This is a genomic window from Paenibacillus sp. FJAT-27812, from assembly GCF_001273905.1.
GTDB lineage: Bacteria > Bacillota > Bacilli > Paenibacillales > Paenibacillaceae > Pristimantibacillus.
Genome location: NZ_LIGH01000001.1, coordinates 91,224 through 148,894, shown reverse-complemented (window position 1 = coordinate 148,894; position 57,671 = coordinate 91,224). Strand labels below are relative to the sequence as shown.

The window sequence follows — 57,671 nt, the reverse complement described above, 5'->3', positions numbered from 1 at the left end:
TGGCGTCGTCGATGCGATGGTGCTGGCTTTGCAGACGGCCAAAAATTTAGAGCTTCCGCGGCCTATTTATATATTAGGCATGATCGTTCATAATGCGCATGTAACCGAGGCGTTCGAGCAGGAAGGCGTCATTACGCTTGATGGCGCGAACCGCCTCGATATTTTGGATCAAATCGAACAAGGCACCGTCATTTTCACCGCGCATGGCGTGTCTCCAGAAGTTCGTCAGCGCGCCCGCGACAAAGGTCTGTCCGTCGTTGACGCGACATGCCCGGACGTAACGAGAACGCATGATTTAATTCGCGCGAAGTCGGCAGAGGGTTATCATATTATTTATATCGGCAAAAAAGGCCACCCTGAGCCGGAAGGCGCGATCGGCGTTGCGCCTGATCAGGTACACCTCATTGAGCGCGAAGAGGAGATCGATGCGCTGAACGTGCCGGAAGGACGCATCATCATTACGAACCAAACGACGATGTCGCAGTGGGATATACGCCATATTATTAGCCGTCTTAGCGAGCGCTATCCGACAGCTGAGGTCCATAATGAGATTTGTTTAGCTACACAGGTTCGCCAGGAAGCGGTTGCCGAGCAAGCGGGCGAAGCGCAGCTATGCATCGTTGTTGGCGATCCAAGAAGCAACAACTCGAACCGTCTCGCTCAGGTGTCGGAGGAAATTGCCGGCGTCAAAGCCTACCGGGTATCCGATGTGTCTGAGATCGAGCAGGAGTGGCTCAAAGGAGTTGACCGGGTAGCGGTTACATCCGGCGCATCCACTCCGACGCCGCTGACCAAAGAGGTTATCACCTATTTGGAGCAGTATGACCACAATAATCCGGATACTTGGGAAATCCGCCGTACGGTTAACATGAATAAGCTGCTCCCGAACGTGCGAGTGAAGTCGGCACCTACGCCTTCCGCTACGGCAACAGCAGAGAAATCCGAATAAATAATCGTTTCAACCGATGAGGAATGATGAGCTTTCCCGTGAGATTTTTGGCATGGGAAGTTTGTTTTCCTCTTTTTTTTGAGGGAGATGGGTTGACGGAAAGCAGCTTATCTTGTATATTTACTTTAGTGATTAAAAGCGTAGAAGCTACGAAGCATAAAAGCTATAAAGCGTATAAGCGTTGAAGTGCGAATACAAATCCAAGCAAATGCTTACGAAGTAAGTTAAACATCACAAAACTAAGCGTATGCTTTCGTATTAATGGTTTTACAAAACTTTTAAGGAGTGGTCCCTATGATCGTGATTACAAATGCAAACATTGCAGAAGACCGTATTTCAGAAATTGTTGCCCATATTGAAAGAGCAGGTGTGCAGGCGCATGTATCAAGAGGGACGGATCGGACGGTTATCGGAATTATCGGTAAAGCCGAGCCAACGCTAGCGGAGCATTTGCGTCAAATGAAAGGTGTAGAGAACGTGATTAAAATTTCAAAATCTTACAAGCTAGCGAGCCGTGACTTTCATCCGGACGACACGGTTATTGATATTAAAGGGGTAAAGATCGGCGGAAGCAACCTCGTTATTATGGGCGGTCCATGTGCGGTTGAGACTCCGGAGCAAATCGATGAGATCGCTCGCCTGGTTAAGGCTGCTGGCGGTCAGGTACTGCGAGGCGGCGCCTTCAAGCCGCGTACAGGGCCTTACAGCTTCCAAGGCGTAGGCGTAGAAGGACTTGTCATGATGGCGGAAGCAGGCAAGAAGCATGGGCTTCTAACGATCACGGAGGTTATGACGCCTGAGTATGTAGATGTCTGCGCAGAGTACGCCGACATCCTTCAAGTGGGAACGCGCAACATGCAAAACTTTGATTTGCTTCGCAAGCTTGGCACGATTCAAACGCCAGTACTGCTTAAGCGTGGTTTCAGTTCAACCTATGATGAGTTCTTAAATGCCGCTGAATACATTTTGGCAGGCGGAAATCCAAACGTTATGCTATGCGAGCGCGGAATCCGAACGTTCGAGACTTACACGCGCAATACATTAGATTTGTCGGCTATTCCAGTGCTTCAATCTCTCAGCCATTTGCCGGTTATATCAGATCCAAGCCATGGCACGGGCCGCCGCGAGCTGGTAGAGCCGATGTCCAAAGCTTCGGTAGCGGCAGGAGCAAACGGTCTTATCGTTGAAATGCATACCGATCCTGACAACTCGATGACTGGCGATGGCGTACAATCGTTATTCCCAGATCAATTCGCCAACCTGCTGAAGGATCTTGAGCAGCTGGCTCCGATTGTCGGCAAGCAATTCGATACCCCTAAAGCGCCAGCAGAAGCGTTCAAGGAATGGAAAATCTAATCTAGTTGATGAATAAGCTTTGCCGTCCGAGGATGGCATGGCTTTTTCATGTTTGCCGAACTAAGTAAGAGCTTACATTGACAAAAAGCCGTTAAGCCTATATCAATCAAGGGCTGCGCGGCTTTTTGATTGCCTATTAAGGAGGAATTGTGAACAACTGTTCAAACTTGTAAGTATAGCTGACATAGCTACAAAAAATACCTTACATAGCTATTGACGGAGATTGAAGGCTAGTTTTATAATAACGACATGGATTTGGAGCAATAATTGAACAATACCTGTTCAACACTACGCTAATGTTCGGAAATGGAGGAAATATTAATGTCAGTTCAAAATGTTTTGGACAATATTAAAGAAAACAGCATTCAGTTTGTAGATTTCCGCTTCGTGGATCTTCTAGGTCATGCACACCACATTACACTACCGGCAGCAGAGGTTGACGCTGATACTTTCGTAAATGGGGTAGCATTCGACGGTTCTTCCATTCACGGTTTCCGCGGTATTGAGAATTCCGATATGGTTATGATCCCAGATACAGAATCCGTATTTATCGATCCTTTCACTGATCACCCTACACTAAACATTATGTGTAATATTCATACGCCTGAAGGCGAACGTTATGACCGCGATCCGCGCAGCATCGCTCAGAAGGCTGAAGAGTATCTTCAAACAACTGGCGTTGGTACGACAGCATTTTTCGCGCCTGAGCCTGAATTTTTCATCTTCGACGAAGTTCGCTATGAAAGCTCAATGAATTCTTCCTCTTACATGGTTGAATCCGAGGAAGCTGGCTGGAACACGAACCGCAAAGAAGAAGGCGGCAACCTTGGTTCCAAAATTCCGGTTAAAGGCGGCTACGTTCCGGTAGCTCCAGTTGACTCCCAACAAGATATCCGCAGCGAAATGGTTCGCCTTTTGCAAGAATCGGGTCTTCGCGTAGAACGTCATCACCATGAAGTTGCAACAGCTGGCCAAGCCGAAATTAACTTCCGTTTCGATACGCTTACTAAAACAGCTGACAACCTAATGAAATTCAAATATATCATTCATAATACAGCTCGCCAATACGGCAAAACGGCTACTTTCATGCCGAAGCCGCTATTCGGTGACAACGGTAGCGGTATGCACGTTCATACTTCTATCTTCAACGGCGATGCTCCTTTGTTCTACGATAAAGGCGCATACGCAAACCTTAGCGAACTAGCTATGCACTATATCGGAGGCGTACTTTACCACGCGCCTGCATTGATCGCGATCACTAACCCGAGCACGAACTCGTTCAAACGCCTTGTGCCTGGTTACGAAGCGCCGGTTAACCTTGTATTCTCGAAAGGTAACCGTTCTGCAGCGATTCGTATTCCGATTGCAGCTGTAACGCCTAAAGGCTGTCGTATCGAATTCCGTACGCCGGATAACACGGCTAACCCTTACCTTGCATTTGCAGCTATGCTGCTTGCTGGTTTGGACGGCATCAAGCGCAAGCTTGATCCGGTAGCTCTTGGTTACGGTCCTTTCGACAAAAACATCTACGAATTGCCAGAAGAAGAGAAAAAAGAAATTCGCAGCGTTCCTGGAACGCTTGACGAAGCGCTTAACGCTCTTGAGGCTGATTCCGAGTTCTTGACAGAAGGCGGCGTATTTACGCAAGAATTCATCGAGAACTATGTAGCAATCAAACGCCAAGAAGCTAAAGCTGTGGCAATCCGCATTCATCCGCATGAGTTCAGCCTTTACTACGATTGCTAATCCGATCGTTTAAGAATTATAAGAAACGGGTCCTTCTAGGGCCCGTTTTTTTATGCATTGTAAAGAAATGATGAACGAAAACCGAATATTCTTTGTCAGTAATTCGACATACGTTCGACTTTTTATTATTTTAATATGCGGAATATACTTGATGCGGACCTTCAAAATTGCTATCATAGCCATATCATAAATAAAGAAACAGAGGTGGGTATCCGAAGATGACACGAGCATTTAATTTTAATGCAGGACCAGCCGCAATACCACTCGAGGTACTGAAGCAAGCACAGGAGCAATTTGTTGATTATCAAGGCGCTGGGATGTCCATTATGGAAATGTCTCATCGCAGCAAATTGTATGAAGCAGTGAACAACGACTCGCAAGCTTTGCTTCGTGAATTGTTTGGCGTTCCGGAAAATTATGAAGTGCTGCTGCTGCAAGGCGGCGCTAGCACGCAGTTCGCGATGCTTCCGCTTAACCTCCTGCAGCCTGGCAAGCCAGGCGCGTATGTGATGACTGGCGCTTGGGCAGACAAAGCGCTTAAAGAAGCGAAGCTTGTCGGAGAAACCGTTATTTCAGCTTCGACAGAAGCTGACAAATTTATGCGTATGCCAACCTTGTCGGAAATTGAAGTACCTAGCAATGCTTCCTACGTTCATCTTACTTCGAATGAAACGATCGGCGGAACGCAGTTCCAGGAGTTCCCGGACACAGGAGACGTGCCGCTTATCGCGGACATGTCCAGCGATATTTTGAGCAGACCAATCGATGTGAGCAAATTTGGCGTTATTTATGCCGGCGCACAGAAAAATCTAGGGCCATCTGGCGTAACCGTCGTTATCATTCGTAAAGATCTTGTTGAAAATGGCTCTAAAACGATTCCAACCATGTTCCGTTACAGCACGCATGCGAAGAGCGGCTCGCTCTACAATACGCCGCCGTCTTTCTCGGTCTACATGGTGAAGCTTGTTCTGGAGTGGATTAAAGGCCAAGGCGGAGTTGCTCAGCTTGAGCAGTACAACCGCGATAAAACGAAGCTGATCTATGAAACAATCGATCAAAGCAGCGGCTTCTACATCGGCTGTGCGCAGCCGCAAAGCCGTTCGCTTATGAATATTACGTTCCGCATTCAAAACGAAGAGCTGGAGAATCTGTTCGTTAAAGAATCGGAGAAGGAAGGTTTTGTAGGTCTGAAGGGACACCGCGATGTTGGCGGTCTTAGAGCTTCGACTTATAATGCCGTACCTTTGGAGAGCTGCCAAGCGCTCCAACAGTTCATGGTTGATTTCCAGAAGCGCAACGGTTAATTAACCGCTTCATCTTTTATAATGGTATAGCTAGGGGACAAAAAAACCGCCCTCTCCTTCTGAAAAGAAGTGCAGGGCGGTTTTTCGGTTGCTGTCGTTTAGCTATCCTTTTGGTGATGTGATGCTGCTATTACGCCTGTGCGGCTGAATTTTCGGCAATATGAGGGCCATTCAGCTTATAGCCAACATTGCGTACGGTCATAATGTATTCAGGCGTACGGGCGTTTTTCTCGATCTTGTCGCGCAAATGGCTGATGTGCACGTCGACGATACGAGTATCGCCGAGGAAATGGTAGTCCCACACGCCGTGCAGCAGCTGCTGGCGGCTGAGTACTTTGCCTTTGTGGCGGCAGAGGAACAATAACAGCTCAAATTCCTTAGGCGTCAGCTCAACGGGCTTGCCGTCGATGAAAACTTCACGCTGCTCGACCCGGACGTTCAATCTCCCAATGTCGAAGGCTGTGTCATCTGCTATGCCTGGCAGCGATTGAACGCGGCGGAAAATGGCTTGAATACGGGAAACAAGCTCTTGCGGGCTAAACGGCTTCGTCATATAGTCATCGGCGCCGTTATCAAGTCCGGCTATTTTATCGGTAACATCCTGCAGGGCGGTGAGCATTACGATAGGTACTGCATTGCTTTGCTTGCGCAGCTCGCGGCAAACTTGAATTCCGTCCATTTTTGGCAGCATGAGGTCCAGTACGATCAAGTCGGGACGAAAAGGCTTTAGCATATCAAATACGGCTTCACCGTCACCAACGCAGCGTACATCATAGCCTGCCAGCTTTAAATTAAATTCAATCAACATCGAAATGGATGGCTCGTCATCCACGACCAAAATCTTTTTTCGCATGGTTCAGCTCTCCTTCATGTGTTACGCCTATTATGTTACCTATTATGAAGGTGGAAATTATGCTTGAGATTAACGGTACGTAAAGTGGGTGTAAAAATATAGTGCATTTTCGAGAATTGTTGGCAAATTGAGAGGAGAGAAAGTTAACATGGCATTCCATATTGTATTGGTAGAACCGGAAATTCCGGCGAACACAGGCAACATTTCACGTACTTGTGCCGCAACAGGCACTATTTTGCATTTAGTAAGGCCGCTTGGCTTTGATACGGATGACCGCACCTTGAAGAGGGCGGGGCTTGATTACTGGCATTCGGTTCATATTGAATATCATGATTCCTTCGATGAGGTGCTTGCAAGCTACCCGCAGGGCCGTTTTTTCTACGCGAGCACAAAAGCGAACAAGCTGTATTCGCAATTCGAGTTTCAGGACGGGGATTTCTTCGTGTTCGGCAAAGAGACAAAAGGGCTGCCGAGGGAGCTCATTGACGCCAATATGGACACCTGCATGAAGATGCCGATGACGGATACGGTGCGTTCACTAAATTTGTCCAATTCTGCTGCAATTATTATATATGAGGCGCTTAGGCAAAATCATTTTCCCGGACTCGAGTAAAATAGTAGACAAAAATATCAATATATGGATTTCATTTGCTTTAAAAATGAGATTATTTGCAGGATGTTAAGGAATTATTGATTTAGGAAGGAAATGCTGATGGTCCATCGAAAAACTATAACGCAGAGGTTTCTCAGACATAGCTTGCGAAACCAGACACAGAAGAGGTGAAAGTGATGAAACCAGCAGGTGTAGTTAGAAAAGTGGACCAACTCGGACGTATTGTACTTCCTAAATCATTGCGCAAACGTTATTTGATGAACGAGGGCGATCCCGTTGAAATTTTTGTCCAAGGTGACCATATCATTTTGGAGCGGTACCGTCCTAAATGTGTGTTCTGCGGATCTATGGTTGAGGTTCGCGATTTCAAGGACCGCTACGTGTGTGGCGTATGTATGGAGGAAATGGCAGAGATACAACGCTAATCTGCGTGATATCCTGCTATTTTAACGAAATGAAGCTTCCCGTCAGGAGCGCAGGCGCTCAAAGGGAAGCTTCATTTTTTTGTTTAAAATATAAGGGAGTATAAGCAATGTGCTTATACTCCCTTATATTTTGCTGCGAAACGATCGTTTCCGGCCCATATAGGCTGGCTTCCGTTCGGTGACGCTAGGCATAAGCTGTTACAAGATCGCTTATAGGCCTTTTGTTTTGTCTTCGTTGTAGGAGCTGGTCAGCATCGCCGTAATGAACAATGCGAACACAGTCATGACAATAATAAAGTTCATCTGTGGGACACCTCCAAGTATGCTGTCCTTATTATAACCAACGTCAGCAAAAAAGAAAACTTTAAAAGTTGTGAACACATTGTTAACATAGAGAGTATGAGCATAGCGAGCATTAAGCTTGCGAGGAGGAGCATGATCTATGAATTATCGATTTTCATCCAGAGTATCGCAGTTAAAATCGTCAGCGGTAAGAGATATTTTGAAGCTGACACAAGGCAAGGATATGATCTCGTTTGCCGGAGGCCTCCCAGCGGAGGAGCTATTCCCGGTACAAGCGGTGCGTGAAGCGGCTGACCGTGTATTTGCGGCAGGGCCAAGCGCTTTGCAATACGGCTTAACGGAAGGGTATTTGCCGCTAAGAGAGCAGCTTTGCGAGCGTATGGCGGCGAAGCAGATGAACGTAAGCCCGGAGCAAATGATTTTGACAACAGGCTCGCAGCAAGCGATTGATCTGCTGGTCGGCGTATTGACTGAGCCTGGCGATGCCATATTGGTCGAGAAGCCTACTTACCTGGCGAGCCTGCAAGTGTTTGTGCTGCATGGCTTAAAGGTAATCGCGGCCGAGAGCGATGAGGATGGCATTATTCCAGAGGATGCCGAGCGGCTCATTCGCGAGCATCGTCCAAGGCTGCTATATGCGGTTCCGACGTTCGGAAACCCGACGGGACGCGTCTGGAGCTTAGAGAGAAGACGGAAGCTGCTCGCCCTGTGCAAGCAATATCAAATGCCTATAATTGAAGATGATCCATATGGGGATATTAAATTTGATGAAAGCGAGCAGTTCCCGACGCTGCTTTCGCTTGAAGGGCAAGTAGAGCGTGGAACGGTATTTTACACGAGCACGTTCTCCAAAACGGTGGCGCCTGCCCTTCGAACAGGCTGGGCAATCGGGGATAGCAGCGTGATCGGCATGGTGGCTAAAGCGAAGCAAGCGGCTGACCTTCATTCAAGCACGATGGACCAGCAAATTTTGAGCCAGCTGCTTAGAGGGTTTAAGCTTGATGATCACATTAGAACGATTTCTAAATCCTATGGAGAGCGGATGCTGGAAATGCATGAGCTTCTCAAACGTCAAGGGTTGAAGGATGTTGCTTGGGTGAAGCCTAAAGGTGGCATGTTCCTGTGGCTTGAGCTGCCGGACGGCCTTGATGCGGAGGCGCTCCTGCGCTGCGCGGTCCAGAAGGGGGTTGCGTTCGTGCCCGGCAGCTCGTTCTATGCCGAGAATCCGCAGCGCAACACCGCCAGACTGAACTACACGTACAATACAGGCGCACGGACGGCGCAAGGGGTTGAGCGCTTTGTTGAGGCGCTTGGCGAGTTTACGGCGCGGAGTTAGCAGCTTCGATAGAGGCTGCCCATTCCGCGATCACATTGCCGTATTCGGATAATGCAGCCGCGCCTTCCGGGCGCAGGCTGTATTTGCCTCGGCCGATGCGATCAAACCAGCCGTAATAATTGCTGCGCAGCGTTTGGCCGCTGAGGCTGTAGCCCGTAATAGCCGCCACTTCCCGCGGCGCTAGCGGGCCTGAGATATGAAGCGCGTAAGCGCACCGCAGCGCCTTCTCGCGGTAAGCCGTCACGAGCTTGCGTCCCGTGCTGCCGCCGACGTTATAGTCGCCGCTGCGCTCCCTAAACTCCGTAAGCAGCTGTGCCTGCTTCTTGCGTCTTGCGCCGCGCTGCGGCGGATCGCCAGGCTGGCATAGCAGCTCGATGACGGGCGGCTTTGTTTTGTAAAAGGTGACGGTCATAAATCCTAAACCAAGCATACGGCAGAGCTCGGTCAAATCACCGAAGCGCTGATTGTGGGCACCGCTTTTTTTGCGGTTCCTCTCTACGGCAAGCACGACATGGCCATTCAAACGAAGACGTTCAACCCCTTGCAGCAGCAAGGCGAGGTTGAACGTTTTTTTCATTTCGACAATTATCGTATCTTCGCTCTCCGGATGAATGGCGACCAAATCGCAATGGAGCACCTCGCTTTTGACCGTGTAGCCAAGCCGCTCATAGTACTTTTTTATAGGATTGTAGAGCTCTTCTTCGCGTGATACTGCCACGTTTTGTTTCTCCTCTCCACGGGTTCCAAACGATGCATATGCCTCCATTATAACAAAGGATTCTGCGAGCTTGTCGTATTTTGATGGATGAAGGACAAAAATAGTGTGCAATTATCTCCCCGAATAAGCATAGGAATGTAATACCTCAATAAAAGTTGGCACCACTCGATAGAGCGTCTAGAGACAAATCCCGGGCGTAGAACGAATAGTGGAATGCGGAAGCGATGGGAGGAGGCACGGTATGGACATTTTCAAGCGAATATCGGAGTATCAGGCTGAGAGCGAGAAGCTTGCATGGACAGGAACATTCAAGGATTACATTGAACTGCTCGGGAAGGACCCGTCCCCGGCCATGACTGCACATGCACGCGTTTATGAAATGATTGAATCTCATGGGGTGGAAGACGTTGGGGGCAACAAGCAGTATAAGTTTTTTGATCAAGAAATCTTTGGGCTGGATCGTGCGGTGGAAAAACTGGTTGAGGAGTATTTCCATTCATCGGCTCGCAGGCTTGAGGTGCGCAAACGGATATTGTTATTGATGGGACCCGTCAGCGGAGGCAAATCAACCATTGTTACAATGCTCAAAAAAGGGCTTGAGCGGTTCTCTAGAACCGAGCGCGGCGCCGTTTATGCGATTAAAGGCTGCCCGATGCATGAGGACCCGCTGCACTTGATCCCCCATGAGCTTCGACCTGATATCGAGAAAGAGCTCGGTGTTCGAATTGAAGGAAACCTATGCCCTTCGTGCCAAATGAGGCTTCAGACGGAATACGGCGGCGATATTGAAAATGTGCTCGTTGAGCGTGTGTTTATATCCGAGGATAACCGCGTCGGTATCGGCACATTCAGTCCATCCGATCCCAAATCGCAGGATATTGCCGATCTAACGGGAAGCATCGATTTCTCGACTATAACGGAGTACGGATCCGAATCCGATCCGCGTGCCTATCGGTTTGACGGTGAGCTTAACAAAGCCAATCGCGGACTGATGGAGTTCCAAGAGATGCTGAAATGCGACGAGAAGTTTCTATGGAATTTGCTCTCGCTGACGCAGGAGGGGAACTTCAAGGCTGGACGCTTCGCTTTGATAAGCGCCGATGAGCTCATTATTGCGCATACGAATGAATCCGAGTACAAATCGTTCATAAGCAATAAGAAAAACGAGGCGCTGCATTCCAGGATGATCGTCATGCCGGTTCCTTACAATTTAAGGGTATCGGATGAAGAGAAGATTTATAAGAAGCTCATCACGCAAAGCGATATGCGCCATATCCATATTGCTCCTCACGCGCTGCGTGCGGCTGCTATCTTCTCCATCCTGACAAGGCTCAAGGAAACGAAGAAGCAGGGCATGGACTTGGTGAAGAAGATGAGGATGTACGACGGCGAGGAAGTAGAAGGCTTTAAAGAGGCCGATCTGAAGGAAATGCAAAATGAGTACCTGGAGGAGGGCATGACGGGCATCGATCCGCGTTATGTCATCAACCGCATCTCCAGCGCGCTCATCAAGCAGGATACACAATGCATCAATGCGCTTGACGTGCTGCGTGCGCTTAAGGAAGGGCTGGATCACCATCCTTCTATCACGAAGGAAGAACGCGAGCGATACTTAAATTTCATTTCGGTGGCGCGCAAGGAATATGACCTGCTGGCGAAGAAGGAAATCCAAAAGGCGTTTGTATACTCCTATGAGGAATCGGCCCGCACCTTGTTTGAAAACTATTTGGATAACATTGAGTCCTACTGCAACTGGGCGAAAATCAAGGACCCGCTGACAGGGGAAGAGATGGATCCAGACGAGCGGCTCATGCGTTCCATCGAAGAGCAAATCGGCGTTTCCGAAAATGCGAAAAAAGCGTTCCGAGAGGAGATTCTCATTCGCATATCGTCCTATTCGCGCAAAGGGAAAAAGTTCGATTTTACAAGTCATGAACGTCTGCGCGAGGCCGTGGAGAAAAAGCTGTTCGCGGATTTGAAGGATATCGTCAAAATTACGACCTCTACGAAAACGCCGGATGAGAGCCAGTTGAAGCGCATTAATGAAGTAACCAAGCGGCTTATGGATGAGCATGGGTATTGCCCGGTTTGCTCGAACGAACTGCTGCGTTACGTGGGCAGCTTGCTGAATCGATAATTCGGTTTGGCAGCGGAGAAGTCGATGGACAATTGTCTATCGGCTTTTCTGCAATGCTTCCATGTTTGAAAAGATTTTCAAATGTTAATACTGATTCTTGGAAGTTTTCCGATATAATAGGTGATAGTGGTTGGTTACTATACACCGAAGGAGTCGGACTAATTGATCAAAGTAACGGAAGAACGCAGGAAGCAGCTTGAGTACACAGGCATTTCAGAAAAGGATTTAAATCTTTTAGCGGAGTGCAAGCCTATTTTCGAGAAGATCGTCGATGAAGTAGTAGACCGTTTTTATGATAGCGTCGGCCAGCAGCCGGAATTGCTTGCGATTATTACAAAAGTAAGCACGATCGAGCGGCTGAAGGGAACGCAGCGCTGGTACTATATGTCGCTTACCGATGGGGTAATCGACCAATCGTATATTGAAAACCGGATAAAGATCGGAGCCGTCCACTCCCGAATCGGATTGACGACGGACTGGTATTTGGGTACATATATGACTTACCTCGATATATCGATGGATGTCCTTAAGCGGGTTATTCCTGAGCGCTGGAAGGAAGTTGTACATGCTCTGACGAAATTGTTTAATCTGGACTCGCAATTTGTGCTGGAGGCATACAATCAGCATGAACAGCACAAAATTCAGGAGCTTGCGGACAACCGTTCCTTGATGCTGACGACAGTGACTAGCGCGGTGCAGGAGCTTGCTTCGCTCATGTTGGAATTGGACGAGGGGGCGCAATCCATTGCGGCTACCGCAATTTCCACCTCGCAATCTCAGGATAAGACGCATACATTATTAGGAGAGCTTCGTGAGGAGCTTGAGGGCATTAACGAAATGGGTACTTTAATTCGCGGATTATCCGATCAGACTCACCTGCTTGGGCTAAATGCCGCGATCGAGGCGGCTCGAGCCGGAGAGCATGGCCGAGGCTTTGAGGTTGTCGCGAATGAGGTGCGCAAGCTTGCCGCCTCATCACGAAATGCGCTCGAGGGGATACAGTCGAAGCTTGAAGAAATTGACAAGAAGTTGTCTGCCGTTCGTCACGAATCTGAAGTCACGTCGGTCGAAGCGCGAAACCAAGCAGCCCGCTCGCAGGAGCTTGCTTCGTTCGTTCAAATGGTCGATAAAGTAACGAAGGATCTTCAGCAATTAAATCAAAGCAATTAATACAATCTTAGAATAAACGCAGCTTAGAAAAAGCAGGAATTCTCTCCATCCGAGGGTCCCTGCTTTCGCGTTATATAAGTTGACACAATTTTCAGATTTTAGTATGATAATCCTAACATTAAGAGGCGATAACGTTATGAATGTTAAGTTTTATGACATAAATATAACGAAATTGTTCCGATGTTCACGCAGCTAGTACCAAATTGGTGCAGCGCCCATCATGGAGGAGGCGGTTGTCATGTCGACGGCCAAACAGTCGCAATCGCAATTTTACGATTCACAAAGCTTTTACGATGAAATGTTCGACAAGGACCTTTCCGTTCGCGCTCACTATGACAGCGTTCATCGTTTATTTGGAAGGATGAAGCCGGCTGAGCTGGCTGTACGTCAAAATGCGATCAATCAAAGGATGATGGAGGAAGGCATTACGTTTACGCTGTACAACGGCTCGCAAAATGAACCCCTTGAGCGAACGATACCTTTCGATTACATTCCCCGCGTCATTCCGAAGCATGAATGGGAAGTTGTTGACCGCGGCGTCAAGCAGCGGATCCGTGCTTTGAACGCTTTCGTCCATGATGTGTATCACGGGCAGCGTATTGTGGCAGACGGTATCATCCCTCGGAAAATGATTGTTTCGAATACTTATTTTAGGCCGGAAATGGCTGGTCTACATGTTCCCGGCGGTGTATATATTACAGCATCAGGCATTGATTTGATTCGTGACGAGAAAGGCCGCTATTATGTGCTTGAAGATAATTTGCGGTCGCCGTCGGGCTTTTCTTACCTCTTCAAGGGCAGAACATTAATGAGCGAGCTGTTTCATGATTTGTATTTATCCAGCTCGGTACAAAGCATAGATCGCAGCTTAAATTGTTTCTTAAGTTCTCTCCGCGCCCTTTCTCCGAACGGCAAGCGTGACCCGCTTATCGTATTGCTTACGCCAGGCGCTTACAACTCCGCGTATTACGAACACACCTTTCTAGCGCAGCAAATGGGCATTCACCTCGTCGAAGGCAGGGATCTCGTATACAAGGACCACAAAATATATTTGCGTGATTTGCGGGGGCTTCGCCAGGTGGATGTCATTTATCGCCGCATTGACGATGACTTTCTAGACCCGCTGGCCTTCCAGCCGGATTCCTTTCTTGGCGTTCCGGGATTAATGAATGCGTATCGCGCAGGCAATGTTGCGATCGCGAATGCGCCCGGAACAGGGGTAGCGGACGATAAGGCGGTTTATGCATACGTACCGGACATGATCCGTTACTATTTGGGAGAAGAGCCTCAATTGCACAACGTTCCAACGTACATTCTATCGCGCAAGGAAGAGCGGGATTATGTGCTTGACCACTTGGATCAGCTCGTCGTGAAGGAGACGTCGCTCTCGGGCGGATACGGCATGCTGATTGGGCCTAGCGCCACGACAAAGGAGATTCAAGCGTTTGCTGAAGCCATCAAGCGCGAGCCGGGACGCTATATCGCCCAAACGACGATGAAGCTCTCGCGTGCGCCGGTAATGGTTGATGGCGGCATGACGCCTCGCCATATTGATTTGCGAGCTTTTGCATTAATGGGAGAGGAGACGCACGTCATTCCGGGTGGTTTAACGCGTGTTGCAATGACAGAAGGTTCGCTGGTAGTCAACTCTTCACAGGGCGGCGGAGTCAAGGATACGTGGGTCCTTAATCGATAATTATTGGAGGGATTGCGGGTGCTGAACCGGAATGCAGAGGCATTGTTTTGGATTGGCCGTTACATGGAGCGCGCTGAAAATCATGCTAGGCTGATTGATGTGCATTATCATCTTCAAGTAGAAGAGGATTTGAGCGACGAGGAAGGCAAGCAAGAAGGCGAAGCGATTGAGCCTTACTCGAAATGGGCTAGAATCGTGGATGCCTTAGGCAGCCGCGATGCGTATGAGCAGCAGTATGGCAGCTATAATGAACGCGATGTGCTTTTCTACACGACGCTGGATCGCGATAATGCCAATTCACTCGTCTCTTGCGTCAGCCATGCTCGCGGTAATCTGCGAACGCTGCGGGAGAAGGTGCCAAGCGAAATGTGGGATGCGACTAATGCCTTCTATTTGTGGCTGCGGGAGAAGCAGCCTGATGACTTGCTGCGCGAGTCGCCGCATCTGTTCTTCGGTCGCATAAAGGAATGGACGGCACTTTTTTTAGGAGTCAGCCAATCCGTCATGCCGCGGGAAAATGAGTGGCATTTCATTGAATGCGGCAGGTATCTGGAACGCTCGGAAAATACGCTGCGCATCATAAAAGCGGTAGGCAACGCGGCAAGCGGCGATGGCTGGAATAGCTCAAGCGCTTATCCTTACTTGCAGGCTGTGCTGCGTTCTGTAAGCGGCTATCAGGCATTCCGCCGTTATTATGCGGACGGTATCTCCGTTGAATCCATCGTCGAATTCGTTGTGCTCAATAGCGCATTCCCGCGGTCTCTTCATTTTGCGCTTCATACGCTCGATGACCATATGAGGCATATCGAGCTGCAGGATAAGCAGCTGCGGACAGCCCATGAGCGAGTGATTCGCCAAGTAGGAAAGGTAAAAGCGGATTTGGCATGCTTGGAGCGGGAGGATATGATCATTGATCGGAACGGAACGATCGTTGCTCATCTGCTTGATGCCTGTCAGCAGCTAGGGATGGCGTTCGCCAAAACCTTTTTTCGAATGGGGGAGGCAAGCGCATGAAGCTGAGTATTTCACATGTGACGAGGTACGAATACGCGGAGGCCGTAACGGACAGTGTCAATGAAATTCGTCTAACGCCGAGTACGAATGAGCGGCAATCCTGTTACCAGCAAGCGATATCCATCGAGCCTAACGCGTCACTATTTACCTACGAGGATTACTTCGGCAACCGGGTGCATGCCTTCTCGGTTAATGGGCCGCATAAACGGCTTACGATCCGAACTTCGATGACTGTCGTAACGAAGGAGGCGCCCTCCTCTGAGGAGCGAGCGCAATACTTAAGCAGGCGTCCGCCTGAGCAGGCATGGAACTGGCTGAGAACAGAGGATGCGGCTAATCGCTTCACGGAATTTCTGCTTACGTCAGAATATACAGCCATTACAAGCGAGGTCGAGCAGTTTGCCGGCGAAATTCCGGATGCCAATGAGAATGGTCAAGCTAGCGTGCTGGACTGGCTGAGCTCGTTATCCACCAAAATCCGGACGGAATTTATTTATGATCCGGAAGCAACTGACGTCAAAACGAGAACTTCTGATATGTTTTTGAGCAAGCGCGGCGTTTGTCAGGATTTTGCCCATCTGATGATAGCAAGCTGCAGGGCGTACGGCATTCCTGCGCGTTATGTGAGCGGCTATCACTTTGTTGGAGATTTGCAAGGCGGCAGCGCGGATTTCGAGCAAGCCTCGCATGCTTGGGTTGAAGCTTTCGTTCCGGGCCTTGGCTGGTGCAGCTTTGATCCAACGAATGTCGACCCTGTTGGCGAACGTTATGTGAAGCTGGGTCATGGCCGTGATTATAAGGATATCGTACCGGTTAAAGGCGTGTACAGAGGGACAGGCGAGCAAGTGCTGCATGTATCGGTTGACGTAAGAAATGTTGAGGATTAATCAATGAATAGACAGCGATATAAAAAACAATGAAACGCTTGTGCACCTCGCGGATCATTGTTTTTTTGTTGTCTGGAATTAGGTTTTTATGGGATATAATCTTACTTTTACCAGATTTGAATTCCGCGCCTTTACAAACCTTAAGCTAATGAGCCTGATGGTCATTTATCATTGATGTTGGCCAAGTCAGAAAGGAGCATACATGAAAATGAAAATGAAAATAGGGTTCATCATTTGGTTATCTTTTCTTTTATGCATTAGCTCCTCTTCCCTATCTGCATCATTGGCATCGTCTTCTTCGGGTAATTACAAAGATAAAGTGGCTGTTCTGATGTATCACCACGTTCATGATAAAGACACCAGCTCATCAACCATATCCACGATGCAATTTCGGGATCAGCTTATTTATTTGAAAAGCAAGGGCTACCACTTTATCCGGCTACATGAATTCCGACAGTTTATGGAAGGCGGCCAAGTGCCGGCAAAAGCAGTGCTTGTCACTTTTGACGATGGCTACCAGAGCTTCTATACATTTGCGTACCCGATTTTGAAGGAATTGTCTGTTCCGGCGGTAAATTTTTCGATTACTAATTATTTTGAGCAAGATTCACCACAAATCCCGCATTTATCTTATTTTCAAATCAATAAAATGATGAACCATTCACCGACCATTGATATTCAATGCCATACCCATAATTTGCACCACAAAATTGGGGAGAAAAGCGCAATGACATATATTGACAAGAACCTTGGCAGGCAGGCAAGCCAGATCCATCAAACAAGGATCGTCGAAGATACTTCCGCTTGCATGAACATATTGAAAAAGTCTGGCGTGGTTGAGCCTGACAGCATTAGCTATCCGTTTGGTCTTTATTCGAAATCACTGTTTCCTTTGTTGAATAAAGCAGGGATTAAATATGGGTTTACGACGAAGCCCGGCTTAGTAACTCGTAAGCAAAACAAGCTCGAGCTGCCGCGAATCAATGCTGGCAGTCCGGGAATTACACCGCAAGTGCTCCATTCGCTTCTGAAAAAGCGGGCGTAGCGCAGCCACCAAAGTGCATTGTTTTTTCCATGTATGATTGTGAGCTTATAGCACACCTTATAAGCATCAAACAGGAGGTGTCATGCAGTGAAAAAACAGTTCAAACCCGTTGTTACCTCAGTGATGGTTCTTGCATTGGGATTCTCGTTAGCGGCATGTAGTCAAAACAGTACGATGAAGGAAAAATCAATGCGTGTCAAAAATGATATGACCCGCGTTGAAGATAAGATCATTCCTTATGGTACTACTCATAACGGGACAACCCCTTATGGCACAAACCGCAATGGCATTGCGCCATATGGCGTTAACAATGATGGGATGACTCGATATGGCACGACCGATGATGGGATTACTCCCTATGCCACAAACCATAGCGGCCTGAATGGTACGGGAACGCGAATGAATAGCGTGGACCCTTTAAAAGCAGCCAGCCACTTGGCAAATCGCGCTGAGATGGTGACCGGCGTCAAAAAGGCTACAGTCGTAGTCCACAATCATGATGCAATCGTAGGGCTCGATATCGATAATCCCGGCAAAAAAGCAATTATAGAAAAACAAGTACACGCCGCATTAAAAGGACAATATCCGGCTTATAACATTCATGTCACCTCCGATCAGAACATGCATCAAAAAATTAAATCGATGAGCGGAAACTTAACAAGTGGGCATCCTATAAAAATGTTGGCGAATGACGTGGCTATTATGATTCGAGATATCGGCAATGCTATAACCGCACCGCTTCGTTAATCGTTTAGCTGGCAGCTTCTTTGCGGGAGCTGCCGGATTATTTTTATGTGTTACATATCGATTTGCTGCTAGGAGGAATACCGTTGTTAAACCGAAGGCACAGCCTGCTATTGCTGTTAATAACCGTTTTATTGCTTGGCTTCTCTGTCCCTGAAAAGCGGGATCGGTATTTTTATGAGAAAAGGGGAGAAATCGTATGGGAGGTGCCATCCGAAGACAAGAAGATTGCTTTGACCTTCGATGATGGGCCGTATCCGGCTACGACCGATATCATCCTCGATTTGCTGAAAAAATACGATGCGAAAGCTACTTTTTTTGTGCTCGGCAATAAGGTTGAACGTTTTCCGGAAACGATCAAACGTGAGATTGCAGAGGGCCATGAGGTCGCTAATCATACGTTTAACCACGTGTATTTCATGCGGTCAATTAGCGATGAGACGATTCGCGACGAAATTGTCAAAACCGAGAAGGCATTAGAAACGTTGACGGGCAAGAAGCCGTTATTATTCAGGCCGCCAGGCGGCTATTACAATGAGCATTCGATTCAGATTGCCAAGACGTTAGGCTATACGACAATCATGTGGTCATGGCATCAGGATACGAATGATTGGAAGAGCCCTGGCGTGAATCGTATCGTGAGCAAAGTGCTGAATAATGCCCGAAACGGAGATATTGTTCTCATGCATGACTTTACCCCCGGCTCGACGCAAACCGTCAGAGCTTTAGAGACCATATTGTATGAGCTGGATCAGAGGGGCTTTGAGTTTGTTACCGTAACCGAGCTAATGAAGGGCATGTCGAGCATACCGATCAATAAATAACTGCTGCATCAGACCCGTTTCTTATTGCTAAGAAGCGGGTTTTTGCTGATGGTTCGCGCTTACATTTTGACTATTGACAATTTTAGAGGCGAGATTTAAAATGAGGAAACAATGTGTAACCGATTACACATAAAAATTTCACATCCGATTCATATAAAGAGGTGCAGTGATGGCGAAGCCCAAAATTACGGTTATAGGAAGCATGAATATAGATATGGTTACCGAAACAGAGATCATGCCAAATCAAGGCGAGACGATTTTTGGCAGCGTTTTCTCCAGCTTTACAGGCGGGAAAGGCGCGAATCAAGCAGTAGCTTGCGCACGTCTTGGCGCAGAGGTGACGATGATTGGCTGTGTGGGCGAAGATCATTTCGGCAAGCAGCTTTTGGACGCACTGAAAGCAGAAGGAATCGATATTGTAAATGTGAAAACGGTTCCTCATAATTCGACCGGCATCGCGACGATCACCGTTTGCGACAACGACAACCGCATCATTGTCATTCCCGGCGCCAACCATAACCTGTATCCGGAAGATATTATGTCCTTGAAGGAAATTATTGCTGAATCGGACATGGTGCTTCTCCAACAGGAAATACCGTTCGTTACGGTACAGGCAGCCATTAAGCTGGCAAATGAGCTGAGCGTTCCGGTTATTTTAAATCCGGCACCGGCAATCAAGCTGCCAAGGGAACTTCTGGACCAAGTTTATATCATGACACCTAATGAATACGAGCTTGCCATTTTGCTGGGTCTTGACGAGAAGCAGGAACGCACCTATGAACAGCTGATTGAGCTGTATCCGCAGCGTATCGTTATGACGGGCGGCAGCAAAGGCGCATTTTACAAATCGTTGGACGGTGAAATGAAGCATGAGCCTGGCAAAAAGGTTGAGGCGGTCGATACAACCGGCGCGGGCGATACTTTTAACGGGGCGTTAGCCGTTAAGCTGAGCGAGGGTTCGACGCTTGCCGAGGCGGTAAAGTTCGCGGTTGCCGCCAGCGCATTGTCGGTTACCAAGCTTGGCGCTCAGAGCGGTATGCCTTCGCGAGCCGAAGTTGTTCGGTTTATGGAGGCACAAGCTTAATATTTTACTTCGAGAGGACTTGCAGATGAGAAAAAACGGCATATTAAATAGTGATATAGCAGCAGTAATTGCACGAATGGGCCACACCGACTATATCGTCATCGGGGATTGCGGGCTGCCTATTCCTGATACAGTGAAGCGAATCGATTTGGCTGTTAAGCCAGGGCTTCCTTCTTACTTAGATACATTAGAAGCGGTGCTTGCCGATATGGAGGTTGAGTCAGCCGTTATCGCAAGTGAAATGACGGAGCAGAACGTTCCGGTCTATGACAGAACAAAGGCTCTGCTGAACGGCATTCCGATCAAGCAGGTATCGCATGAAGCGTTTAAAGGATTGACCTTGCAAGCGAAAGCGGTAATTCGCACGGGCGAAGCGACGCCATACGCGAACATCATTTTGCAATCGGGCGTATTTTTCAAATAAGGCTGCTGTTCAGCAAAAGGGGTGGCACAGATGGATTATTTAATTGAAATGACTGGCATTCATAAATCGTTTTCCTCCGTTCAAGTATTGAAGGACGCCGCATTTCAGCTGAAGCCAGGCGAGATTCACGCTCTGATGGGCGAGAACGGCGCAGGCAAGTCAACGCTTATGAAAATTTTGACAGGCGTATACAAGGCTGACGCCGGCTCGGTTAAGGTCAAGGGGCAGGAAGTCATGTTCACGGATCCGATGCAGGCGGAGGAAATGGGCGTTGCGATCATACATCAGGAGCTGAACATTATTCCGAAGCTGTCCGTATCCGAGAATATGTTTCTAGGCAGGCAGCTTACCTATGGCAAGATGGGTATTGTTCGCGACAAGGAAATGAAACGAAGAACGAAGGAATATTTGCAACGGCTAGGTGTAGAGCTTGATCCAGATGCGGCAGCGGAAACCTTGTCCATCGGACAGCAGCAAATGATTGAGATCGCAAAGGCACTCTCGAAAAAAGCTGAGGTTCTCATTATGGACGAGCCGACTGCGGCGCTGACGGATCGAGAAATTGAAGCGTTATTTAAAATAATGGATCAGCTGCGGCGCGAAGGCGTAGGCATCGTCTACATTTCGCACCGAATGGAGGAAATCTTCCATATGTGCGACCGTATTTCGGTGCTGCGCGACGGAGCGTTTCTCGGAACGGAGAAAATAGCCGAAACGACGGTTGAGCATATTGTCCGATTGATGGTTGGCCGCGAGATTGGCGAGCGGTATCCAGAGCGCAGCAGCAAAATAGGGGCGGAACGGCTCCGCGTCGAAAACTTGAGCGACGGCAGAAAGCTCAGCGGCATCAGCTTCTCGGCAGCGGCTGGTGAAATCGTCGGCATCGCCGGTCTGATGGGCGCAGGACGAACGGAAATCGTTCGGATGCTGTTTGGAGCCGACAAGAAAAAGCACGGCAAAATTTATATCGATGGCCGTGAGGTAACGATTAACAGCCCGGCGCGGGCTATCGAAGCGGGAATCGTCTTCGTAACGGAAGACCGCAAGCATCAGGGCTTGGTGCTTGGCATGTCCGTTCGCGAGAATTTATCGTTGACCAATTATAAGCATATTGCAAGCTCAGGCGTTATTTCCGCGAAGAAGGACAACGAGCTGTCAGATAAAATGATTAAGCGATTTAATATTAGAACGCGAGATGCCGAGCAGACGGTTAAATCGTTAAGCGGCGGCAATCAGCAAAAGGTTGCTATCGGCAAATGGCTGGGCGAGCTGCCCAAGGTGTTTATTTTGGACGAGCCGACTAGAGGGGTAGACGTCGGAGCGAAGAAGGAAATTTACAACATGATGAACGAGCTCAGCGAGCAAGGCGTTACGATTATTATGGTATCATCCGATCTGCCAGAGGTGTTAGGAGTTAGCGACCGCGTTATTGTCGTTCATGAGGGACGCATTTCTACTATTTTGGATAAGGCACAAATGAATCAGGAAGCAATTATGTTTGCGGCGACAGGGGGAAGCAGCAATGGCCTTTAACAATAAACAACTTTCATCAACCTTGCAAAAGCTGGGTCCGCTCATCGGACTTCTCATTATTATCGTTATTTTAATAATCGCAAGTCCAAATTTCTTGACGGTCAACAATATTCTGAACGTATTCCGCCAAGTTTCCATTAACGCTTTGATCGCATTCGGGATGACCTTCGTTATATTGACCGGCGGCATCGATTTATCAGTAGGAGCGACGCTTGCGTTGTCAGGTGCATTAACCGCAGGCCTTCTGAACGGCGGGATGGACCCGCTCACCGCGATCATTATTGGTTTGTTTGCCGGCGGCGCAATGGGAGCGATCAATGGACTTCTTGTTACGAAAGCGAAAATCGCTCCGTTTATCGCAACGCTGGCGACGATGACGATATACCGCGGTTTCGCGCTTGTCTATACCGATGGCAGGCCGATTACTGGATTTGAAAGCGAATTATTCACATTAGTTGGCGGCGGCTACTTTTTTGGAGTTCCTGTCCCGGTTATCATCACGCTAATTATTTTCTTCGTCTTATTTTTTATTTTGCGCAAAACGACGTTTGGTCGAAATATATACGCGATCGGCGGAAATGAAGAGGCATCGCTGCTCTCCGGTATTAAGACAGGCCGCTTTAAGGTTTATGTCTATACGTTGACCGGTATGCTGTCAGCGCTTGCAGGCATTATCCTCACGTCCCGTCTTAATTCCGCGCAGGCAAATGCCGGCACCGGTTATGAGCTTGATGCCATTGCGGCTGTCGTACTAGGCGGCACAAGCTTATCCGGCGGTAAGGGCTGGATCGTAGGAACGCTCGTAGGGGCGCTTATCATTGGCGTACTGAATAACGGTTTGAATCTGCTTGGCGTTTCCTCGTTCTATCAGCAGGTTGTTAAAGGGATGGTTATTCTATTGGCTGTATTGCTGGACCGCAAAAAAGCCAATAGCTAAATCATAAAAATTAAACAAAGAAAAGGTGGTTGCAACATGAAAAAGACAACGAAGCTAGCAAGTATAGGTATTATTACAGCACTGCTCCTCGCAGGCTGCTCCACAACGGCTCCCGGCTCAGGAAACAAAGAAGCTGAATCAGGCGGCGCCAAAACGGAAGGCATCAAGATCGGACTTGCCGTATCCACGCAAAGCAATCCTTTTTTCGTTACATTAAAAGAAGGCGCTCAAACCGCAGCTACAGCGGGAGAAGCGGAGCTCATCACCGTTGACGCGCAGGACGATGCTGCTAAGCAAGCTTCCTCCATCGAGGATTTGATTCAACAAAAGGTGGATGTCATCATTATTAATCCTACAGATTCCGCAGCCATCGTTCCTGCTGTAGAATCCGCTAACGCAGCAGGCATTCCGGTTATTACGGTCGATCGGACAGCTGACGGCGGAAAAGTAGTGTCGCATATCGCTTCCGATAACAAAGCGGGCGGCGCGCTTGCAGCGAAGTTTATTGCAGAGCAGCTTGGCGGGACTGGCAAGGTTGTTGAGCTTGAAGGCATTCCGGGCTCTTCCGCAGCGCGCGAGCGCGGAGCGGGCTTTAATGAAGAAATCGCCAAATCAAGCGGCATTCAAATCGCGGCTAAGCAGCCTGCTGATTTTGACCGTGCTAAAGGGTTGACGGTTATGGAAAACATTTTGCAAGGAAACAAGGATATCAAAGCGGTCTTCGCTCATAATGACGAGATGGCGCTTGGCGCAATTAAAGCGATTGAAGCAGCGGGGGCAACCGGCATTCTAGTCGTTGGTTTCGATGCGACCGAGGATGCGGTGAAGGAAGTATTCACTGGCAAATTGAGTGCAACGGTAGCGCAGAAGCCCGATATGATGGGTATGCTGGCTGTACAAACGGCAATCAAGATTGCTAAAGGCGAAGAGGTTCAGGCATCGATTCCGGTTGAGCTTGATCTCATTACCAAAGATACCGCTAAGCAATAATAGCAGCTTTAGGCCAAACAAGTGTGTTTACGTTCTAACGAGCGTATGCACACTTGTTTTTTAAATCGATAATTCCGTATACTTTATACCAAAGGCCAGGCTGCTACGTGAAAGGATTTTGTTACGATATGACAACAATAAGAGATGTTAGCAAGCTGGCTGGCGTATCTGTCGCTACGATATCCCGCCTGCTTAATCAGAGCGGCTATGTCAGCAAGGAAGCTGAAATCGCCGTTATGGCAGCGATCCAGAAGCTTAATTATAAGCCTAACAACATTGCAAGAAGCTTGGCAGGCAAAAAAACCGCAGCCGTCGCTTTAATGGTACCCGATATTTTAAATCCGTTTTTTCCCGAAATCGCCCGCGCAGCCGAGGATGCCGCAGCGGCGCATGGGTACACGCTTGTGCTGTGCAATACGGACAATAATCCGGACAAAGAGAAGAAATATATCGAAACGTTAATCAACAAGCAAATTGACGGTATTATCATTTCTTCCTATACCGTACTTCCAGAGCAAATTATCGCCTTGCAGGACCGTTCCATACCGATCGTTGCGATCGACAAATCTTTTTCGGACTATCCGATCCTATCGATTACGGCTGCGAACCGTCATGGCGGCGAAATGGCGGTAGAGCATCTCCTGTCCGCAGGCTGCCGCAAAATCGCCCATATATCCGGCCCTACACATGTGCATGCCTCAAGGGAGAGGACGCTTGCATACGAGCAGGCTTGCAGAGATTTGCCGTGGTTTATGCCAAGCTTGATTGGTTATGGCAACTTTAACGTTGCCGGCGGCTATCAAGCGATGAAGGACATTTTTAAGCAGCATCCTGATGTAGACGGCGTGTTTGCAGGCAATGATCTGATGGCAGCCGGCGCATTAAAGGCATTAATTGAACTGGGCGTTAAAGTACCGGAGCAAGTGAAGCTAATCGGCTTCGACGGCATTCGGATGGACATGGTATACCCTGAAATTACGACGATCTCTCAGCAAATCTATTCGACGGGCAAAACCGCTATGGATTATTTGATCCGTTTAATCAACAATGAGCCCATTGAGCGCAAAAACTATGAGCTTGAGGTAGAGCTTTTGCAAAAAGCAACGACCTAGGCGACTGCTTATAGCTCGGAACGCCGTTTTTTATTTCGTAATCTTGCGGTTATATTCGTCTTTGCCATACAAATGAAAACAAGTGAAGTATATTACTTAATAGGTGATTAAACTTATGGCAGTGATAACAAAGTATTTTGAGTACGGGCAAGCCGAAATCGACTATCTCAAAAGCGTGGATGAAACGCTTGGGGCTGCTATGACGCGAATGGGCAAGGTTGAGCGCGTCATCATTCCCGACCTGTTCACGGCGCTTGTTCATGCGATAGTAGGGCAGCTTATTTCCGTTAAGGCCGTGCACACGATTTGGGAACGAATGCAGCTTCAATTTGGCGAGATTACACCAGGCCATATTGCCAAGCAGTCCGCTGATGATATTCAACGCTGCGGGATAACGATGAAAAAGGCGGTTTGTATCAAGCATATTGCCGATATGATTGTTGAAGATGCTTTGAAGCTTGATGAGCTGTATGGCTTATCCGACGCGGAGGTCATTAAGAAGCTGTCAGCCTTGAATGGAATAGGCAAATGGACGGCAGAGATGATGCTGATAAACGCGATGGAGCGCCGTGATGTTGTCAGCTGGGGTGATATTGCCATTCGCCGCGGAATGATGAAGCTCTATCGGCTGGATTCCATTACCAAAGAAGAGTTTGATCGCTATCGCAAGCGTTATTCGCCTATGGGTTCCGTCGCTTCGATTTACTTGTGGCAAATTTCATTTGAGTAAAGAGGGTTAAAAAATGGCAGGGAAAACGATTAAGGAGCAGCTATTGGAATTGTCCGAGCCTGCTTATCAAAAATTTTCTGCGGCGCTAATCCCAACGATTAATAATGTAATGGGGGTTCGGCTGCCTGAGCTGCGCAAGCTCGCAAAGCAATTAGTGAAGGATGATTGGCGCAGCTACCTGCAGCATGCGGAGAGCGAATATTTTGAAGAGGTCATGCTTCAGGGCATGGTCATCGGTTATTTGCAAACGGACGTGGAAGAAATACTGCGTTATGTCGCTGATTTTGTGCCCAAGATCGATAATTGGTCGGTATGCGATAGTTTTTGTATCGGGCTAAAATTTACGAAGGCGAATAAGGAGCGGGTATGGGATTTTTTACAGCCGTATCTAACGTCTAATCAGCCTTATGATATCCGGTTTGGTGTCGTGATGCTGCTTGATTTTTACATAGAGGATGAATATATCGATAGGGTGTTATCCTTACTCGACCGTGTAAAGCGTGATGACTATTATGTCAAAATGGCGGTCGCATGGGCGATATCCATTTGTTTTATTAAGCTGCCAGCGCCTACCCTGAGCTATTTGGAGCGCAATTCCCTGGATGTGTTCACCTACAATAAAGCTCTGCAAAAAATAACAGAGTCCTACCGTGTGGATCAGGATACCAAAAAAATGATCCGCAGCATGAAGCGGAAATAAAAGCAGCCTGCGCATTTGTTTTATTACAAATGACAGGCTGCTTTGTTGTATTTTAAATAAATTCAGTCATTCCGTTTTGCTTGAGCAGCTCAACGATTTCTTTGACGGACTGCGCCTTATCCTTCGGGCAGATCAAAAGGGCATCCGGGGTGTCCGCAATGATAAAGCCGTCTACGCCTATCGTCGTAATTAACCTGCCGTTTCCGTAGATGATCGAATGGCGTGTATCGATTCCCATATGGTTCGCCTTTATAATATTGCCTGATTCATCAGGAGGGAAGATGGCGCCAAGCGCATCCCAGCTGCCGATGTCATTCCAGCCAAATTGACCGGATAAAACAATGACGTCATCGGAGCGCTCAAGAATGCCGTAATCAATCGAGATGCTTTGGAGCGTCGGATATATGCGGTTAATCATTTCCTCTTCCTGCTCCGTGCCTAGGTAGTCGCGAAGAGGAAGCATCGTTTTATACAGCCGAGGCAGGTAACGCTTGAAATTGTCGATGATAACGGATGTTTTCCAAATGAACATGCCGCTATTCCACAAATAATTGCCTGATGAAAGGTAGCTCTGCGCTTTCTGGAAGCTCGGCTTCTCTACAAATTCGGCTACTTCATAGATAGCGACAGGATTCGAAGATATAGGCTCCTTATCGTAGGCGATGTAACCGTAGCCGGTAGATGGGAAGGTTGGCTTAATGCCGATCGTTACGATTTTGTCAGTTTCGATCGCGGCCGTACATGCCTCGTCCAGCGTAAGCCGGAATTGATCTTCATCCGTTATATAAGAATCGGAAGGCAAGACGACCATTAAAGAATCACCATAGCTCTTTTCAATGGCTAGCGCTGCAAACAGTATGCTTGCCGCTGTATTCCGGGCAACTGGCTCGATCAAAATATTGCGGCTGAGCACGCTGCTGTGCATGATGCTCTCAAGCAATACGGCTTGTGAGCGGTTCGTCACGATGATGGTGTTCTCCTGCGGAATAATGCCTTTGAAACGTTCGATCGTATCGTTTAGCATAATATCATTTCCGCTAATGTTGAGCAGCTGCTTCGGAATCTCTTGCCTAGACAATGGCCAGAAGCGGGTTCCGCCCCCGCCTGCCAGTATGGTAGCAAATTTATTCATGATGCATTACCAAATGGGCGATAGAGAAGGAAATGATGCTCTCCGAGCCTTGGTTCAGGTTTAACCCCGTACGATGGATGCCGTCATAACAAGCGCCGGTTTGAGGATCGATGAGAGAGGTATTTAATGAGTTATGTCCCAAATACCAATCATAGCATAACGCGGCTTGCTTTAAATAAGCGGGATCTTGGAGAATGATCGCTGCTTCCTTGCATGCTAGGAGCATTTCGCATGCTTCAATCGGCTGCTCGTCGTAGGGAGCGGACTCTCCGCCGCGCAGCAGCCAGCCGTGGCTGCCAATCGGTTTGTAATACCCTTCTTTGGAGAAAGTTCTGGAGGCTAGAAAATCCAAGCTTTCCTTGGCTGTTTCCTTCAAATTGTTGTTATTTGAAATACGGAATGCTTTTAATAGCGCCCAAGGCAGCATTGCATTTCCATAGGTCAGGCTGTCTTCAAACCAGTTCCAACCGTTTCCTTTGTTGCGGTTATATTGATCATGCAGCCTTGCTGCCATATTTTCGATAAGTTCGAGTATGAATGCTCTTGGCAGAAAAGCTGCCTCTTCCTCGGTAGTTGGGGTATGGGGATAGGGGAAGGAGTAAGTCAATGCTTTAGGGGTTTCAATCAGGCAGCTTAGCCCGATAATGGCATAGGCACTAGCGCGGGGAGAACCGAGCGCTTCGATATGCGGCAATGCCTGATTAATCAAATAACGACAGGTGTTTAATAGATTATCTGGCAAGGAGGCGGAGTGGGCTAACGTAAATCCAAGAGCCCAAAGCGTTCGTCCCTGGCAATCCTCCGAACCGCTTTCCTCTACGAATGAACGGCTATAGTCCATAAAATTTCTAAAGTTTCCGGCGGCATTTTGCGCATGATGGATGAAGGAGACATAAGTATGGATGAGGTCAAGAACAGCTGCCTTTCTTTTGCTGTTGTACAATAAGACGGCTGCAATTAAGGCCCGTGCGTTGTCATCGGTCGTATAGCCCTTTGAACGATCGGGCACACCAAATTTGGTATGCTGGAAAATTCCCGTATCATCTGTTATTCTGCGCATGTATCCGGATTTGAACTGCAGTATCGTTTGTACCTCCATTAAATCACACTCCTATTGTCTAACTTTGAAATCGATATTTGTTCTTGAAAGAGTTCGGCATAGGTTTTGGCGATTTCCTTCCAGAGCATCGTCTTTCCAAGCTCGGCAGTGCGATTCTCCATCTCTTTTATCAGCTCAGGATTATCTAGCAATTGAAGGATACAAGCTTCCAAAGAGGCGGCATCGCGGAAATTTGCAAGCAGTCCTCGGCCGTCAGCCAGCATTTCCGTGGCATATCGATAGGGGGTGGAAACGATGACTCTGCCATATCCGACTCCGTAAGCCAATGTGCCGCTAACCGCCTGATCTTTGCCCAAATAAGGAGTCATATAAATATCTGACATAACGAGCGATTCAATAACTTCCTCCTGCGTCAGAAGCTTGTCGACGAAGAGAACGTTATGCTGGAGACCAAGCTCGTTCACTAGCCCCATCAGCTTTTGCCTGTAAACCTCGCCCGTTTCTTGTTTGACTACCGGATGCGTTTTGCCAAATACGATATAAAGGGAATCCGGATGCTGCTTGACTACACCGCGCATGGCTTCAATGCTATATTCAATTCCTTTGCCGGGGCTTAGAAAGCCGAAGGTGGATAAAATCTTTCGGTCCGCGAAGCCGTATTGCTCTTTCAGCTTGGCGCGTGATTCGGTTTTTACATAGGGTACGCCATGGTGGATGAAAGAGACTTTAGAGGCATCAATGCCATAGATCATGCTCAAATCGTTGACGGTTGACTGCGCCATCGTTACGACTTTGACGCTGAGCTCTGCAACCCGGTTCATGATATGGCGCTGCTTGGCAGAAGGGTTTGTTAGCACGGTATGAAAGATGACGATATACGGAATGCTAAGTTTCTCTACAAAAGGAATCAATAGCTCCCCGCTTTCTCCGCCATAAATGCCGAATTCATGCTGGATCACGAGAAGGTCAACGTCCGAGAAGTTGAGATAGTCTGCTGCTTCCGAATAATCAGATTGGTTGTGCTGGTTAATTTCCTTGATCACTTGCTCGTCGTATTGGTAAGTTTCGTTGTTGTTGACAGCTATTATATGAGGTTTATCGAAGCCGGGAATATGCTCGAGCTGGTCTAATAAATCTTGTGAAAATGTAGCGATGCCGCATTCTCTCGGCAAGCTTGTTCCTAGAAAAACGATGTTTCGTTTGCTGCTTTTATTTTTTATCATACAGAGCCTCCATACTGAACTGCGATTTTTGAATAAAAAAAAGAAATAAAGAGGTCTTTATTTCCAGCGGGAAGGTTTTGTATTATTTTCAGAAAATTGAAAATTATTTCCTGTTCAAACTATAACATGACCATTTTTTCTTGTCAATTTATTGACTCTCCACTATTCTCCATATATATTTATGTAGGAGGTGTATGTGTGCCAGTCATACGCAGTAATTTAAAAGAAGTTATGGAAAATCATGATCCAAAATTATCGATACGCAAGCTTGCCAAAGATGTGAACTACCATTTTGATTCCATACGCAGAATGTATAAGGATGAGATGGTGCAGTATCCAAGGGATTTGCTGCTAAAGCTTTGTCTATACTTTAATGTCCAGCCGGGACAGCTCATTAGAATCGACCAGGATGAAGATCGACATGGAGCGCAAGATGAATCGATTGATCATCAGGAGGACGGCAATGACAAAGGAAATGACGAAAACGTGTAAACAGCTCCTGGATACATTTTATGCGAGTCCCCGCACGACGAACGTAGAGAAGCTTGTTTTCTCTGGGGTTGGCAGCCGAGATGTGTATAATATAACGGCCCCTTTTCCATATGACGGGGAGGAAGTGATCTTAGGAAGAGTTGAGGAACGGAACAGCGAGTTCTCTCAAGTCTTCTTTTTTACATGCCAAAATGAGGTTTGGAGTCCGCGCATACATACGCATACGTACAATTTGCAGGACCCATGCGTGTCGATTATCAAAGGTGAATTGATCATTGGCGGGGTTGAAGTAATCACGGCAGCCGATAATCCGCTAAACATCGTATCATGGGTCACTCAATTTTACCGCGGGTTTCAAATAGATTCATTGTGCCACTTCTCCTCCGGCCCCGGTACGATGAAGGATATTCGTCTGATCGAGCTGACAGATGGCAGAGTAGGCATATTTACAAGGCCGCAAGGGGCAAGAGGTGGAAGAGGGCAAATCGGATTTACGGTCATTGATTCGCTTGATGAGCTTGATGAGCAAACATTCATGGATGCCGAGGTGCTGCGTGACCAATTTGTTCCCGAGGAATGGGGAGGCGCTAACGAAGCGCATTTATTGAAAAATGGGCATGTTGGCGTTCTGGGGCATATCGCTTGCTTTGATGAGTTAGGCAGCAAGCATTATTATTCGATGGTTTTCTCGATCAATCCAGATACCTGCGAGAAAACACCGATTAAAATCATTGCGGTAAGAGGCGATTTTCCAAGAGGACCCGGCAAACGGCCGGACCTTGAAGATGTTATTTTTAGCGGCGGGATTATCAGATGCAGCAACGGCAGAGCGATACTTTCTGTAGGCGTAAGTGATGCGGAGGCTTACCAGATTGAGATTCCTGATCCGTTTATCGAGTATGAATGGTGAGCAGGGGCTGGTTTGACTAGATTCTATGGTCATGTTATACTTATGACTGACAAGAATTTATGGTCAAAAGAGAGCAGGAACAAACAAATGAGTAAATTTATTCAATTAAGCAAGCGCACTGGTGAAACAAAGTCTCACATGAATCAAGCAAGAAAACAGGGACGCATCCCAGCTGTATTGTATGGAATTGGTAAAGATACGATGTCGCTAGAAGTGAACGAAAAGGAAATGCTGGATATTTTGAAAAAAAATCCACGCGCTATTTTGCAGGGCAAGACAGCGGATGAGAAAGTCATTCCAATCGTCGTTCAACATATTCAAAAGGAAATCATGTCCGGCAAATTGCTGCATATTGACTTCCATCATGTGAATATGACAAAAATGATGGATAGCAAAGTAACGATCCATTTCTCTGGCGACGCTATCGGTTTGAAATCCGGCGGCACATTGCAAGTGGACATCTATGAAGTGGAAGTCCGCTGCATGCCAGACGTTCTCCCGACTTCAATGGAAGTGGACATTAGCGGCCTTGCAGCAGGCGATCAGCTTCTCGTTTCGGATTTGATCTTCATGGACGGAATCGAAGTGTTAACTGATCCGGCTACGGTCATGATCCAAATCAAAGCGGTACATGCGGAAGTCGAAGAAACAGCATAATCACTCACATTTAAATAGATGTAAATGGTATCCCCTTCGGGCAGCTTGCGTAAGATTCATCGGTTATGAATCTAATCGCAGCTGCTGGAAGGGGATATTTTCATAGCTACTTGGCGTCATGAAAAATAATGCCTAGACTGTACCTGGTTCCCGCTGTTATCGTGCCAACCCCGTGTTTTAGCGTCGTTTTATAGTAGCCGCGCGTTCCTGCTGTAGGACGATGATTGGTGGGGAAGATCAGTCCTTCGCCTTGCTCAAGCGTAATGACATGGCCCCGGCTTTGCGCCCGCGGCCGCTGCTCCACCAGCAGAAACTCACCGCCAGAGTAATCGACCTCTCTCTGATTAAGTGCGAATACGACTTGGAAGGGAAAATAGATTTTTCCATACAAATCCTGATGCAGGCAGTTGTAGCCTCCAGCTTCGTATTTTAATATAAGCGGTGTGGAGCGGGCTTGCTCTTCGCTGTGGCATTGATCCAGAAATTCGGATAGCGCAGCTGGGTATGAGGAGTCATGCCCCAATTGTTCAAGCCAGCGATTAGCTGTTTTTGCAAGCTCTGGATACAGCCGATCACGCAGCTGCTGCACCAAGGGCGGGAGAGGCGCTTCGTAATATTTGTATTCCCCTATACCAAAGCGGTATCTGGCCATGTTAATCGTGTTTCGAAAATGGTCCGGATTCTCATAGGTATCGATGATTTCCTTGCATTCCGCTTTGTTTAACAAAGGGGGGAGCTTCGAGAATCCGCTCTCGTCTATTTGCTGCTGAATCAAATGCCAATTCAGCTGAGCTATTTTCTCAAGCAGATGATCAGGCATGTTGAAAACCTCCTCCACGATAGATTGGCAAGTCGATGTGATTTACGAACAGTATACCCTCTAACGCAGCCAGCTGTACGGCATTTCGAATGTAAGCGCAAGATCACAAAATGATGGACGATTAATGGAACATTTCGGTATCGCCGTTGTCTAATTAAATGAGGTGGTCGGCTTGGAGTACTTGAAGAGTATCACGATAACAAGTGATAACATGGATTCGATATTTGCGGATTTGATGGCTGTTTATGGAGATGATGTATGGCATTATATTTTCCTATTAGTCAAGAGCAAGGACGCTGCGGATGACATCACGCAGGATGTTTTTTTAAACGCGTATCGTTTGCTGCATCGTTTTGAAGGCAGAAGCTCACCCAAAACCTGGCTGCTGACGATAGCGAGGAACAAGTCGATCAATTGGCTCAAATCCTCCTTTATTAAGCGGGTCTTGTTAATGGGTTCCGTTTCACATACGTCTAGTCAAAGATCGGCTGAACTGGAAGCTTTGGATCAAATGGGCGTGAGCGCGATCTGGCAATCGGTATTAAAGCTGCCAGCCAAGCAGAGAGAAGTGTTGATTCTCGATGCCCACTACCAGCTTTCGTATTCGGAGATGGCTGGAATGCTGCAAATATCAGAAGGAACGGTCAAATCCCGCTTGCACAGAGCCCGCGCCCTAATGGAGCTTATGCTGAAGGAGGAGGGTGGGAAGCTATGAAAACGAATCATGATTCGAAGCCAAGCTGGTATGAGGCTTTGTTAAAACCTCCGGTTGAGGGCCAAAAATGGACTGCGGCGAAAAGCGAGAGGCTGCTGCAGGAAATAAGCATGCGGAGGCGGAAGAAAGAGCCTTTTGGCAAACGATCCCTTAAGCTTGGTTGGTTTGTGCCTATTATTGCAATCCTTGCTGCTGCAATGGTGTTTATTTCGACTGATGGGTTTAATCGGACCTTCTTTGTCGGAGAGAACAATAGAAATGCAGGAACAGTTGATGGTGCGAAGTGGGAGATGTTCCCAGGCGGAGAGATGATTGCGGGGACACCGGCAGGTGCGATGTGGATGATCCATAAACAGCTTAAGGAGCTGATGGGCCACAAAGTACAAATCATCGCAACCCATCAGCAATCGGGAATGAGCATAGTGGAGCTTCCCGAAATGACGATTAACGATACTAATGCGCAGGAAATAGACAAACGGCTGCTTTCCTCCGTAGATGCCGTTACCAAAACACGTATCGCTTCCGATATGGCTATTCCTTTAGGCGGGAAATGGCGCTTTGAATTGTTCATTGACGGGTTAAGTAGCGGCAGCAAGGAATGGACCGTTCCAGACGGCGGCTGGGAGCTTAGTCCTTCATTTGTATCGGGATCTTATTCGATGACAGGAACCCAGGGGAAGTTAGGATTTATTGATCCGGGTTTCATTGCAGGCAAAGGAAATAAGTATATGTGGCATTTTTGGGGAGCGAAAGAGGAGCTTACGGGAGGGTTGCAAATTTATGCTGTTCGGGAGTCGACAAATGAGCTGTTGACGGTATTTGAGAGCAGGGTTAGCCCAGGAGAACATAATGGAGCTGATGCTGTTCTGCCGTCTGGGATGACGCTGCCGCATGCAGGGAAATGGAAGCTAATCGTCATGATTAACAAGCAGTGGTTCGGAAATGTCGTTGTTCAGGTGGAGAAGGGGGAGTAGTTGGGAGAGGAAGGGCGGTGCGCCCTTCCTGCTGGATATTGAACTTTAAGGATTCCAAGTATGAAGCGAAGTATAACCATCGGCCACATGATCTTCATCAAACGTGACAGGAATGACATAATACCCGATAACCTTATAATTTGCATCATATAAGTAAATATAGAAGAAAATATCGTCTACATTTTTTGGAGCCTGTGGATCAGTGGTTTGATGGTAGTAAAATTTAACAAGCGAGTATTCTTTGCCGTCATCCGCATTGATCGCTCTCGCTGACAATCCGATATTTCGGAAATTGAATTCAAACGGAGCTGTATTTAACTTAAGGTTATCTTTCCCCGGAGCTTCAGGATAGCTGCTCGTCTTTAGTAGTATGGATTCGTATGAGTATCCAATATATTTGGCGTTAGGCTGTTCTTGCGTAATTTTTTGTGGGTCAAGATAAATGGTGTAAGCATTTCTAAAAGGCGTTTGGAAATATGGCTCTTCTTTAAAAGCGTCAATTAACTCTTGCTTACTTAGTGTTACGGCCCTAACTCCAAAATTTTCGGTAATTCTCGTTACAGGAGTCATATCATAATGATAGGTTCCGCTGTACAAAAGCTCTTGATCACGAATGACTTTAACATCAAACGAACCGGTTGCTGAAGCAATAGAATCAGCTTTTAACATGCAATAATCAGAGGTACAGGTTTTAAATGGCGTTAATTCACCTGATTTGTAAAGTTCAATAGAATCAGTTGAGAGCAGCCTTTTTCCTTCAACCATACTGAGTTCAAATAAATACGTATATTCAAGAGATTGATTGCCTTGAGCATCGGTTTTATAAGTACTTTGCCGTTTAATCATCGAAGCCTCTTGAATGGTTCTTGGATAATGAATGTTAATCGTATATTCCTTTATATGCAATTTGTCGCCGCTAAGTACGCTGAGCACTACGGTATTGTCGCTCAGTGGAGCGATGTTTACGTTAAAAGTGCTCGTATCTGTTTGCAGCTCTTTATTTTCAATCGTGTTTCCATGGCCGCTAATGACTCTGTAAAAAACTTTCTCATAAGTGGATTTAGTTACCGTGACAGGAACAGTCAGGGCTTGAATGTTGCGATCAACAATGACGCTGTAAGAGAATACGTCTGGCTTAAAGCCAATTTCCTTTTCGTAATAGTTCGTATCAAGCTGAGTAAGAGACAATCCTTTAAGCGATACATCCATTAATGAAGCATCCTTACATTCTATCGGCGGGTTTGCACCTTCACATCCGTTGCTGCTGCCACCGCCATTAGATCCGCCATCGGACCCACCGTTATTACCGCCATTGGATCCGCCTCCAATTGCGCCACCGCTGCTAGGGGGAGTCGTGTTGGATGCTCCATCTCCACTGACCTCAGAAGGCTTGGTCTCGAAGCTGGACCCTTTCGCGCCGTTATTGACAATCGCCTTCTCTACTTTTCCTTGTCCTATCAACTTGGCAACCGCATCGAGTACGAGCTGCAAGACTTTAGCATCCTTGCCTAGGTTCACTTCCGCGTTTGATCCAGCAGAATCGATATTCAATTTGTTAATCGTTCCACTCGGTATGCTCACTTTGATGTTTGAAGCAAGAACATTAACATTTTCGAATACTCCAGTAAGCTGTACTTGCGAGTTGGCAGGCAGCACATTCGATAATTCGACATCTTTAAAACCGCTGTCCGTAACGAATGACTCTTCCAATTTGACAGGCGTTTGCACCAAAACATGTTGTACGGAAGTGGCTCCAGCAACGACAACGCGTACTGACCCATCTTTCTTGTCAACTGTAATCCGTACGAGTACCGAGTCCTCGAAATGAATGGAATTCGCTCCGCCGCCTTGAATGGACGTTGTCCCTTTGACGGATACTTTCTTAAAGATGGCATCGCCCTCACCAACCGTTGCGGCAATCGTTAGATTACCCTCAATAATGGTATTTTGAAGCGTAACGCCAGCAGAGGAGACGATAACGTTTCCTTTTATCGTTTGCGTACCGCTCTCAGGGCCATATACGCCTGCTTTATCATAATTAGTGTCAGGTATGTACATTCCAAGGGCATTTACAAGCAAGGTTACAGCTTGCGCTCTCGTAAGTTTATCCTGCGGTCCGAAGTTTCCGTTTGTATAGCCGCTAATTACCTTTTTATTCACCAGTGCGGCTACCGAAGGTTTACTCCATGCCGCAATTTTAGACTCATCTTTAAATTGCTCAGTGCCTTCATCGCCGCCAAGCTCAAGCTTGAGCAGGCTTGCAATCATGCCAGAAGCTTCCTCGCGCGTAACCTGTTTGTTGGGACGAATGGTTCCATCCTCATAGCCTTTTACGTATTCAGCATTTACTGCGGCAGCTACTTGCGCATAAGCCCAGTTCGTGCTTGTCAGATCAGTAAAATAAATTTTTGCTTGCTCAGTCAGCTTGAATGAGCGATTAATTAAGGCTATCAATTCAGCTCGGGTAATGGCTTGATTAGGCTGATAGGAGCCGTCGTCATATCCTTGAAGCAATCCTTGCTCAATCCATTTGCGCATATTGGTTTCCGCCCAATGATTCTTAAGATCATCAGAAGCAGGCTTCTCAGCTGCCCACACGTTACTAAATAGCGATAGGGACATCGCAAGCACAACTAAAAAACTTGCAGATTTTTTCATTTTTTTAAACAATGACAAGTCAATTCTCCTCTACGAAATAAGTTTATTGATAAAAATGGATGAATAGTGAGTTATTCCATTATATCCAGCATCCTCCATAGTGTCGATAGAAAAGGAATGAGAAAAGAGACCTAGGCCCGAAATCACAGTACATACCTCGGCATGCAAATGCGCGGGCACATCAAAAAACGTCCGGTTCATCTTGAGCGGTTGAATGATATTTTCGATAACATAGCTTTCGTACGCCATGCCAGATACACGGGAGATCATCTCTCCGAGCAGGGCAAAGCCGACTGTGGAATAGTTGTAGGCTGCCCCGGCTCGCAAACAAGAGGACCTTGCAGCACTTTGCTAATCCAATTATCCATGCCGCCTGCGCCCCACCACTCACGCGGATAAGGTTCATTATAGTAAACTGTCACTGGCATAATGCCGGATGTATGCGTCAGCAAATGAAACAAGGTGATCTCTTTATGAACGGGATTATTGAACTCTTCCAATATAGGAGCTACGGGGAAATCGATGTACAGCTTGCCGTCCTCGATTAATTTCATGATGGATACGCTAGTGAACGCCTTCGTGATCGAAGATAGTTTGCGCAAGGAATCCGGCTGCTTGAATTTGTTGATGCGCAATTAAATTCTGGAAGTGACTATCCAGCTTGCTTAGCTGCCTAGAGTCAAGCTCTACATCCTCAGGCGACGCATCCAAGGTTCCCTCTGTAATATTCCAATGGCCCAGCAATTCCTTCATCGACATCCAACACCTTCCTTAAATTAGCAGGCGCGGCAGCAGCTTGCTCCATTTATTTGTATAATAGAAGAAAGTAAACGAGTGTTAGAGGGGAGTATTCCATTGACGCTACAACAATTAAAGTACGTGATCGAGGTCGCTACTCGGGGCTCCATTAATGAAGCGGCGAAGCGGTTGTTTATTTCTCAGCCCAGTCTTTCAAATGCGATTAAGGACTTGGAAGAGGAAATGCAGGTTGCGATTTTTGATCGATCAAATAAAGGGATATCGCTCTCTAAGGAGGGCGTTGAGTTTTTAAGCTATGCCCGGCAAGTAGTGGAGCAGGCGGAGCTACTTGAGAGCCGGTACTTGAATGCCAAACCTTCCCCGCAGCATTTTTCAGTGTCTACTCAGCATTATGCTTTCGCTGTAAATGCATTTGTGAGCTTGGTTCGGGAATACGGCCAGGATGAATATGAGTTAACTTTGCGCGAGACCAAAACCTATGAAATTATCGAGGATGTCAAAAATTTGCGCAGCGAGATTGGCATTTTGTATCTTAACGAGTTCAATGGAAATGTCATCAACAAGCTGCTCAAAACCGCGAATTTGCAATTCGTCAGCTTGTTCACAGCTAAGCCGCATATTTTCATCAGCATCAAAAATCCGCTCGCCAACCAGTCCATCGTGTCTATGGACCAGCTTCAAAATTACCCGTATTTGTCCTTTGACCAGGGCGAATATAATTCATTTCATTTTTCAGAAGAGATCCTTAGTACGATGTCGCATAAAAAAAGCATTCGTGTAAACGATCGCGCGACGCTGTTCAATTTATTGATTGGCTTGAACGGATATACGATATCGACAGGGGTTCTGAGCGCCGATTTAAACGGCAATGAAATTATTCCCGTACCTTTAGATATTGAGGAAACGATTAATGTCGGTTGGATTTCCCATAAAAACGCCTCGTTATCCAAGCTCGGAGCGGCATATGTGGAGGCCCTTATACAAGCGACAGCACAATAATATTTTGGTATAGCCTTAGGCTATAACTAGATATAGTTTAATCCAGTTACACTATACCTGCGAATACGTGATATCTTTCTTGTAACAATTTGTTTAGGGAGTGTTGCAAGATGGTGAAGAGTAGTGTTTTGGGTTATCCGCGTATTGGTGCTGATCGTGAATGGAAGAAGGCGCTCGAAGCATTTTGGTCCGGCAAGCTCGAAGAATCGGACTTTCATAATAAACTGAAGGAAATCCGTTTGAACCATTTGCGTAAGCAGAAGGAAAAAGGCATCGACTTTATCGCTGTTAATGACTTCAGCTATTATGATCACATTCTTGACACTGCCGCTATGTTCGGCATCATTCCAAAACGGTTTGCCTATGAGGGCGGCGCTGTTCCCTTGTCCGTTTATTATGGCATTGCCCGTGGTACGAAGGATGCAACAGCAAGCGAAATGACGAAGTGGTTTAATACGAACTATCACTATATCGTGCCTGAGCTGGATGGCGCTGCACCGGCTCTCACCGAGAACAAGCCGCTGCAGGCTTACCGCGAAGCGAAAGAAGAGCTTGGTATCGAGGGCAAGCCGGTTATCGTAGGACCGCTCACTTTCCTGAAGCTGTCCAAAGGGTACAGCGCATCGGAGACGGATGCTTGGCTTGAGCGCTTGCTTCCGCTTTATGTACAGATTTTGCAAGAGCTGGCGAGTGAAGGGGTTCAATGGGTACAAATTGACGAGCCGATTCTGGTAACGAAATTAAACGCGGCTGATCTAGAGCGGTTGAAAACAATCTATGAGACGTTTGCATCAGCAGTTCCTAGCCTGAACATCATGCTGCAGACTTACTTTGAATCGGTAGAGAACTACAGTAACATCGTTGCGCTTCCGGTTAACGGTGTGGGACTGGACTTCGTTCATGGATTCACGGGCAACATTTCGTCTATTAAAGCGTTAGGCTTCCCGGCGGATAAGGTACTAGGCGCAGGCGTTATTGACGGCCGCGGCATCTGGAAAGCTTCGCTTCGCGAGAAGCTGACCTTGCTGGAAGAGCTTGCGGCAATCGTGACGACTGATCGGCTAATCGTGCAGTCCTCATGCAGCTTGCTGCATGTCCCGGTTACGGTGCAAAACGAGGCGAAGCTGCTGCCTGAGCTGAAAAATGCGCTTGCATTTGCTGATGAGAAGCTGGATGAGCTTGTCCTTCTTGCAAAAGCCGTTTCTTCAAGCGGAGCAGAAATTACGGCTGAATTGGAAAAATGCGATGCAGCTCTACAGGCGCTTAAGCAGTCGGGTGAACGCAATCGTAACGACATTCAGCAGGCAGTTGCAGCTATCAGCGCACAGAATCCGGAGCGCAGCTTGCCTTTCGCAAAGCGCCATGTTGCTCAGCAGCAGAAATGGCAATTGCCGATTTTTCCGACGACGACTATTGGCAGCTTCCCGCAATCAGCAGAGGTGCGCAAGGCGCGTCAGCAGTGGCGCAAAGGCGAATGGAACAATGAACAGTACGCTGGCTTCATTAGGGAGCAGATCGATATTTGGATCAAGCTGCAGGAAGAGATTGGGCTGGACGTTCTTGTGCACGGCGAATTTGAAAGAACGGATATGGTTGAATTTTTCGGCGAGAAGCTTGCAGGCTTCGCGTTCACACAGTTCGGCTGGGTACAATCTTACGGTTCCCGCTGCGTGAAGCCGCCTATTATTTTTGGAGATGTGGCGTTCGAGGAAGCGATGACCGTCGAGGAAACCAAGTACGCTCAGACCAAAACCGAGCGTCCGGTTAAAGGAATGCTGACAGGTCCGATTACGATCATGAACTGGTCGTTCGTCCGTGATGATATTACGCGTGAACAAATCGCTTACCAGCTGGCATATGCGCTTAGACAAGAAGTTGAAGCGCTTGAGCAAGCGGGCATCGGCATGATTCAAGTGGATGAGCCAGCCGTTCGCGAAGGGCTGCCGCTTAAGGAAGAAGACCAAGCGGAGTACCTGGCATGGGCGGTCAAAGCGTTCCGCATGACTACTTGCACGGTTCAAGACACGACGCAAATTCACACGCATATGTGTTATTGCGAGTTCCATGACATGATCGATTCGATTGAAGCGATGGATGCCGATGTCATTTCGATCGAAACATCCCGCAGCCATGGTGAGCTGATTCATAGCTTCGAGCTGAACACTTACAAGCTGGGCATTGGTTTAGGCGTTTACGATATCCACAGCCCGCGTATTCCGCGAGTGGAAGAGATGACTAGCATGATCGAACGCGCTTTGCGTGTGCTTGATCCTAAGCTTTTCTGGATCAATCCGGATTGCGGACTTAAAACGCGTGGATTCGAAGAAACGGTCGATTCCTTGCGCAACATGGTTGAAGCTACGCAGCTCGCGCGCGCGAAACATTCTGTACAGGTGTAATTGCTGGTCATAAATCGATAGCTGAATAACGAAGCTGAAAGAGCAGGCCGCGGCGCCTGCTCTTTTTATTTTACAAATGAATACAAACAAAACCGAGATTTAGTGCAAAGATTGATAGATTTTCAGGTGCGATATTTGCTATTATAGGATAATAATCCCAGTTTCTCTTTGATTCCTTTTAATAGACGGATATAGGAAGGTGAACATGATTCAGGATAACGGATACGTTGTAGGATGGGGAACATTGGCCTTCGCCGAGCGATGGCACAAAGCTAAATATCCTGGTCAATAATAACAATAGCTCAGGAACGGTCATTTTTAAAATCGACCACGGAACAAAATCGCGATCTAAACTACCGCTTCTTCGATCGTTTTCTTCGGGAGCGCCTTCGCATTAAATCTACGAAATTAATGTCGTTTGCTGTATTCAGGGACGATTGTTCATTATCGGCAGAAGCCGATTCTCTGGATTCACGATCATTGCCTTCGGTGGCAACAGAGGTCGTATTCATATTTATCGTCCCGACATTCCCAAATATAATCGTACCATTGTTGTTTTCGATAATAATCCGTCCAATCTGGCATCCCATAGCAGCTCAGCATTCCTTTCTTTCGTTACGATTTGATGCGGCCCCCAAAGTGTCTGCTTCCTACTCTCACACCCTATTCTATGAACGATTGGGTTAATAGGTATTGGCTTTTTGCAGCGTTACAGCAGCCCTTTTTTAAGCGGTTTTGCTTGTGGCGGATCTTTTTAAAGGATAGAATCGTTACTGACTGTTAGGGGAGGTGGCCGTGATACAGGAACTTGTGGGCAGCTGCACGGCATGTAAGAAACCTATTTATTGCAACGACGGATTTATTAACGGAAACGTGCTTGAGGATAAAACCTTGCTATGTTTCGAGTGTTTCGATAAGGAGCATGAACAATCGCCAGAAGGAAATATTTAGAATGACTTAGCCGATTCTATCGCATTTCATTCGGGTACATCTACAGAAATAAGGATGTGGCGGATAGGAGCGATTCGAATGGGATGGTTGTTTATAGTGATCTATGGCGCAGTTATTTTAATGGTAGTAGAAATAGCCGCATCGCTGCTCGTTGTGACAGGGCTTGATCAGAAGATCGCACGGTTTCAAGCGGTTTCTATGCTGACGGCTACCGGTTTTACAACAAAAGAGTCAGAGCTTGTCATCAGGCATCCAATCCGCAGGCGTATTGCCGTTTTTTTGATTGCTTTCGGCGTATTTTCGCTAGCTGTGATCATTTCGTCACTCAGCCAACTTTTATCGCAAAATTTCGGCATTCATCAGTTGGTTTGGGCAATTACGGCTTTAGGAGCAATCTTGATTATTGTGAAAAACAAACGGATCGCGGCTTTTTTAACGGAGAAAACGGAGCATCATCTGGAGAAGGAGTTCGCATTGCATGAGCTGCCGATCCAGGAAGTGCTGTATATAGACGAGAAAACTGATTTTTTCACAAAAATAAAAATAAGCGGCCGGTCCGATTGGCTGGGCAAAAAAGTAAACGAGATCAATCATTGCGCGGACGGTTTTACCGTTCTACTCACGGAGCGGGACGGCAAGAAGGCCCGTCTTTTTGACATGAAGATCGATGAAGGGGATCAGCTCTTTGTGTATGGGAATAGAAGCGCAATTGAAAAAGCTTTTAGAACGGAGCTCAAGCATGCGAAGACTGAACGGGTGAATGAGCACGATGTTACGGCTATATAACGGAAGTGATCTTTAAAGCAAAAGAGCAGATAAATCGCTTCTTTGGCAAAGTGATGTTAAAATACGGTATACTAATCGTTGCCGAGAAGTTAAAGGTTTGAAAACAACCGTCATAAGGGAGAACATCATGGAAAACACAAACACATTGAAGGTGCAGGAATTAATAAACTTGCTTTTGGCTATGAATCCCCGTGCTGAGGTATACTATGGAAGCAACAATGAATATCGGCCGCTTGTGGCGGATGATGTTCAAGAAATTTATGCTCCTGAGCAGATGGCGAAGACTGTCGCGATTATCGGCGAGCAGCAAACGAGTGAGCAGGACGAAAAGCAAGCGGGGACTTCGAAATGAAAAAAGCATCCATCACGTTAGCAAAAGGACAAGTTGTAGATATCGAGCTATTTGACCAAGATGCCCCGGGCACGGTGGCCAACTTCGAGAAGCTGGCTAATCAGGGCTTCTATAACGGACTGACCTTTCATCGCGTCGTTCGAGGATTTGTAGCGCAGGGAGGCTGCCCTGATGGCACGGGCCGCGGAGGTACGGAGAAGATTTTGTGCGAGACAGCCAACAATCCTCATCTTCACGAGCGCGGGGTGTTATCGATGGCGCATTTCGGAACCGATACGGGAAGCTGCCAATTTTTCATCTCCTACGATAAGCATGACTACCTAGACGGCCGTCACACGGTTTTCGGGAAAGTTACGTCCGGGATGGAGCATGTTGATGCTCTCAAACGAGGCGATATGATGCAGAACGTAAAAGTATGGGATGAATAACAAACAAATATTCATTTGCATCATTGCAATTCCGAGTAATCCGATATACAATGAATTTCATTAACATAAAAAACATCTTGAGAGAGACATGGAGGATGGAACAATGCGCAAGGTTTTGTCAGGATTCATTTCATTGGTTTTATTGACGGTAGTGATTAGTGCGTGCTCCGGGGGGAATAACGGATCTTCGCCGTCTAATAACGGACAAGCCAACACACCTGAAAATACGGCAAGCGAGCAGCCAAAAGACGGCGGCAGCTTGATTATAGGGGTAGCCTCGGATCCGGTTATTTTGAACCCGAACTACGCAGGCGACCGCGTTAGCTTAACAATCGACCAAGCGCTTTACGCGCCTTTGTATCAAGTTAATGACGGCAAGAAGACGTTTTATCTGGCGGATAGCCTGACGCTATCGGATGATAACCTTACTTACACGTTGAAGCTGAAGAGCGGCCTGACTTGGCATGACGGACAGCCGCTAACTGCCGATGATGTCGTGTTCACGATCGATAAGATTTTGGATGAGAAGCAAAACAGCTTCCTAAGAGGCAACTTGATCATCGGGGGCAAGCCCGTGCAAGCGGTAAAAGTGGACGATACGACTGTTGAATTCAAGCTTCCGCAAGTCAGCCCGGCTTTCGAAGCGACGCTGCTGCAAGTTTTCCCGATTCCTAAGCATATTTTCGAGAGCGAAGCTAATATTGAGAAAAGTCCTAAGAACAACACGCCTGTTGGTTCGGGAGCGTTCAAATTCAAAGAGTACAAGACTGGCGAGTATGTAACGCTTGAACGCTTTGATAACTACTTCGGCGGCAAACCGCATCTGGATTCGATAACATACCGGATTGCGAAGGATACGAATGCAGCAAATCTTGCCCTTCAAAACGGCGAAATTAACGTTAAATATTTGGATCCACAAGATGTAGCGACGATTCAAGCGACAAATAACTTCGAAATTTCGCCTTATAGCGAAGGCCGCTTGGCATACTTGATGTTTAACCAAAACAGCGACACCGGTGTACTAGGCAAGAAGGAAGTGCGTCAAGCGCTCGCTTATGCTTTGAACCGTGATGAAATTATTAAAGTCGCATACAGCTCCGGCGAATATGCCGATCCGGCAAAATCGTTCGTCACGCCGGATGGCCTGTTTCACACAAATGACGTAACAACTTTTGACAACGATGCAGCGAAAGCGAAAGAGCTGCTCCAAGCTGCTGGAGTAAACGGCCTGAAGCTGCGCTTCATCGTACAGAGCGGCAACAAGGCGCAAGAAGCGGTTTCCTTGTACGTACAGCAGAAGCTTAAAGAAATCGGAGTTGAGGTTGAGCTGCAAAGCATGGACTCCTCAGCTTGGGTGAAAAAATTTATCGACCAGAAGGCAAAGGATTATGAAATTGCCATGACGGGTTACATTATGGGATACGATCCTGACGCTTACTCGATCCTGTTCAAATCAACGGGCAGCTCCAACTATTCCCATTATGTGAACAAGGAAGTAGACACTCTCTTCGAGCAAGGTACGGGAGAGGCAGACGCAACGAAACGTGATGCGATTTACAAACAGCTTCAAGAGATCATTGCGAGCGACGCGGCTATCTATCCTATCGCTTACACGAAAACGATCGTAGCTGTCGATAAAAAATACGGCGGGCTAGACCAAGCCGTACTGAAGCCGGTCGTTATTTTTGAAGACTTGTCTAAACTTTATTTGAAATAAGAGCGCGGCAAAAATAAGCTGGAACGTTCAGCTTATTTTTTTGCGAATAAAAGCAGGGAGAAAAACGTATGAGACAACTCATCGCAAAAAGATTGCTGCAAACGATACCGATGCTGTTCTTCGTTTCGATCGTCTGCTTTGGCATGATTAAGCTGGCGCCGGGAGATCCAGTCCTCTCCTTCGTAACGCCTAACATGCATCCGGAGGATATCGAGCGAATGCGGGCAAGCCTTGGCCTTGATAAGCCGGCGTACGTCCAGTATTTTCTCTGGATTAAAGAATGCCTGTCTGGAAATCTTGGATATTCATTAATTAATCATCAGCCTGTATTGGATCAGATTTTGGAGCGCCTGCCTGCTACGGCAGGCTTGATGGGCATATCGATCGCACTAGCCGTATTGCTGGCGATCCCTCTTGGCCTAATTGCGGGAGCGAACCGGAACCGCTTCGTTGATAAGCTGATCAATCTCGTTTCCTATATTGGTATCTCGATACCGCTGTTTTGGCTGGCTATTTTACTTATGTACTTTTTTGCAATAAAGCTGCACTGGCTCCCGAGTATGGGGATGCGTACGATTGGGACGGATTCCGCTTGGGATGTTGTTAAACACGGCATACTGCCTTGCATCGTGCTTGCCTTCGGGTTTCTGGCCGTCTATGTGCGGTATATTCGCTCTAGTACGATTGGACAGCTTAAGGAAGATTACGTGCAAATCCAATATGCTTTTGGATCAAACAAGTCGACCATTCTGTTCCGGCATGTGCTAAAGCATGTGCTGCTTCCGGTCATCACTTTGCTGGGGATGTCCATGGGCGATCTGGTGGCAGGGGCTATCGTCACGGAGACGGTATTCTCGTGGCCGGGCATCGGGACTCTCGGCATGACAGCAGTCAAGGGGATGGACTATCCCGTTATTATGGGCATTACGCTATTCTCGTCTGTGATGCTGATCTTAGGCAATCTGGCTGCAGATATATTGTACGGCATCGCTGATCCGAGAATTCAAATAAAGAGGTGATCTCATGAATCGCAGTAAATGGCGAAGCGTTCGCAACGAGCTGTTCACGAACGGCCTCGGGATCGCATCCATCATCATATTAATTGTGTTTTCGTTAGCTGCAATTTTCGCTTTTCTTTCATCGAAGGATCCGAACGCTTTGAACGTCATGGAACGGTTGCAGCCCCCAGGGGCGCAGCATTGGTTCGGAACGGACGATTACGGGAGAGATTATTTCGCAAGGGCGCTGTACGGCGGACGAATCTCGCTCATGGTCGGGTTTGCCTCGATGATTATAGCAACAGGCATCGGCGTCGCAGTCGGGGTTATCAGCGGTTATTTCGGCGGCAGGATCGACAACCTTCTAATGAGGATGTTGGAAATCATCCTGTCGATTCCTTCATTTCTAATCTTGTTGCTGCTTAGCGTTTATTTGAAGCCTAGCGTTGGCAACATTATCGTCATTATCGCTTTGTTAATGTGGATGAACATTGCCCGGGTTGTCCGTGCGGAGACGATGTCCGTGAAGGAACGCGAATATGTGCTGTATGCAAAAGCATCCGGCCAAAGCGCCTTCGGCATCATTGGCAGGCATATCCTTCCTAACCTGGTCCCCGTCATTATCGTTGGCGCGACCAATAATGTCGCATCGGCGATTATGATGGAATCTTCCCTAAGCTTTCTTGGATTTGGGGTCCAGGCTCCGAGCGCGACATGGGGCAGCATGCTGAATAACGCGCAAGGCTATATTGCGCAAGCGCCATACCTTGCTTTATTTCCGGGTTTGCTCATCTTGTTGACCGTACTTAGCTTTAACATCCTGGGCGATATTTTGCGCGTCGGTTTCGAACCTAAATTAATCCAAAGATAAGCCGGCGGAGAGATAAAATGCACAAAGGAGTGTAGCGTACCATGACAGAATGGCTGCTATCCGTCGAGGATTTAAGAGTGTCTTTCTATTCAAGGGAAGGCGAGAATCAGGCCGTGCGCGGCGTAAGCTTCCATATTGAAGCCGGCGAAGCAATCGGCATTGTCGGCGAATCAGGAAGCGGCAAGAGCGTCACCGCCAAAGCGATTTTATCGCTGATTCAGCCTCCGGGCAAAGTAACCGGCGGGGATATCCGATTCCGCGGAGAGAGCTTGACCAAATTGCCGGAGAAAAAAATGAGAAAGCTTCGCGGCAATCGAATAGCGATGGTGTTTCAAGATCCGATGACCTCACTAAACCCGGTTAAGCGGATTGGGGAGCAGATGACAGAGGTCATCCGCAGGCATCTTGGCATGAGCAAAGACGAGGCGCTTAAGGAAGCGATCTCGATTCTAAATAAAGTCGGCATTACGGAGCCGGAACGGCGCATTCATCAATATCCTCATGAGTTCAGCGGCGGGATGCGCCAACGGGTCATGATTGCGATGGCGCTTTCCTGCAAGCCGGAGCTGCTTATTGCAGACGAGCCGACAACAGCGCTGGATGTAACCATCCAAGCGCAGATTCTTGATTTATTCAAGGAGCTGAAGGACAACTCCGATACGGCCGTGGCGCTCATCACCCATGACCTCGGCGTCGTGGCGCAGGTATGTACACGCGTAATCGTGATGTACGGCGGCATGATTATGGAAGAGGGCAAGGTGGAGGATATTTTCTACCGTTCCCGGCATCCTTATACGCAAGGTTTGCTTCGATCAGTGCCTAAGCGAGGCGGCGGAACTAGGGAGCGGCTAGTCCCAATTGAGGGGACGCCGCCGGACTTGCTCAATCCGCCTCCAGGTTGCCCGTTTATGGAGCGCTGTCCTCATGCCATGGACAAATGTAAAGAACTGCCCCCTATGTTCGATGTCGGGCCTAGCCACCGTTCCTTGTGTTGGCTGGCGGACCGTGATTTCAAGCAGGATCAGGCGGCGAACAAGTCAGAGGGGAGCGGTTCCGGTGAGTGAGCGCAGCATACTGGTTGATGTGCAAAATTTGAAAAAACATTTTGTCAAAGGCAAAGATGTATGGGGACGGCCCACAGAAGTGCTAAAAGCTGTCGATGGTGTCAGCTTTCAGATCCGCCAAGGCGAAACCTTCGGGCTTGTCGGGGAATCGGGAAGCGGCAAATCGACGGTTGGCCGTTGTCTTCTTCGGTTATATGATTACACGGATGGGGAAGTCCGTTTCGACGGGCAAAGCCTCACGAAGCTTGGCGAGCAGCAGCTGAAGCCGTTCCGCAGACGCATTCAATCTATTTTTCAGGACCCGTATTCCTCTTTAAATCCCGGCATGAACGTGCTTGAGCTAATCGGCGAGCCGATGGATATCCATGGGCTATACAAGGGTGAGGAGAGGAAGGAGGCCGTTGCTGTCCTGCTCGAGAAGGTCGGCCTGAAGCGTGAGCATCTATACCGCTATCCCCACGAGTTCAGCGGCGGTCAGCGCCAGCGTATCTCGATTGCTAGAGCGTTGTCTGTTCGGCCGGATTTTGTCGTATGTGACGAGCCGATCTCCGCGCTGGATGTTTCCGTGCAGGCGCAGGTCGTTAATATGCTTGAAGATTTGCAAGCGGAGTTTGGTTTAACATATCTCTTTATCGCACATGATTTGTCTATGGTTCGGCATATTTCCGATCGGATCGGGGTTATGTACCAAGGACGCCTCGTGGAAGTCGCGGATAGCGACGAGCTCTATGAGAATCCGCTGCATCCTTACACGCAGGCGCTGCTGTCTTCCATTCCTGTGCCGGACCCGAACGCGGTTGTCGAGAGGATTACGTGGAAAGAGAGCGCGGCGGCATCGGAAGAAGTGCCCGAATTACGGGAAGTAAGCCCAGGGCATTTTGTAGCACTTCATAAGTAGTAGATCCAATTATTCTACCAGGAAGGAGCTGTTTTATAATGACAAATCCAACACAAGAAGAGGCTAAGCTATCCCAATGGGATGCTTTGCTGCTTGAATCGCTGCGGGCGCTCGGTTGGTCAAATGATGAGCTGATTCGCAGAGTCCGCTCTCGCGAGCTGCCGGAGGATGACAGTATATATCATTTTAATTATCAGGATCTATCCAGCTATGCGGATCAGGAACCGGAAGTATTCGAAGCGGCAGTGAAGCATGGTTACCGCATCAAATACAATACGGTTCGCGGTATCCGGAGCTGGATCTCGATCACATTCGGCAAAGAGCCGGTACTGGAGCTGGAAGAGGGCCGCGAGGCGGTTACAGCGTCGTTAACGCAGGCCGAGCGTGACCAATTGGCTTCCGTTTTATCTTTTGGTTGGTCGATACAAGGCGAGGCAAGTGGATCGGCGGATGAGGCAAGCTCTTACGTGATCGAACCGATTCAACGTTAAGCATAGAGGTATTGAATAGCATGAGGGCATCCATACAAGGATGCCCTTTATTTTTGTCGTGAACAGTGGAAACTACGTTTCATGTACCTCTGAATGATGCGCTCGAACCCGTTGATCCAAGCGGCGCTGGCTTCGTTCATCCTCGCTTTCCGGCAGTTTTAAGGTGAAGCAGCATCTTGGACGCAACCCTAAAATCGGATTTATATTTTGCAAATGCCAGCCTAAAATTGTTGTGCCACACTTACAACGATTCTAGGCTGGCATTTGTTGTGTGCAGAACGAAAGAGAGAAGAGCATTGACTTAAAAGCTGTGGATGATGATATTATGTAGATTGCTATTGATGGAAGAAAATTGTAGCTTTTTCCCGCTTTAAACGGCCAATTTAAAATAAATAAGGAGTGATTGTGATGACTTTTTCGAATACGAGAGATATTCCTAAAGAGAAATTTAAAATGGCTAAGCAATATCCGATCTATGTAGCGGACACGGAAGGGGTTAACTCCTTTTATCAAAAGCTTCATTGGCATGATGTGCTGGAGATCAATCTTATTAAGTCAGGTAGAGGCTATTACATCATCAATGGGCAGCGATTCGAATTCCAGCAAGACGATATTTTATTAATCAACTCCAATGACCTTCACTGCGCTTACGAGACGAAGGATTTGGTCATCTTGGTCATTACGTTTGACGCGTCATGGTTTCTCGGCAATTTGCGTTACGATCCAGAGATTCTGTCGCCGTTTAAGGAGATGGGCGCTTATTTCACCAATTTGCTCGACCGGAAACAGCCTATGATGGACGAGCTTCGCTCCATCCTATTTGCTTTGCAAGAGGAGCATATCACGGAGAGGCAGTCATACAGCTCCATGGTGTATTCCCATTTGCTTCGTTTTTTGGCTTCCGTGAACCGTCACTTCCGGATGGAAGGGCTGGTTAGAGCAAAAGAAAAGCTGAATACCGTCCAATTGGAAAAAGTACGCACGGTGATATATGCCATGGAAGAGCGGTATGCGCATGCTTGGACGCTTGAAGAGCTGTCAGGGCTCGTGTTTTTAAGTCCCTCCAGGTTTAACGATATTTTCCGTTTGGTGGTCGGAATGGCGCCACTGGCCTATTTAATTCACATTCGACTAGAGCATGCGGTGATGCTGCTGGAGACGACAACCATGAAGGTAACGGAGGTAGCCCATGAATGCGGCTTCCATACGTTATCCAATTTCAATCGATTATTTAAGAAGCACCTCGGTGTTTCACCTCGCGTCTTCAAAAGCTGGAATGTTAAATAACAGTTGGATAGTGTCACTTTTTAAGCGGTAAAGCGGAGATGTGCCCGGTTTTTAAGGGTACTATGTAAGAAGAAAGAGGATATTTAATCCGAGCTGCTTAGAGTGAACATTTTAGGAACGGGGGGTTAGCCATGCAGCAATCTAGTATCGAAATCAAACGGAAATCCTATGCGAAGACAAGCGGATTCGGACGATTCCTCCGGCAATGGGACATTCAGTTAATGGCGTTGCCGGCCATGCTCTTTATTTTTGTTTTTAGCTACATTCCGATGTACGGCGTATTGACCGCATTTCAGGACTACAGCATTTTCAAAGGGTTTTTAGGCAGCCCTTGGGTCGGCTTTAAGCATTTCGAAATGTTCTTTCATGCTCCTGTTTTCTGGGACGTCATGCGCAATACGATTGTCATCAGCCTGCTTAAGCTCATCATTGGCTTCCCGGCACCGATCATTTTGGCATTGATGCTGAACGAGGTTAGAAACCGGACCTACAAGCGAGTGATTCAAACGATTAGTTATTTGCCTCACTTTTTATCTTGGGTTATCGTGTCAGGCTTCGCTCTTTCTCTGCTCTCCACGGACAACGGAAGCCTAAACATTTTACTGCAAAAGTTGCATTTCATCGACGAACCGATTAATTTTCTGTCCATGCCGGAGTACTTCTGGGGAATTTTAGTGACAACGGGCGTTTGGAAAGAGATCGGCTTCGCTTCTATCGTCTATCTTGCAGCTATTGCTGGAGTTGATCCGCATTTATATGAAGCCGCTTCCATGGATGGCGCAAGCCGGTTTAGGCAAATATTTACGATTACGCTTCCTTCCATTATGCCGGTCATTACGGTGTTTTCCATTCTAGCGATAGGAAATTTGCTAAGCGCGGGGTTTGAGGATATTCTCTTGCTCGGCTCTAATCCGGTACTGAGAGATGTAAGCGATGTCATTGATACGTACGTGTACCGGATAGGTATCGAAAACTCGCGGTTCTCTTACGCAACGGCAGCAGGCACCTTCAAAGCGGTAATCAGTGTGGGACTGCTCGCGGGAGCAAACTATTTGGCTAGAAAATCGGGTAACAGCTTGTGGTAACGGGGAAGGAGAGGGATAGGTCATGAAACTTTCATACGGTGATAAAGCTTTATCCATTGTCATCTATATCGCGTTTGCTGTACTTGGATTCACCGCTTTTTATCCGTTCTGGAACGCGGGAGTCATCTCCTTAAATGCGGGAACGGATACGATGCAAGGCGGAATTACTTTCTGGCCACGCGTGTTCTCGCTGGAAAATTACGAGGTCGTATTTAAAGATAAGCGACTGATTGACGGATTCATTATTTCGATTTTGCGTACGGTCGTAGGAACGATCGGCACCATATTGGCAACGTCGATTTTTGCCTACAGCATGACCAAGCGGGAATTAATGGGCCGCAAGTTTTACATGATCGCTTGCATTATTACGATGTATTTTAGCGGTGGGCTGATTCCAAGTTATTTATTGATAAGGGAACTTGGGCTTATGAATACGTTCTGGGTCATGGTTATTCCCGGTTTAATCAGTATTTGGAACATGATTATATTTCGGGCCTTTTTCTTAGGCATGCCAGCTGGGCTTGAGGAATCCGCGAAAATAGACGGCTGCACGAACTGGGGAGTCTTCTTCCGAATCATATTCCCGTTGTCCGGCCCGGTTCTCGCCACGTTATCGCTATTTACCGCCGTTTATCACTGGAACGACTGGTTTGCTCCTAGCATCTACATCTCCAACGTCGATTTGCTGCCGATTCAGACCAAGCTGCAGCAAATTTTGAACTCCAACATCATGAACGAGCAGATGTCCCAAATCGATTCGTCGGCAAGCAGCCATTTGAACAAGATGAAGTCGGTTACGACAAAATCGTTGGCGATGGCCACGATGATGGTCGCGACGGTGCCGATCCTATGTGTCTATCCCTTTGTTCAGAAGTACTTCGTTAAAGGGGTATTGATCGGATCGCTCAAGGAATAGGGTTCAGAGCATTTGCTTTAACCATAGATGACCAAATAGAAGGGAGTCAGATCAATGAAATTTTACAAAAAAAGCTTTAATACCGTATTGGTAGCTGCGCTTATCGCCGTATCGGTGTTGTCGGGCTGTGCCAAAAACAATGATTCATCGGAAGCGGTAAACACGCCAGGCGGTGAAAAGTCAGGCGAGGGCAAGCAGGAGAGCGCCGGATTTGTTCTCGGCGAGCAGCCGCTGGAGTTCACTTTCTACGGGGACTATGACTGGTATACGATGCCGCCATGGGGCGACGATTTGGCAACAAAGTGGATTAAAGAAAATAAAAAAGTAAACGTCATTCCAATCAGCTCAGGCGGCAACGCGAAGCAAAAAAGAAATACGATGATTGTTTCGAACGAGCTGCCGGATGTCATTTGGATGGAACGTGGAGCGGAAGTGGAGAGGCTTCGTTCGGAAGGCATGCTTGTTCCGTTCGACGATTATTTGGATAAATATCCGAACCTCAAGAAATGGGCGGGAGAGAAGACGCTGGATATGCTTCGTTCCCCCGACGGCAAGCTGTATCAGTTCCCGAACTGGTATACGACGCAGCCAAACGGCAACTCCGGTTATTTAGTGAACAAGAAGATCTATGAGAAGCTGGGCTCTCCGAGCCTGGAGACAACGGATGATCTCTACGCTTATCTTCAGCAGGTAAAAGCAAAATATTCGGATGTTGTGCCTCTCGAGGTAGGCCAAGGCGCGGAGGGCATTCAAATCCTTACATCCGCTTTCGCGGAGAACCGCCCTTATTTGTACAGCAGTCAAAACATGATGGCGATCCCTTCAGGCAATGAGCTGACCTCCGTATTCGTAGATCCGGTCTACCGTGAGACGCTGCAGTATGCGAACAAGCTGTACCGGGAGCGGTTGATCTCTCAGGACGCGTTCACGCAGAAGCTGGAGCAGGTTGAGCAGAAAATCGTAACAGGCAAAATCGCGGTTTATGCCGCTTCTAGCCCAACGGAGTTTGGCGCAAAGGGCAACACGGCATTAAAAGCGAAAGATCCAACCGCCGGTTATATTATGGTCTGGCCTATTCATAAGCCGGGACTTGATAAAAATAAGATTTTCCCCGGCGATTACAAGCAGTTAGGCTGGAACGTCAGCGTTATTACCAAATCAGCCAAAGATCCCGAAGCGATTTTCGCCTTCTTGGACTGGTTTACAGGTCCTGAAGGACAAAGAACGATTATGTGGGGACCAGAAGGCCTTTACTGGGATGGAACCGATGCCAATGAAGCGCCGATATTTACCGACAAGTTCACCAGCGACCAAAAAGGCCGCGATGATTTGATGAATGCAACCGTCAACTTCCAATGGAACGGAAATACCGTCTACGTAGATAATTCGAAGTCTAAATTCGAATCCACGCTGCCTGCTGACAAGCGCAGCTGGGAGACGTATTGGCAGTCGGAAATTACATGGAAGACGCAGCTTAATACGACGGAGTTCGTAAACCTGGCGCCTGCCAGAGATTCGGATGAAGGCATAATCGCCCAAGCTGTTTCCGAAATCTATGAGAAAGCGAACGCAAAAGCGGTGATTAGCGCGAAATCCGATGCGGAAGTGCTTGCGATTCTAGATCAGGCGGAGAAAGACGCACAGAAGGCAGGTTATGAACAACTGCTTAAATACAATACCGAAAGATGGCAAGAGAACCTAAGCAAGCTGAAATAATACAATCGTTTCGCAAGGAGGGTTAACCGTGAAGCATAAGCTCAGAGCAACGCTGCTGACATCGATTGCTGCTGTAATGTTTGCCGCATCGCCATTTACGGCCATGGCTGAGGAAGCCGCGCAGCCGGAGGCGCTTGGCACAACATTCGAAGACTCGCTCGACCAGAAGGATACGGATCGCTGGTATGCCTCGAACGGCTGGTCCAATGGCGGCACTTTTCTTAGCGGCTGGAGAGATGACCATGTCGTCTTTCAAGACGGCAAGCTGAAATTGCTGATTGACGACAAACCATGTGCGGAGGATAAGGCGCTTTGCTCCGATAAGCCTTATGCTTCGGGGGAATATTCAACGACGCAGCGTTACGGATACGGGAAGTTCGAGGTTCGGATGAAGGCGGTCAAAGGGGACGGAGTCGTAACCGGCTTTTTCACCTATGGAGCGGATTCGGATGGCAAGGCGGATGAGATTGACATCGAGATTCTTGGCAAAAACACGACCCAATTCGAAACCAACTATTTTACTAAGGGCGTTGGCATGCATTCGACGATCATTCCGCTTGGCTTCGATGCGGCCGATGATTTCCATGATTACGCATTTGAATGGGCTCCGGATTCGATCAAATGGTATGTGGACGGCAAGCTTGTTCATACGGAAGATGGCTCAAGGGGGGCGCTTCCCTCTGCTCCCGGTTATATTTTAGCGAATATGTGGCCGGCTACGAAGACCAATGGCTGGGCTAACGAGTATGTGTATCCGGGCACGACCCAGATTGCTGAGGTTGACCGGATCGCTTATACGCTGCCGAAGCGGCAACCAGGGACTAGCGTGGATCCAGCCCTTCCTAAGGGACAATCCGTTAGCCTCATGATCCGGGATGAGCGAGAGCCTGCAGTGTTCAAGCTAGGCCAGACGGAAATGGCGCCTCTTCGTTTTCTAATGGAAGGTTTGAATGCAACCGTGCAATGGGACGCGGCAAAGCATCAAATCGTGGTGCGGGACGCGGTTTCCAAATCGGAAATGATTTTTAAGGCGGGCTCGAATGTTGCTTACGTTAACGGCAAGAAGCTGGTCATGAAAAGCGCTGTTTGGTTGGAAAATGGTGTTGCCTACGTTCCGCTGCTCGTTCTGACGGAAACGATCGGAGCCAAGCTGACCCGGGATGAAGCGACTCATCAAGTAAAAATCAGCAGATGAAATGAAGTTAAGATTTAACGGCAGTTGGCAGCTAAAATAACAAAAATAAAACATAACGAGTTGGAAGCCGGGAATATTAGAATTGTGCGAGCTGCTCGATTCGCCGCGAAGAGACATCCGGCTCTCCAAACTCGGAAATGGATATGGGAGCGAGTGGCTTGAACTATTATTTAGGAGTAGACGGCGGAGGGAGCAAAACGCTCGCAGTCGTTTCTGATGCTGCAGGCACTATTCTCGGTCGAGGCGTGAGCGGATGCGGCAACCACCAATTAGGAGTCGAGCTCGCCAGCCGCAATATTCGAGAAGCAGTCACGATGGCGTTGCTCGAAGCAAAAATCGAGCAATCCGAAATTGCGTTCGCGATGTTTGGTTTGGCAGGCGCGGACCGTGAAGCAGACTTTCTCATCCTGCGTCCGATGATTGCGAAACTAGGCTTCGATAACCATGCAATCGTATGCGATACGGTCATTGGCCTGAGAGCGGGAACAAGGCAAAAGGACGGGGTCGTGATCATATGCGGCAGCGGAACGAATTGTTATGGCATGAATAAGCAAGGAGACGTTATGCAATGCGGCGGTTTTGGCTACGCCTTTGGCGACTTTGGCGGAGGCTCTGATCTGGCGGTGGAAGTGTTTCGATCCGTTATTCGCTCATGGGAGGGAAGAGAGGCGGAAACGCTGCTAACGCAGGCTGCTTTGCGAATGCTCCAATTTGCGTCCGTTGAACAAATGTACAGCCGTTATCTGGATGAAGGATTAAGAGTACCGTACCATTTGGCGAAAATCCTGTTTGAAGTGGCTGGAGAAGATGAGGTTGCACGCGGCATCTTGCGCCGGCAAGGAACTGAGCTTGGGCTAGCCGCGAGTGCGGTCATCCGTAAGCTAGGCATGCAAAATGATAGATTTGATTTGGTGATGGTTGGCAGCATTTTGACACGAGGGGATAGTCAATATGTAACGCCGTACATTGAGAAGGAAATAAGAGAGGCAGCTCCGGCATGCACGCTGCGAATGCTTGCGATGGAGCCGGTTGCGGGAGCCGTTCTGCTTGCCATGGAATATTCAAATTGCGATATCGCGGCTAATGTCTATGAACAATTGGAAGCAAAATTATCGGTGAAGGAGATTCGAACAGCATGAGTAATCGACTGAAAATTGCCGTCATAGGCGGAGGTTCATCCTATACGCCTGAACTTATAGAAGGATTTATCAACAATTACGCTACCTTCCCGGTAACGGAGATTGTGTTGGTTGATATCCCGGAAGGATCACGAAAGCTATCTATCGTCGGGCAGCTTGCCCAGCGGATGGTTGCAAAATCCGGCCTTCCGATTGAGGTCAAGCTGACGCTTGATCGGCGGTCGGCATTAGAAGGCGCCGATTACGTGTCGACCCAAATGCGGGTCGGTCTGCTGGAAGCTCGCCGCTGGGATGAGACGATCCCTTTGAAGTATGGCATGATCGGGCAGGAAACGACCGGCCCGGGCGG

54 protein-coding genes and 1 pseudogene (2 of these 55 cut by a window edge) are annotated in these 57,671 nt (G+C 47.7%); 46 read left to right on the top strand and 9 right to left on the bottom strand.

Going from position 1 to position 57,671, the window contains the following annotated elements; all coding sequences use genetic code 11:
• The 4 genes from ADU23_RS00655 to serC all read left to right on the top strand — a co-directional run.
• Positions 1–949: the 3' portion of a 4-hydroxy-3-methylbut-2-enyl diphosphate reductase gene (locus ADU23_RS00655; protein WP_053371975.1), read on the top strand. Its footprint begins 38 nt before the window's first position; 949 of the gene's 987 nt are visible here — the last part of the coding sequence; its start codon lies off the left edge, out of view; its stop codon occupies positions 947–949.
• A gap of 294 nt (positions 950–1,243) precedes the next feature.
• Positions 1,244–2,305 carry a 3-deoxy-7-phosphoheptulonate synthase gene (aroF, locus tag ADU23_RS00650; protein WP_053371974.1) on the top strand — a complete coding sequence of 354 codons (1,062 nt, stop codon included), beginning with the start codon at positions 1,244–1,246 and terminating at the stop codon, positions 2,303–2,305.
• Positions 2,306–2,626: 321 nt separating this feature from the next.
• A complete protein-coding gene (glnA, locus tag ADU23_RS00645; protein WP_053371973.1) occupies positions 2,627–4,051 on the top strand; it encodes a type I glutamate--ammonia ligase in 1,425 nt (474 codons plus the stop codon).
• Between the two features lie 218 nt (positions 4,052–4,269).
• Entirely contained in the window at positions 4,270–5,355 is a 1,086-nt protein-coding gene (serC, locus tag ADU23_RS00640; RefSeq protein ID WP_053371972.1) for a 3-phosphoserine/phosphohydroxythreonine transaminase, read from the top strand.
• Positions 5,356–5,485: 130 nt separating this feature from the next.
• On the opposite strand, the gene ADU23_RS00635 is transcribed toward serC, so the two are convergent.
• On the bottom strand, positions 5,486–6,208 hold the full coding sequence (locus tag ADU23_RS00635; RefSeq protein ID WP_053371971.1) for a response regulator transcription factor: 723 nt from the start codon (positions 6,206–6,208) through the stop codon (positions 5,486–5,488).
• 148 nt (positions 6,209–6,356) lie between these two features.
• On the opposite strand from ADU23_RS00635, the gene trmL reads away from it, so the two are divergent.
• The 3 genes from trmL to ADU23_RS00620 all read left to right on the top strand — a co-directional run bounded on the left by trmL (position 6,357) and on the right by ADU23_RS00620 (position 8,885).
• A complete protein-coding gene (gene trmL / locus ADU23_RS00630; protein WP_053371970.1) occupies positions 6,357–6,821 on the top strand; it encodes a tRNA (uridine(34)/cytosine(34)/5-carboxymethylaminomethyluridine(34)-2'-O)-methyltransferase TrmL in 465 nt (154 codons plus the stop codon).
• Between the two features lie 176 nt (positions 6,822–6,997).
• Complete coding sequence (locus tag ADU23_RS00625; protein WP_053371969.1) at positions 6,998–7,246, top strand: AbrB/MazE/SpoVT family DNA-binding domain-containing protein; 249 nt, start codon at positions 6,998–7,000, stop codon at positions 7,244–7,246.
• Between the two features lie 442 nt (positions 7,247–7,688).
• On the top strand, positions 7,689–8,885 hold the full coding sequence (locus tag ADU23_RS00620; RefSeq protein WP_053371968.1) for an aminotransferase-like domain-containing protein: 1,197 nt from the start codon (positions 7,689–7,691) through the stop codon (positions 8,883–8,885).
• On the opposite strand, the gene ADU23_RS00615 is transcribed toward ADU23_RS00620, so the two are convergent.
• Positions 8,869–9,603 carry a DUF2161 family putative PD-(D/E)XK-type phosphodiesterase gene (locus ADU23_RS00615; protein WP_053371967.1) on the bottom strand — a complete coding sequence of 245 codons (735 nt, stop codon included), beginning with the start codon at positions 9,601–9,603 and terminating at the stop codon, positions 8,869–8,871. The genes ADU23_RS00620 and ADU23_RS00615 overlap by 17 nt on opposite strands.
• Positions 9,604–9,844: 241 nt before the next feature.
• Here ADU23_RS00615 and ADU23_RS00610 point away from each other — a divergent pair, with 241 nt between their 5' ends.
• The 16 genes from ADU23_RS00610 (at position 9,845) to ADU23_RS00535 (ending at position 26,630) form a co-directional block, all read left to right on the top strand.
• Entirely contained in the window at positions 9,845–11,740 is a 1,896-nt protein-coding gene (locus tag ADU23_RS00610) for a PrkA family serine protein kinase (RefSeq protein ID WP_053371966.1), read from the top strand.
• Positions 11,741–11,902: 162 nt separating this feature from the next.
• Positions 11,903–12,910: a globin-coupled sensor protein gene (locus ADU23_RS00605; protein ID WP_053371965.1), complete on the top strand. Its 1,008-nt coding sequence runs from the start codon at positions 11,903–11,905 to the stop codon at positions 12,908–12,910.
• Between the two features lie 238 nt (positions 12,911–13,148).
• Complete coding sequence (locus ADU23_RS00600) at positions 13,149–14,606, top strand: circularly permuted type 2 ATP-grasp protein (RefSeq protein WP_053371964.1); 1,458 nt, start codon at positions 13,149–13,151, stop codon at positions 14,604–14,606.
• A gap of 18 nt (positions 14,607–14,624) precedes the next feature.
• Positions 14,625–15,620, top strand: a complete 996-nt coding sequence (locus tag ADU23_RS00595) for an alpha-E domain-containing protein (RefSeq protein WP_053371963.1) — start codon at positions 14,625–14,627, stop codon at positions 15,618–15,620.
• Positions 15,617–16,507 carry a transglutaminase family protein gene (locus ADU23_RS00590; RefSeq protein ID WP_053371962.1) on the top strand — a complete coding sequence of 297 codons (891 nt, stop codon included), beginning with the start codon at positions 15,617–15,619 and terminating at the stop codon, positions 16,505–16,507. Before ADU23_RS00595 ends, ADU23_RS00590 begins: the two co-directional genes overlap by 4 nt.
• 208 nt (positions 16,508–16,715) lie before the next feature.
• Positions 16,716–17,552 carry a polysaccharide deacetylase family protein gene (locus ADU23_RS00585; RefSeq protein WP_197286026.1) on the top strand — a complete coding sequence of 279 codons (837 nt, stop codon included), beginning with the start codon at positions 16,716–16,718 and terminating at the stop codon, positions 17,550–17,552.
• Between the two features lie 87 nt (positions 17,553–17,639).
• Complete coding sequence (locus ADU23_RS00580) at positions 17,640–18,299, top strand: YhcN/YlaJ family sporulation lipoprotein (RefSeq protein WP_053371960.1); 660 nt, start codon at positions 17,640–17,642, stop codon at positions 18,297–18,299.
• Positions 18,300–18,382: 83 nt separating this feature from the next.
• On the top strand, positions 18,383–19,120 hold the full coding sequence (locus tag ADU23_RS00575) for a polysaccharide deacetylase family protein (RefSeq protein WP_082311269.1): 738 nt from the start codon (positions 18,383–18,385) through the stop codon (positions 19,118–19,120).
• 169 nt (positions 19,121–19,289) lie between these two features.
• Positions 19,290–20,204 (top strand): ribokinase, encoded by a 915-nt coding sequence (gene rbsK / locus ADU23_RS00570; RefSeq protein WP_053371959.1) that lies wholly within the window; start codon positions 19,290–19,292, stop codon positions 20,202–20,204.
• A 25-nt stretch (positions 20,205–20,229) separates the two neighbouring features.
• Positions 20,230–20,628: a D-ribose pyranase gene (gene rbsD, locus ADU23_RS00565; RefSeq protein WP_053371958.1), complete on the top strand. Its 399-nt coding sequence runs from the start codon at positions 20,230–20,232 to the stop codon at positions 20,626–20,628.
• Between the two features lie 30 nt (positions 20,629–20,658).
• Positions 20,659–22,161 carry a sugar ABC transporter ATP-binding protein gene (locus ADU23_RS00560; protein WP_053371957.1) on the top strand — a complete coding sequence of 501 codons (1,503 nt, stop codon included), beginning with the start codon at positions 20,659–20,661 and terminating at the stop codon, positions 22,159–22,161.
• Positions 22,151–23,098 carry an ABC transporter permease subunit gene (locus ADU23_RS00555; protein ID WP_053371956.1) on the top strand — a complete coding sequence of 316 codons (948 nt, stop codon included), beginning with the start codon at positions 22,151–22,153 and terminating at the stop codon, positions 23,096–23,098. Before ADU23_RS00560 ends, ADU23_RS00555 begins: the two co-directional genes overlap by 11 nt.
• 36 nt (positions 23,099–23,134) lie before the next feature.
• Positions 23,135–24,088 carry a ribose ABC transporter substrate-binding protein RbsB gene (gene rbsB / locus ADU23_RS00550; protein ID WP_053371955.1) on the top strand — a complete coding sequence of 318 codons (954 nt, stop codon included), beginning with the start codon at positions 23,135–23,137 and terminating at the stop codon, positions 24,086–24,088.
• Positions 24,089–24,216: 128 nt separating this feature from the next.
• Positions 24,217–25,200, top strand: a complete 984-nt coding sequence (locus ADU23_RS00545) for a LacI family DNA-binding transcriptional regulator (protein ID WP_053371954.1) — start codon at positions 24,217–24,219, stop codon at positions 25,198–25,200.
• Between the two features lie 115 nt (positions 25,201–25,315).
• On the top strand, positions 25,316–25,930 hold the full coding sequence (locus ADU23_RS00540) for a DNA-3-methyladenine glycosylase family protein (RefSeq protein ID WP_053371953.1): 615 nt from the start codon (positions 25,316–25,318) through the stop codon (positions 25,928–25,930).
• Between the two features lie 13 nt (positions 25,931–25,943).
• Positions 25,944–26,630 carry a DNA alkylation repair protein gene (locus ADU23_RS00535; protein WP_053371952.1) on the top strand — a complete coding sequence of 229 codons (687 nt, stop codon included), beginning with the start codon at positions 25,944–25,946 and terminating at the stop codon, positions 26,628–26,630.
• 52 nt (positions 26,631–26,682) lie between these two features.
• Here the strand turns inward: ADU23_RS00535 and ADU23_RS00530 are convergent, their stop codons facing one another.
• The 3 genes from ADU23_RS00530 to ADU23_RS00520 are packed head-to-tail and all read right to left on the bottom strand — an operon-like array spanning position 26,683 to position 30,045.
• Positions 26,683–27,762, bottom strand: a complete 1,080-nt coding sequence (locus tag ADU23_RS00530) for a mannose-1-phosphate guanylyltransferase (RefSeq protein WP_053371951.1) — start codon at positions 27,760–27,762, stop codon at positions 26,683–26,685.
• Positions 27,755–28,861: a glycosyl transferase gene (locus ADU23_RS00525; RefSeq protein ID WP_053371950.1), complete on the bottom strand. Its 1,107-nt coding sequence runs from the start codon at positions 28,859–28,861 to the stop codon at positions 27,755–27,757. Before ADU23_RS00525 ends, ADU23_RS00530 begins: the two co-directional genes overlap by 8 nt.
• Positions 28,861–30,045, bottom strand: a complete 1,185-nt coding sequence (locus ADU23_RS00520; protein ID WP_053371949.1) for a glycosyltransferase family 4 protein — start codon at positions 30,043–30,045, stop codon at positions 28,861–28,863. Before ADU23_RS00520 ends, ADU23_RS00525 begins: the two co-directional genes overlap by 1 nt.
• Positions 30,046–30,243: 198 nt before the next feature.
• Between ADU23_RS00520 and ADU23_RS00515 the strand changes: the two genes are divergently transcribed.
• The 3 genes from ADU23_RS00515 to ADU23_RS00505 all read left to right on the top strand — a co-directional run bounded on the left by ADU23_RS00515 (position 30,244) and on the right by ADU23_RS00505 (position 32,104).
• Positions 30,244–30,537 (top strand): helix-turn-helix domain-containing protein, encoded by a 294-nt coding sequence (locus ADU23_RS00515; RefSeq protein WP_053371948.1) that lies wholly within the window; start codon positions 30,244–30,246, stop codon positions 30,535–30,537.
• Entirely contained in the window at positions 30,509–31,447 is a 939-nt protein-coding gene (locus ADU23_RS00510) for a DUF1861 family protein (protein WP_053371947.1), read from the top strand. The genes ADU23_RS00515 and ADU23_RS00510 overlap by 29 nt, the downstream gene beginning before the upstream one ends.
• Positions 31,448–31,534: 87 nt before the next feature.
• Positions 31,535–32,104, top strand: coding sequence for a 50S ribosomal protein L25 (locus ADU23_RS00505; protein ID WP_053371946.1), 570 nt, complete (start codon positions 31,535–31,537; stop codon positions 32,102–32,104).
• A gap of 106 nt (positions 32,105–32,210) precedes the next feature.
• On the opposite strand, the gene ADU23_RS00500 is transcribed toward ADU23_RS00505, so the two are convergent.
• Positions 32,211–32,924: a 2OG-Fe(II) oxygenase gene (locus tag ADU23_RS00500; protein WP_053371945.1), complete on the bottom strand. Its 714-nt coding sequence runs from the start codon at positions 32,922–32,924 to the stop codon at positions 32,211–32,213.
• Between the two features lie 163 nt (positions 32,925–33,087).
• Between ADU23_RS00500 and ADU23_RS00495 the strand changes: the two genes are divergently transcribed.
• Positions 33,088–33,639, top strand: a complete 552-nt coding sequence (locus tag ADU23_RS00495) for an RNA polymerase sigma factor (RefSeq protein ID WP_442950596.1) — start codon at positions 33,088–33,090, stop codon at positions 33,637–33,639.
• Positions 33,636–34,613 carry a DUF4871 domain-containing protein gene (locus tag ADU23_RS00490; protein ID WP_053371943.1) on the top strand — a complete coding sequence of 326 codons (978 nt, stop codon included), beginning with the start codon at positions 33,636–33,638 and terminating at the stop codon, positions 34,611–34,613. The genes ADU23_RS00495 and ADU23_RS00490 overlap by 4 nt, the downstream gene beginning before the upstream one ends.
• A 45-nt stretch (positions 34,614–34,658) precedes the next feature.
• Here the strand turns inward: ADU23_RS00490 and ADU23_RS00485 are convergent, their stop codons facing one another.
• From ADU23_RS00485 to ADU23_RS32580, 3 genes and pseudogenes are all read right to left on the bottom strand, one after another.
• Positions 34,659–37,289: an S-layer homology domain-containing protein gene (locus tag ADU23_RS00485; protein ID WP_053371942.1), complete on the bottom strand. Its 2,631-nt coding sequence runs from the start codon at positions 37,287–37,289 to the stop codon at positions 34,659–34,661.
• A 12-nt stretch (positions 37,290–37,301) separates the two neighbouring features.
• A pseudogene (locus ADU23_RS34140) lies at positions 37,302–37,825 on the bottom strand (serine hydrolase domain-containing protein).
• Positions 37,826–37,835: 10 nt separating this feature from the next.
• Complete coding sequence (locus ADU23_RS32580; RefSeq protein ID WP_053371939.1) at positions 37,836–38,030, bottom strand: hypothetical protein; 195 nt, start codon at positions 38,028–38,030, stop codon at positions 37,836–37,838.
• Positions 38,031–38,126: 96 nt separating this feature from the next.
• Here ADU23_RS32580 and ADU23_RS00465 point away from each other — a divergent pair, with 96 nt between their 5' ends.
• The 18 genes from ADU23_RS00465 to ADU23_RS00375 all read left to right on the top strand — a co-directional run.
• On the top strand, positions 38,127–39,029 hold the full coding sequence (locus ADU23_RS00465; protein ID WP_053371938.1) for a LysR family transcriptional regulator: 903 nt from the start codon (positions 38,127–38,129) through the stop codon (positions 39,027–39,029).
• 110 nt (positions 39,030–39,139) lie between these two features.
• On the top strand, positions 39,140–41,428 hold the full coding sequence (gene metE / locus ADU23_RS00460) for a 5-methyltetrahydropteroyltriglutamate--homocysteine S-methyltransferase (RefSeq protein WP_053371937.1): 2,289 nt from the start codon (positions 39,140–39,142) through the stop codon (positions 41,426–41,428).
• A gap of 1,029 nt (positions 41,429–42,457) precedes the next feature.
• Positions 42,458–43,165, top strand: coding sequence for a TrkA C-terminal domain-containing protein (locus tag ADU23_RS00450; RefSeq protein ID WP_053371935.1), 708 nt, complete (start codon positions 42,458–42,460; stop codon positions 43,163–43,165).
• Positions 43,166–43,292: 127 nt separating this feature from the next.
• The gene (locus tag ADU23_RS00445) at positions 43,293–43,517 is read left to right on the top strand and encodes a hypothetical protein (protein WP_053371934.1); all 225 of its coding nucleotides are present in this window, start codon (positions 43,293–43,295) and stop codon (positions 43,515–43,517) included.
• Positions 43,514–43,945 (top strand): peptidylprolyl isomerase, encoded by a 432-nt coding sequence (locus tag ADU23_RS00440; protein ID WP_053371933.1) that lies wholly within the window; start codon positions 43,514–43,516, stop codon positions 43,943–43,945. The genes ADU23_RS00445 and ADU23_RS00440 overlap by 4 nt, the downstream gene beginning before the upstream one ends.
• A 103-nt stretch (positions 43,946–44,048) precedes the next feature.
• Positions 44,049–45,662 (top strand): ABC transporter substrate-binding protein, encoded by a 1,614-nt coding sequence (locus tag ADU23_RS00435; RefSeq protein WP_053371932.1) that lies wholly within the window; start codon positions 44,049–44,051, stop codon positions 45,660–45,662.
• A gap of 68 nt (positions 45,663–45,730) precedes the next feature.
• On the top strand, positions 45,731–46,681 hold the full coding sequence (locus tag ADU23_RS00430; RefSeq protein ID WP_053371931.1) for an ABC transporter permease: 951 nt from the start codon (positions 45,731–45,733) through the stop codon (positions 46,679–46,681).
• 4 nt (positions 46,682–46,685) lie between these two features.
• Complete coding sequence (locus tag ADU23_RS00425) at positions 46,686–47,531, top strand: ABC transporter permease (RefSeq protein WP_053371930.1); 846 nt, start codon at positions 46,686–46,688, stop codon at positions 47,529–47,531.
• 41 nt (positions 47,532–47,572) lie between these two features.
• The gene (locus ADU23_RS00420; RefSeq protein ID WP_053371929.1) at positions 47,573–48,595 is read left to right on the top strand and encodes an ABC transporter ATP-binding protein; all 1,023 of its coding nucleotides are present in this window, start codon (positions 47,573–47,575) and stop codon (positions 48,593–48,595) included.
• On the top strand, positions 48,588–49,493 hold the full coding sequence (locus ADU23_RS00415; RefSeq protein WP_053371928.1) for an ABC transporter ATP-binding protein: 906 nt from the start codon (positions 48,588–48,590) through the stop codon (positions 49,491–49,493). The genes ADU23_RS00420 and ADU23_RS00415 overlap by 8 nt, the downstream gene beginning before the upstream one ends.
• 38 nt (positions 49,494–49,531) lie before the next feature.
• Complete coding sequence (locus ADU23_RS00410; protein WP_053371927.1) at positions 49,532–49,984, top strand: hypothetical protein; 453 nt, start codon at positions 49,532–49,534, stop codon at positions 49,982–49,984.
• 408 nt (positions 49,985–50,392) lie between these two features.
• Complete coding sequence (locus ADU23_RS00405) at positions 50,393–51,271, top strand: AraC family transcriptional regulator (protein ID WP_053371926.1); 879 nt, start codon at positions 50,393–50,395, stop codon at positions 51,269–51,271.
• A gap of 131 nt (positions 51,272–51,402) precedes the next feature.
• On the top strand, positions 51,403–52,356 hold the full coding sequence (locus ADU23_RS00400; RefSeq protein ID WP_053371925.1) for an ABC transporter permease: 954 nt from the start codon (positions 51,403–51,405) through the stop codon (positions 52,354–52,356).
• Between the two features lie 22 nt (positions 52,357–52,378).
• On the top strand, positions 52,379–53,272 hold the full coding sequence (locus ADU23_RS00395) for a carbohydrate ABC transporter permease (RefSeq protein WP_053371924.1): 894 nt from the start codon (positions 52,379–52,381) through the stop codon (positions 53,270–53,272).
• Between the two features lie 54 nt (positions 53,273–53,326).
• On the top strand, positions 53,327–54,988 hold the full coding sequence (locus ADU23_RS00390; protein ID WP_053371923.1) for an extracellular solute-binding protein: 1,662 nt from the start codon (positions 53,327–53,329) through the stop codon (positions 54,986–54,988).
• 28 nt (positions 54,989–55,016) lie between these two features.
• Positions 55,017–56,183: a family 16 glycosylhydrolase gene (locus ADU23_RS31710; protein ID WP_063845920.1), complete on the top strand. Its 1,167-nt coding sequence runs from the start codon at positions 55,017–55,019 to the stop codon at positions 56,181–56,183.
• 158 nt (positions 56,184–56,341) lie between these two features.
• On the top strand, positions 56,342–57,322 hold the full coding sequence (locus ADU23_RS00380; RefSeq protein WP_053371922.1) for an N-acetylglucosamine kinase: 981 nt from the start codon (positions 56,342–56,344) through the stop codon (positions 57,320–57,322).
• Positions 57,319–57,671, top strand: the start of a protein-coding gene (locus ADU23_RS00375; protein WP_053371921.1) for a 6-phospho-beta-glucosidase. 946 nt of this gene lie beyond the right edge of the window; 353 of the gene's 1,299 nt are visible here — the first part of the coding sequence; the start codon lies at positions 57,319–57,321; its stop codon lies beyond the right edge, outside the window. The genes ADU23_RS00380 and ADU23_RS00375 overlap by 4 nt, the downstream gene beginning before the upstream one ends.

Bases quoted from the DNA above. Each gene is read 5' to 3' on its own strand.
- ADU23_RS00425 (WP_053371930.1), top strand. From the start codon at position 46,686: ATGAATCGCAGTAAATGGCGAAGCGTTCGCAACGAGCTGTTCACGAAC.
- rbsK (WP_053371959.1), top strand. From the start codon at position 19,290: ATGGCGAAGCCCAAAATTACGGTTATAGGAAGCATGAATATAGATATG.
- ADU23_RS00445 (WP_053371934.1), top strand. From the start codon at position 43,293: ATGGAAAACACAAACACATTGAAGGTGCAGGAATTAATAAACTTGCTT.
- ADU23_RS00590 (WP_053371962.1), top strand. From the start codon at position 15,617: ATGAAGCTGAGTATTTCACATGTGACGAGGTACGAATACGCGGAGGCC.
- ADU23_RS00530 (WP_053371951.1), bottom strand. From the start codon at position 27,762: ATGAATAAATTTGCTACCATACTGGCAGGCGGGGGCGGAACCCGCTTC.
- metE (WP_053371937.1), top strand. From the start codon at position 39,140: ATGGTGAAGAGTAGTGTTTTGGGTTATCCGCGTATTGGTGCTGATCGT.
- aroF (WP_053371974.1), top strand. From the start codon at position 1,244: ATGATCGTGATTACAAATGCAAACATTGCAGAAGACCGTATTTCAGAA.
- glnA (WP_053371973.1), top strand. From the start codon at position 2,627: ATGTCAGTTCAAAATGTTTTGGACAATATTAAAGAAAACAGCATTCAG.
- rbsB (WP_053371955.1), top strand. From the start codon at position 23,135: ATGAAAAAGACAACGAAGCTAGCAAGTATAGGTATTATTACAGCACTG.
- ADU23_RS00420 (WP_053371929.1), top strand. From the start codon at position 47,573: ATGACAGAATGGCTGCTATCCGTCGAGGATTTAAGAGTGTCTTTCTAT.
- ADU23_RS00525 (WP_053371950.1), bottom strand. From the start codon at position 28,861: ATGGAGGTACAAACGATACTGCAGTTCAAATCCGGATACATGCGCAGA.
- ADU23_RS00555 (WP_053371956.1), top strand. From the start codon at position 22,151: ATGGCCTTTAACAATAAACAACTTTCATCAACCTTGCAAAAGCTGGGT.
- trmL (WP_053371970.1), top strand. From the start codon at position 6,357: ATGGCATTCCATATTGTATTGGTAGAACCGGAAATTCCGGCGAACACA.
- ADU23_RS00490 (WP_053371943.1), top strand. From the start codon at position 33,636: ATGAAAACGAATCATGATTCGAAGCCAAGCTGGTATGAGGCTTTGTTA.
- ADU23_RS32580 (WP_053371939.1), bottom strand. From the start codon at position 38,030: ATGTCGATGAAGGAATTGCTGGGCCATTGGAATATTACAGAGGGAACC.
- ADU23_RS00395 (WP_053371924.1), top strand. From the start codon at position 52,379: ATGAAACTTTCATACGGTGATAAAGCTTTATCCATTGTCATCTATATC.
- ADU23_RS00545 (WP_053371954.1), top strand. From the start codon at position 24,217: ATGACAACAATAAGAGATGTTAGCAAGCTGGCTGGCGTATCTGTCGCT.
- ADU23_RS00625 (WP_053371969.1), top strand. From the start codon at position 6,998: ATGAAACCAGCAGGTGTAGTTAGAAAAGTGGACCAACTCGGACGTATT.
- ADU23_RS00440 (WP_053371933.1), top strand. From the start codon at position 43,514: ATGAAAAAAGCATCCATCACGTTAGCAAAAGGACAAGTTGTAGATATC.
- ADU23_RS00405 (WP_053371926.1), top strand. From the start codon at position 50,393: ATGACTTTTTCGAATACGAGAGATATTCCTAAAGAGAAATTTAAAATG.
- ADU23_RS00390 (WP_053371923.1), top strand. From the start codon at position 53,327: ATGAAATTTTACAAAAAAAGCTTTAATACCGTATTGGTAGCTGCGCTT.
- ADU23_RS00620 (WP_053371968.1), top strand. From the start codon at position 7,689: ATGAATTATCGATTTTCATCCAGAGTATCGCAGTTAAAATCGTCAGCG.
- ADU23_RS00560 (WP_053371957.1), top strand. From the start codon at position 20,659: ATGGATTATTTAATTGAAATGACTGGCATTCATAAATCGTTTTCCTCC.
- ADU23_RS00600 (WP_053371964.1), top strand. From the start codon at position 13,149: ATGTCGACGGCCAAACAGTCGCAATCGCAATTTTACGATTCACAAAGC.
- ADU23_RS00450 (WP_053371935.1), top strand. From the start codon at position 42,458: ATGGGATGGTTGTTTATAGTGATCTATGGCGCAGTTATTTTAATGGTA.
- ADU23_RS00505 (WP_053371946.1), top strand. From the start codon at position 31,535: ATGAGTAAATTTATTCAATTAAGCAAGCGCACTGGTGAAACAAAGTCT.
- ADU23_RS00610 (WP_053371966.1), top strand. From the start codon at position 9,845: ATGGACATTTTCAAGCGAATATCGGAGTATCAGGCTGAGAGCGAGAAG.
- ADU23_RS00585 (WP_197286026.1), top strand. From the start codon at position 16,716: ATGAAAATGAAAATAGGGTTCATCATTTGGTTATCTTTTCTTTTATGC.
- ADU23_RS00430 (WP_053371931.1), top strand. From the start codon at position 45,731: ATGAGACAACTCATCGCAAAAAGATTGCTGCAAACGATACCGATGCTG.
- ADU23_RS00435 (WP_053371932.1), top strand. From the start codon at position 44,049: ATGCGCAAGGTTTTGTCAGGATTCATTTCATTGGTTTTATTGACGGTA.
- serC (WP_053371972.1), top strand. From the start codon at position 4,270: ATGACACGAGCATTTAATTTTAATGCAGGACCAGCCGCAATACCACTC.
- ADU23_RS00400 (WP_053371925.1), top strand. From the start codon at position 51,403: ATGCAGCAATCTAGTATCGAAATCAAACGGAAATCCTATGCGAAGACA.
- ADU23_RS00635 (WP_053371971.1), bottom strand. From the start codon at position 6,208: ATGCGAAAAAAGATTTTGGTCGTGGATGACGAGCCATCCATTTCGATG.
- ADU23_RS00535 (WP_053371952.1), top strand. From the start codon at position 25,944: ATGGCAGGGAAAACGATTAAGGAGCAGCTATTGGAATTGTCCGAGCCT.
- ADU23_RS00410 (WP_053371927.1), top strand. From the start codon at position 49,532: ATGACAAATCCAACACAAGAAGAGGCTAAGCTATCCCAATGGGATGCT.
- ADU23_RS00540 (WP_053371953.1), top strand. From the start codon at position 25,316: ATGGCAGTGATAACAAAGTATTTTGAGTACGGGCAAGCCGAAATCGAC.
- ADU23_RS00510 (WP_053371947.1), top strand. From the start codon at position 30,509: ATGACAAAGGAAATGACGAAAACGTGTAAACAGCTCCTGGATACATTT.
- ADU23_RS00520 (WP_053371949.1), bottom strand. From the start codon at position 30,045: ATGATAAAAAATAAAAGCAGCAAACGAAACATCGTTTTTCTAGGAACA.
- rbsD (WP_053371958.1), top strand. From the start codon at position 20,230: ATGAGAAAAAACGGCATATTAAATAGTGATATAGCAGCAGTAATTGCA.
- ADU23_RS00500 (WP_053371945.1), bottom strand. From the start codon at position 32,924: ATGCCTGATCATCTGCTTGAGAAAATAGCTCAGCTGAATTGGCATTTG.